Raw genomic sequence first — 57,163 nt, 5'->3', positions numbered from 1 at the left:
GAACACACTCGCACCGAGCGCGGCGTCACCGGCGATCAGTGCGCGCTGTACTGGAGCAGCCCCGCGCCACTGCGGAAGGATCGAGAAATGCAGATTGATCCAGCCGTGGGCCGGGATGGACAGCAGCGGCTCACGCACAAGTCCGCCGTACGCGACGATGACGCCGAGCTCTGGCTTCAGCGCGGCGATACGCGCCGTGACATCCTCATCGAGGCGCACTGCTTTGATGATCGGCAGACCGAGCTCCTCGGCGGCCTGGGCAACCGGCGAGGGAGTAAGAACGCGCTTGCGGCCCAGTGGAGCATCCGGCCGGGTGATCACCGCGGCCATGTCGTGCACTTCTGCGAGGGCGCGCAGTGTCGGTATGGCAGCCGTTGGTGTGCCGGCGAAGACGAGACGCATGAATGTACTCCGGAAGAAGCTCGAGGGAAGGGGCTCAAAGCTCAGGATCGAGCATATCGAGACGGACGGAAAGCGGGATGCGGTTGCTCTGTCCTCGGCCGCGGCGACGTTTGACCGCCTCAGCGACGACAGCACCACGAAGGCGGCTGGCGACGGCGGCTCCAGCGGCGTACTCGAATCGAACGAGTGCGCGCACACGGCCGTCGTCGTGCGTGACCGAAGCGGGGTCGACTTCGATCGGAACCGGGCCGAGCACGGCTCCCGGTGGCAGGGGGATCTCGTCGAGAATCTCCAGCGCGCGGGAGACGGAGGCCGGTTGACCTTCGACCAGCGCTACCCGTGTCGCGGGCGGAAGATGCAGCGGCGCACGGCTCTCCAACTCGGAGCGGGCGTACCCGGCCTGAGTCCAGGTGGCCAGGGCTCGGCCTGTCGGGCCATCCACCCCCACCAGATGAATCGGTGCGCCCGGTGCTGCGAGTGCAGCTGCGTTCGACCACCAGCGAAGGCAGGACTCTCCGATGCGCAAATCAGGGGCCTGCAGCATCCGCACACCGTCTAGAAGAAGGACGGCGCGATAACCGCCCTCAGCGATCGGCTCTGCGCCTCGCGTCGCGACCACGAGCGCAGGTTTGTCCGACACCGCTTCGACGGGGTGCGCGCCGTCCGCCACGATCACGCGGACGCCGGGGAAAGCACGACCCAGCTCATCTGCCGTGCGTTCACTGCCGGATGCAGCCAGACGCAGCTGCGCTGACGAGCACGACGGGCACTTCCAGGCGCCTGCGGACCGGCCGCACCATCCGCACACCGGGACCGCGCCACGGTGGGCCGCCCCCAGTGGGCCGCCGCAGTGCGCACATCGGGCCGGCGCGCGGCACTCGGCGCAGACGAGCGTCGGAGCAAAGCCGGGCCGGGCGACCTGCACGAGCACTGGCCCTTCCTCGGTCGCCTTTCGCGCCGCCACGAAGGCTCCGGAGTGCACTCGCTGTGCGGGCTGCTCCATGTCTTGGGGGCTGCTGAGAATGACTCGCGGGAGCACACGCCGTGCGGCGCGAACGTCGGTCAGCCAACCGAGCTGCACGAGCCTTTCGACGTCGCTGGTGCGGGTATGGCCTGCGAACAGCAGCGCAGATCTCTCCTGCTCCTGACGTAGCAGCATCGCGTCCCGGCTGTGCACGTAGGGGGCGAGCGGCTCGCTGTACAGCGGATCGCCGTCGTCCCAGATGGCAACCAGCCCTGCGCGAACGGGGGCGTACACGGCAGAGCGATTGCCGACCACGATGCAGGGGGCGTCTTCGAGGGTCCGCAGGAAGCCGCGATACCGATCGGGATTGGTCTGCCTCGAGTCATACCGGACGATAGTTCCCGCAGGGACCAGCTCCTCCAGAGCAGCGAGCAGACGATCGAGGTCACGATGGTCGGGGACGGCGATGATCGTGGATGCTCCGGCTGCGAGCATCCGCGTCGCGGCAGCCGCGAGCAGCTGTGTCCAGCGCGGCGTCGTCGCCTCCATACCCGGAATCGCTTCTACCGCTGCGCGTCCGCCCTCGTCGATGACAGCGACGAGTCCGTCGTACTCGCCGAGAACGGCATCGGCGCGAGCAGTCGACTCTTCGTCAGGCTCCGCCGCGACGGCGTCTGCCTTCCAGGCCTTCTCGACGCGCACCTGGCGCTTGGGAATCACGAGGCGCAGAATGTCGGACGCTGAGCCGACAGCACGATCCGCCACACGACGCGCAAGCCGGTAAAGGCGTTCCGGCAGCACCGGAACCTGCGAGACAACGCTGTCGAGGGTGGACAGCGCTCGCGATGCGTCGTCTTCTTCGGCGATCTCGACGACGTAGGCATCGACCATGCGCCCTGCGGTGCGCAACGGCACGCGAACCCGGACGCCGATCGGGACGTCGCCGAATTCGTCGAGCAGAACGTAGTCGAAGAGGCGATCGAGCTGCGGGAGCGGAGAGTCCAGGAGCACTCGCGCGATCCGTCGGGTCACCGGGGTGCTCCTCGAGTGCACGGGCTCGCCCCGCGCCTGGACATCAGAGTCCCGCGGCGCGACGCAGTTCGTCAGCGCGGTCGGTGCGCTCCCAGGTGAAGTCGGGAAGCTCACGGCCAAAGTGGCCGTACGCCGCCGTCTGCCTGTAGATCGGGCGAAGGAGGTCAAGCTGCTCGATGATCGCCTGCGGTCGGAGGTCGAAGACCTCGCGGATCGCATTGGTGATCACCTCTTCCGACACCTTGCCGGTTCCGAACGTCTCGACATAGAGCCCGACGGGGCGTGCGACGCCGATCGCGTATGCGACCTGTACCTCGAGGCGGTCGGCAAGACCTGCCGCAACGGCATTCTTCGCGACCCAGCGCATAGCGTAGGCGCCGGACCGGTCGACCTTCGACGGGTCCTTGCCGCTGAATGCGCCGCCGCCGTGGCGAGCTGCTCCGCCGTACGTGTCGATGATGATCTTGCGTCCGGTGAGGCCGGCATCACCCTTGGGTCCGCCGGTGACGAACGGGCCTGCGGGGTTGATGAAGTAACGATCGTCCGAAGGCATCTCGAGACCGGTGTTCTCAAGAACCGGGTCGATGACCAGGCGGCGCACCTGCTCGGTGAGCTCGCTCTGCGAGATGTCGGGGTGGTGCTGGGTGGAGAGCACCACCGCGTCGATCGTCTTGGGGACGAAGCCCTCGTAGCCGAGCGTGACCTGGGTCTTGCCGTCAGGGCGCAGGAAGCCCAGTTCGCCAGAGCGGCGCACCGCGGTCAGCCGCTCGGCGATGCGATGCGCGGTGTGTCCGGCCATCGGCATCAGTTCGGGCGTCTCGATGGTCGCGAAGCCGAACATGATGCCCTGGTCGCCAGCACCCAACCCGTCGAGCGCATCGCTGGAGCTGCCGTCTCGGTGCTCCTGAGCGAGGTCGACACCGTGCGCGATATCGGTGGACTGCTCCCCCACTGAAATGCTCACGCCGCACGAGTCGCCATCGAAGCCTGTCTCGCTCGAGGTGTAACCGATCCCGTTGACGACCTCGCGGACGATCGTGGGGATGTCGACGTACGCCTCGGTGCGGATCTCGCCGGCCACGTGAACCAGTCCTGTGGTGACAAGGGTCTCCACAGCAACACGCGAAGCAGGATCTTTGGCGATCAGGCCGTCGAGGATGCTGTCCGAGATCTGGTCGCAGATCTTGTCGGGGTGGCCTTCGGTGACGGACTCAGAGGTGAAAAGGCGCAGCGCGCTCATCGAGGAAGCAGCCTTCACTCAGCGTGGCGAAGGCGCAGCTTGTCCTCGTTGATCTCGTGGAGCGCGATGGTGAGCGGCTTGTCCTCGACGGACGAGTCGACCAGCGGTCCGACGTTGTCGAACAGGTTGCCCTCGTGGAGATCCGCGTAGTAGTCGTTGATCTGACGCGCGCGCTTGGACGCGTAGATGACCAGTTCGTACTTGGACTCAACGCGGTCGAGCAGGTTGTCGATAGGCGGATCGATGATGCCCTTGGTGTGGTGTCCGGCCATGGTGGGACCTCCAGATCAGGCGACGGGTTCGTCGCGAAGTCGAATCGGCGGGCACGCTAAAGCGTTCAGCGCGCGGTCGCCTCAGACAATTCTACGACCTCGCGAGCTGCTGCGGCGACGTCCTCGTTCACAATGCGGTAATCGAACTCGCTCTGAGCAGCCAATTCGACCTTCGCAGTGCGCAGCCGGCGGGTGCGTTCCTCTTCATCCTCGGTGCCGCGCCCGATCAGACGCTGCACCAGTTCATCCCATGATGGCGGGAGCAGGAAGATGAGAGTTGCCGACGGCTCAGCCGCGCGAACCTGCCTGGCACCCTGCAGGTCGATCTCCAGCAGCACGGTCTTCCCTTCGGCCAGCGCGGTGTCGATCGGTGCGCGAGGAGTGCCGTAGCGGGACTTGTTGTGGACGACCGCGTACTCGAGCAGCTGCCCGTCTGCGATCAGCCGATCGAACTCGCTGTCGTCGACGAAGTAGTAGTGCACTCCATCGATCTCGCCCGGGCGCGACGGCCGTGTCGTCGCGGATACCGAGAGATGGATCTCCGGATGATTCGCTCGGATGTGTGCGGCGACGGTGCCCTTGCCGACGGCGGTGGGGCCGGCGAGGACGAGCAACCGGCTGCGACCTGCGCGCGGCACGGGCTCGGGAAAGCGCTCGTCGAGCCAGCAGGTGAGGCTCGCGCGCTGACGCACTCCGAGACCGCCGAGTCGCTTGACTGGAGCGATCTCGAGGTCAGCGAGGATGCGGTCGCGCTTTCCCACGCCGATCGCGGGAAGAGCGACCAGGAAGTCCGTGATCCGCATGGAGCCGGCGACAGAATCAGCGTCCTCGAAGGCCCGAGCCGCGGCAGTCTGCGGGGTGATGACGCGCATCGTGAGGTCGCGCTTGAGCGACGCGCGTGCGCGCCGACGCTCGACCGCGCGACGTGCGGCAGCAGCACGGTCCACTTCTGGCACGGTTCGTTCAGACATCGAGAGCCTTCCGGTAGTCAGCGACGCGTGCGTCGATTGCCGATGCCAGGCCATCGGGGCCAGCCGAGAGGATACTCCGGCTCTCAGACGCGATCACAGTCGGCGATGCTGCGCCGAAACGGCGCTGCAGTTCGGCGGGCTCAGCGCCCTGTGCGCCGAAACCGGGACCGAGGATGGGGGCGGCTGGAGTGAACGGGGTGAGCCCCGCATCCGTCCAGTCCACCGTGGCCCCGATGACGAAGCCGAGACTCCCCCACTGTCCTGCAGGCGTGCTGGTGGCATTGCGGGCGCTGACCTCTTCGACGATCTGCGCAGAGACTGTCTGCGACTGCGACGTCTGAGAGCGCTGCACGCCCAGTGCTTCGGGGTTGCTGGTCGCGGCGAGGACAAACACACCCTTGCCGTGTGTCTCTGCCAGCGAGAAGGTGCCGTCGAGAGCGCCGACACCGAGGTAGGGGCTGACGGTCAATGCGTCGGCCTCCAGCGGCGAACCCGGAGTGAGCCAGGCCGCCGCGTACGCGTCCATGGTCGTTCCGATATCGCCGCGCTTCGCGTCGGCGATCACGATGAGGTCGCTCCTCCGCGCAGCATCCAGGACATCCTCGAGAGCCGCGAAGCCCGCCGAGCCGAAACGTTCAAAGAACGACACCTGCGGCTTCACAAATCCGACGCGACCAGCCGCGGCATTCACGGTGCGCATGCCGAACTGACGCACGCCAGACGCCGACTCGTCCAGTCCCCACGCGCGCAGAAGAGCGGCATGCGGATCGACACCGACGCAGAGCGGGCCGTATTCGGAGAGCGCGTGCCGGACGCGCTCACCGAATCGCGAACCGGTGTCCTCTTCGGTCACAGAGCCGCCTGCCGGTCGAGTGCGTACTCCTGCAGACTGCGCACATCGAAGCCGGTGTCGGCGGCGTCCATACCGCTCACCGCGGCGCCGAGCACGGCCATGGTCGTGAAAAGTGCTTTATCTGCCGCGACTGCCGCTGCCCGGATCTCGTATCCGTCGGCACGTGCTGCGCCGCCGGACGGCGTGTTCACCACGATGTCGACCTGGCCGTTGTTGATGAGATCGACGATGTTCTCGCCGCCGTCCTGCTGAGTCTCGCTGTACTTGGCGACCACGGTGACCGCGATGCCATTGCGAGAGAGGATCTCAGCGGTACCCTCGGTGGCAACGAGCGTGAACCCGAGCTGCTGCAGACGGTGGGCTGGCAGGATGACGGCGCGCTTGTCTGCGTCTGCGACCGAGATGAACACGGTGCCCGAGGTCGGCATGCCGCCGTATGCGGCAGCCTGGCTCTTCGCGAACGCGGTCGGGAAGTCCTTGTCGATTCCCATGACCTCGCCGGTGGAGCGCATCTCGGGGCCCAGAACCGAGTCGACGATCTTGCCGTCCTTGGTCCGGAAGCGCTTGAAGGGCAGCACTGCTTCCTTGACAGACACCGGTGCACCCAGCGGAACACGCGAGCCGTCGGATGCCGGGAGCATCCCCTCTTCCTTCAGCTCAGCGATCGTGGCGCCGACCATGATGCGGCTGGCGGCCTTGGCCATCGGTATCCCCAGGGCCTTCGACACGAACGGAACGGTGCGGCTGGCACGAGGGTTCGCCTCGATGACGTAGAGCACGCCGGCGCTGATGGCGAACTGCACGTTCAGCAGCCCGCGCACTCCCACGCCCTCGGCGATCGCGAGCGTCGCCACACGAATACGGTCGACGTCACTGCGGCCCAGTGAGATCGGCGGCAGGGTGCAGCTCGAGTCACCGGAGTGGATGCCGGCCTCTTCGAGGTGTTCCATGACTCCGCCGATGTACAGCTCCTCGCCGTCGTAGAGCGCGTCGACATCCAGCTCGATCGCGTCGTCGAGGAAGCGGTCGACCAGTAGCGGGGTGCCGGGGCCGACAATGACCTCGCCGGCGGTGCGCACGAAGTAGTCGCGCAGGCTCGGGGTGTCGTAGACGATCTCCATGCCGCGTCCGCCGAGCACGAAGCTCGGGCGCACGAGCACCGGGTAGCCGATGTCTTCTGCGATGGCCACCGCTTCGTCGACGTCGATCGCCGTGCCGTGACGCGGTGCGACGAGGTCAGCGCGACCCAGCAGCTGCGAGAAGAGCTCGCGCTCCTCTGCGATGTCGATGGCCTCGGGGCTCGTGCCGAGCACGGGGTATCCCGCAGCCTCGATGCCCTTCGCAAGGCCCAGGGGCGTCTGTCCGCCGAGCTGGCAGACGACGCCGAGGATCGTGCCGCTGGCGGCCTCTGCATCGAGCACCTCGAGGACGTCCTCGAGAGTCAGCGGCTCGAAATACAGCCGATCCGAGGTGTCGTAGTCGGTCGAGACGGTCTCGGGGTTGCAATTGACCATGACGGTCTCGTACCCGGCATCCGACAGCGCGAAGGATGCGTGCACGCACGAGTAGTCGAACTCGACGCCCTGACCGATGCGGTTCGGACCCGATCCGATGATGACGACCTTGGTGCGATCCGAGGGCGCGACCTCCGTCTCGAAGTCGTAGCTCGAGTAGTGATACGGCGTCAATGCCGGGAACTCGCCCGCGCACGTGTCGACCGTCTTGTACACCGGGCGGATGCCGAGTCCGTGGCGGACGCCGCGGACCTCAGCCTCGGTGATGCCGCGCAGCTGCGCGAGCTGGGCGTCGGAGAAGCCGTGCTCCTTCGCGTGGCGGATGATCTCGGCATCGAACTCGCCCGCGGTGCGGACAGTCTCTGCCACCTCGTTGATGAGGACCATCTGGTCGATGAACCACGGGTCGATCGCGGTCGCCTCGAACGCCTGCTCGATCGTCGCGCCCTTGCGCAGCGCCTGCTGCAGAACGACGATGCGGCCGTCCGTCGGGGTCTTCGAAATCTCGAGCAGTTCTTCGAGAGAACGGCTCTCTTCAGCCCAGTGGAAGCTCGAACCGCGCTTCTCGAGTGAACGCAGCGCCTTCTGCAGAGCAGTTGAGTAGTTGCGGCCGATCGCCATGGCCTCGCCGACGGACTTCATGGTCGTCGTCAGAGTCGCGTCTGCTGCCGGGAACTTCTCGAACGCGAAGCGCGGAACCTTCACTACGACGTAGTCGAGCGTCGGCTCGAAGCTCGCCGGCGTCACCCCGGTGATGTCGTTCGGAATCTCGTCGAGCGTGTAGCCCAGCGCGAGCTTGGCTGCGAGCTTGGCAATGGGGAATCCGGTCGCCTTCGATGCCAGTGCACTCGAACGCGAGACGCGCGGGTTCATCTCGATGACGATGATTCGGCCGTTGCTCGGGTCGACCGCGAACTGGATGTTGCAGCCACCGGTGTCGACGCCGACGGCGCGGATGATGTCGATGCCGATGTCACGCATCTTCTGGTATTCGCGGTCGGTGAGTGTGAGAGCCGGAGCGACCGTGATCGAGTCGCCGGTGTGCACGCCGACAGGGTCGACGTTCTCGATCGAGCAGACGACGACCGTGTTGTCGGCAGTGTCGCGCATGAGCTCGAGCTCGTACTCCTTCCAACCGAGGATCGATTCCTCGAGGAGCACTTCGGTGGTGGGTGAGTCGTGCAGACCTGCCCCGCCGATGCGGCGGAGGTCTTCCTCGTCGTAGGCGAAGCCCGAGCCGAGCCCGCCCATGGTGAAGCTCGGGCGCACGACCAGTGGGTAGCCGAGAGTCTCGGCGCCGGCAATGAGTTCATCCATGGTGTGGCAGATGACGGATGCTGCGACGTCTGCGCCCGCCTCGAGGACGAGCTCCTTGAAGATCTGGCGGTCTTCACCCTTGTTGATCGCCTCGAAGTTCGCGCCGATGAGCTCGATGTCGTACTTCTCGAGGATCCCGTGGTTGTGGAGCTCGATGGCCGCATTCAGCGCCGTCTGTCCGCCGAGGGTCGGGAGGATCGCGTCGGGCCTCTCCTTCGCGATGATCGTCTCGATGACCTGCCATGTGATGGGCTCGATGTAGGTCGCGTCTGCGAAGTCGGGGTCGGTCATGATCGTGGCGGGGTTGGAGTTCACGAGGATGACGCGTACGCCCTCTTCACGCAGCACGCGGCACGCCTGGGTGCCGGAGTAGTCGAATTCACAGGCCTGGCCGATGACGATCGGGCCGGAGCCGATGACGAGCACGGAGTTGATGTCGCTGCGCTTTGGCATTACTTGGCGCCCTTCTGCGTGGAGATGACCAGCTCTGCGAAGCGGTCGAAAAGATAGTTGGCGTCGTGCGGACCGGCTGCGGCCTCAGGGTGGTACTGCACCGAGAAGGCCGGGATCTCGAGGGCACGCAGCCCCTCGACGACGTTGTCGTTCAAGCCGATGTGGCTGACCTCCACCTTGCCGTAGCCGTTCGGGCTGTCGAAGGTGCCCTCCAGCGGCGCGTCCACAGCGAAGCCGTGGTTGTGTGCGGTGATCTCGATCTTGCCGGTGGTCTTGTCGAGCACGGGCTGATTGATGCCGCGGTGACCGAACGGCAGCTTGTAGGTGCCGAGGCCGAGCGCACGCCCGAGCAGCTGGTTGCCGAAGCAGATGCCGAAGAACGGCAGGCCCGCATCGAGCACGGCGCGAAGAATCGCGACGTGGTCATCGGATGCCGACGGGTCGCCTGGACCGTTCGAGTAGAAGACCGCAACGGGGTCGATTGCGCGAATGTCTTCGATTGTGGAGCTCTGCGGCAGCACATGGACCTCGAAACCGCGAGCGGCGAGATTGTCGATCGTGGCCTGCTTGACGCCGAGATCGAGCACTGCGAGGTTGCCGATGCGCTCCCCGATCGCGGTGGTGATGGTGGCGACGTCGACCGAGACCTGTGCGGAGAGGTTCTGGCCACTCATCTCCGGTGCTTCCTGCACGAGTCGAAGCTGTTCAGCGGCGTCGAGCGCGGCTGCTTGGCCCGAGAAGATGCCGCCGCGCATGGAACCGGCCGAACGGATGCGGCGAGTGACCGCACGAGTGTCGATCCCGCTGATGCCGACGATGCCGTCCTGAACGAGCACGTCGTCCAGTGAAGCGTTCGCACGCCAGTTGGAGACCACTCGTGAGGGGTCGCGCACGATGTAGCCGGCAACCCAGATACGGTGCGACTCGGCGTCTTCATCGTTCATCCCGGTGTTGCCGATGTGCGGCGCCGTCTGCAGAACGATCTGTCCTGCGTAGGACGGGTCGGTGATGGTCTCCTGGTAGCCCGACATCCCCGTGGCGAAGACGACTTCGCCGAGGGTCGTGCCGACCGCGCCGTATGCGCGGCCTGCGTAGCGGGTGCCGTCTTCGAGAACGAGAACGGCGGGTATCAATGCGTGTGAGCTGGTCAAGACGTGGCTCCTGAGTCGTGTGCGGGGGTGAGCCGCTGCAGTTCTGAGATAAGAGTGTCTGGGGTGCTGGTGGCACTGCGCAGATAGGAATCGACCACGGTGTCGGCGTCCGCGCGCCACGCGATTCGGACGAGGCCGCCAGGCTCGACCACACGATCGATGGTGACGGTGGCTCGGTCGACCCCGTAGAGCCTGTCCTTCGGGAGGAAGACTGTCGGCGATCCGTCCAGGCACAGGGCGATCCCGCGGTCTGTCACCGCGAGTTCGCCGCGGGCGCGGTAGGCCAGCGGCGTTATCGCGAGTCGCTCGAGCGGCTGGTCGTGACGCGTTGTCGACACATACAGCACTTCGTAGCGGCTGGTGATCTCGGCGTGCTCTGGCACCCCGAGCGGGGCCGTGTAGATCGAGTCTCGCCGCAACCGTCGCCGCCAGGCGAACAGCATTGCAATCAGCGCGATGACGGCGAGGGCGATCGTGATGGCGACGGCGATATCGCGCATGCTCATCGGTTCAGCTCCGGCACGACTTCGCCATCTGCCACAGTGACGACGCCGTGGTGGATCGTCCACTGCACGCGACCTGGGAGTTCACGGCCCAGGTACGGCGAGTTCTGGCTGCGTCCATGCAGATCCGCAGCGGTGAACTCCCCCGCGACGCTCTGGTCATACAGCGTGATCTGGGCCGGCTGTCCCACCGCGAGCGGCGTGCCGTGTCCGGAGATCATTCCGATGCGTGCGGGCGCGGCGCTCATCACGCGTGCGACATCAGCCCAGTCGAGCTGACCTGTCTGCACCATCGCCTGGTGCACGACCCGAAGGGCGCTCTCCAGACCGACCATGCCGTTGGCCGCCGCCTGCCATTCGCAGGCCTTGTTCTCGGAAGGGTGCGGTGCGTGGTCGGTCGCGACGATGTCGATGGTTCCGTCGGCGAGTCCTTCGCGCACGGCGAGCACATCTTCTTCGCGGCGCAGCGGCGGGTTCACCTTGTAGCGTGCGTCGTATCCGCGAACGAGCTCATCCGTCAGCAACAGGTGGTGCGGGGTCACTTCAGCCGTGACGTTGACGCCCCGCTTCTTCGCCCAGCGAATGATGTCGACCGATCCGGCGGTCGAGAGGTGACAGACGTGCAACCGGGAGCCGACGTGCTCGGCGAGGAGCACGTCGCGAGCGATGATCGACTCCTCGGCGACGGCTGGCCAACCGGTGAGACCGAGCTCAGCTGACACGGTGCCCTCGTTCATCTGGGCGCCCTCGGTGAGTCGAGGGTCTTGCGCGTGCTGAGCGATCACGCCGCCGAAGGACTTCACGTACTCCAGCGCACGGCGCATGATCAGTGGATCGAAGACGCAGAACCCGTCATCGCTGAACACCCGCACCTTGGCGCGCGAATTCGCCATGGCTCCGAGCTCGGCGAGGCGTTCGCCCCTCTGCCCGATGGTCACGGCGCCGATCGGCTGCACTGTGGCGTAACCAGCTGCTTCGCCGAGCGCGAGCTCCTGCTCGACGACGCCGGCTGAATCGGCGACCGGCTCAGTGTTGGGCATGGCGAAGACAGCGGTGAATCCACCGGCTGCAGCGGCCCTGGTGCCGGTCAGGATGGTTTCGGATGCTTCGTAGCCCGGCTCGCGCAGGTGCGTGTGCAGATCGACAAGACCCGGCAGTGCGACGAGTCCGTCGGCGTCGATGACACGAGCGCCGTCGCGGCTGACGCCGGTGCCGAGCTCGGTGATGATTCCGTCTTCGACGCGGATATCTGCGGCGTTCTCGCCGAGCATCCGAGCTCCGGTGATCACGAGGGTCTCGCTCACAGGTCTCTCCCTCGTTCCTCGATACGTTCTCCTGCCAGCAGCAGGTACAGCACAGCCATCCGCACGGACACACCATTGGTGACCTGCTCGAGTACGGTCGAGCGCGGTGAATCCGCAGCTTCGGACGAGATCTCGAGCCCACGGTTCATCGGTCCGGGGTGCATCACAATGCTATCGTCCGGAAGGGCCGCCGCGCGCACGGCGTCCAATCCCCACGTGCGGGAATACTCCCGCTCACTGGGGAAATATGCTGCGTTCATCCTTTCGAGCTGGATGCGCAGCATCATGACGGCATCCGGGCCATCGGCAAGGGCATCGTCGAGCGAGTATTTCACCTGAACCGGCCACTCCGAGATGTTCTGCGGGATCAGCGTCGGCGGGGAGACCAGAGTCACTTCAGCACCGAGAGTGGCGAGCAGCCAGACGTTCGACCGGGCGACACGGGAGTGCAGCACATCGCCGACGATCACGACCCGCACACCAGACAGGTCGCGCCCGCGGCTCTCTGCGCCGAATCGACGCTTGCGGATTGTGAAGGCATCCAGCAGAGCCTGCGTCGGATGCTCGTGGGTACCGTCGCCGGCGTTCACGACGCCAGCGGAGATCCACCCGCTCGTCGCGAGCGTGCGCGGAGCTCCGGAGGCCGAGTGGCGGATGACCACGGCATCCGCTCCCATCGCCTGCAGCGTCTGTGCGGTGTCCTTCAGGCTCTCGCCCTTGGAGACGCTTGACCCCTTCGCCGCGAAGTTGATGACATCGGCCGAGAGGCGCTTGGCTGCTGCTTCGAAGGAGATGCGCGTGCGCGTGGAGTCCTCGAAGAAGAGGTTCACGACCGTCTTGCCGCGAAGCGTGGGGAGCTTCTTGACTTCGCGGGACTGCGTGTCCGACATGTCTTCGGCGACGTCGAGGATGCGCAGCGCGGTGGTGCGATCGAGTGTCTTGGTGTCGAGAAGGTGTCTCATTCGCCGATCGTCACCTCATCGATGCCGTCGTTCTCGCTGAGACGGACGTTGACGCGCTCGGTGCGTGCCGACGGAATGTTCTTGCCGACGAAGTCAGGGCGGATCGGCAGCTCGCGGTGGCCGCGATCGACGAGGATGGCCAGACGCACCACCGCGGGTCGTCCGATCGACTGAATGGCATCAAGGGCGGCACGGATGCTGCGCCCGGAGAAGAGCACATCGTCGACAAGGACGACAGTTCTCCCGTCGATGCCGCCGGAGGGGATCTCGGTGGGCTGCGGAGACCGCGTCGGATGCTGCGCGAGGTCATCCCGGAACAGCGTGACGTCGAGAGATCCGACGGGAATCTCGGTCTGCGTAATCGAAGTGATCAGCGCTCCCAGACGCGCAGCCAGAGCGACGCCGCGCGTGGGGATGCCCAACAGCACCAGATCGGCCGGGCCCTTGTTCGACTCGAGGATCTCATGGGCGATGCGGGTCAGAGCCCGCGAGATATCGGCTTGCTGCAGCACAGTGCGTGCGTTCATCAGCCGCTCCCTTCTCCGCCTCTCTGGACGGTGTTAAAGGTTGCTTGCGCTGCCCATTCTACCGGTTTCGGTTGCCCCGCCGCACACGCTGGTGCCACGCTGTGGGCATGAGCGATGACGCTGACCCCGCACCTGTGGCCCGGCGTGCGCGGGTGGATACGGTCGACGCGACGGATTCGATGCCGTTCAGCCGTGGTGTCTCACTCTTCGACGCGGTCTATGGCTTCGCCATGACGCTCCTGATCGCAAACGTCGATCCCCCGCCGGAAGAGGCGTGGGAGAGTCTCGATGCGCTGATGGCATCCGGGGCATCGACCCAGTTCCTGGGCTTCGCGTTGAGTTTCGTCGTCATCGCCGTCGTCTGGCGCGCCAACGTCCGGCTCATGCGCCGACTCTCAGGCATGGACGGTCCGGTCACAGCGCTGAATCTGCTGACGACAGCCCTCGTGATCATCATCGCCTTCACGACACAGGGCATCAGCGACCCGGTGACGACCGAGCTCGCCCTGCCCACAGCGCTGTATGCGCTGAACATCGCCGCGGTCTCATCGTCGCAGGTCCTCATGTATCAGGTAGCCCGTGCGCGCGGGCTCGAGGATCCGCGCCGCACGAACCGCCAGAACCGTTTCGAGCTTCTCGCGGCTCTCACCACCCCTGTGGTGTTCCTCGCATCGGTTCCGGTTGCGCTATTCGTCGATGCGAACACCGCCAAACTGACCTGGTTGATCCTCGTCGTACTGAACCCGCTCGCGGGAATCTTCGTTCAGCGCAGGACGGCGGATGACCGCTGAGTCTCAGGCGTCCAGCCGCAGTGCGTCCTCGGTGACCGGACAGTGCTCGGCGCGGATCTCGTGACCGGTGGTCGTCAGGCACTTGCCCGTCTTCAGATCCCACTTCCAGTCGTGCATGCTGCACGTGAGAACGCCGTCTTCGTCGACCTTTCCGGTCTTCGTCAGGTCAGCGCGCAGGTGCGGGCAACGACGCTGCACGACCCAATCGCCGACTTGGGCATCCTCAGTCTGGTCGGTCTGCTCGGAGTACCAGTTCTCGACGTACTCGATGCGATCCACCGACAGGCACTTGAGGAACGTGGTGAGGAACTCGTTGAACTTGCCGCTTCGTCCCACCGAGAACTGCATCGACAGGAAGATCGAGTTGGACCAGTCGATCTCGTGGTCCCGGATGTTCGTGGAGACGAGGTCAGCGGGGAGCGTGTACCAGTAGATGCACTCCTCCCCCGCGTATTCACGCACCTTGGCCTTGGGGAAGTCGACGACCATATCGAGGTCGCCGATGCGGAATCGCACGCAGCCGCCCACACCGAGACGGATGGTGCGGGACTTCTTCAGCAGCGGCTCCCACCATGCCTTGAGCGCGGCAAGGATCTCTCCTGCCGGCAGCGGTTCGGCGCGCTCTGCGACTTCATCGCGGATCTCCTGCTGGCGACTGGCGCGCTGAGCCTCCAGGTAGGTCCACTTGTCGTCGAAGATGCTGTCGATCTCGTCCTGCGTGTACAGCGTCTGCTCGATCGAGACCAGTTCACGGTTCTCGAGCGTCACGACGGTTCCCGGAACGAACAGGCGTCCGTCGTACTGCGGGGCAAGCTCGTTCATGTGCGTGATGAACTGCTTCTGATCGGTGAAGATCGAATCGTCGTTCTGGCCGTAGCCGTTGTACTGGAACAACTCATCGCGCAGGAACATCGGCGGGCCTGCCATCGGGAACACCACCGGCGCATCGACCTTCTCGACGTAGTACATCGCGCGCTTGTTCTGCGCATCGCGCTTGAGGCGTGCGAAGTTCTGCTTGGCGTCCTGCGGGAGGTCGTAGACCATCGGCCACCAGATGGCTCCGGAGGTCTGAGTGAAGTACGCGTCGGGCTTGCCGAAGCTCAGAAGCCGCTCGAGATCGAGAGGGTGCGAGTCGTTCTGGTTGAGAATCGAAGCGGTGCCGTCATCAACGCTGAGCGATGAGTCGCCGATCGGACCGTCGCTGGGCGCGCGCAGTGGCGTGATCATGATCTTCAGCTCGCCGCGTTCGATCACTTCTCCGGCTGGTGCGTAGGTGATGTTGGTGTAGCCCAGAGCCCGAATGTCCTGCTCGAGGTCATCGATGGGGTACTCCGGCAGCAGGACTTCGATGTCGCGGCGGATGAAACGCTGCAGAAGCTTCGGGTCGAAGTGATCGCGGTGCCGGTGGGAGATGTACAGGAAGTCGGCTTCACGGCCGAGTCTCTCCCAGTCGAGCCCACGGTTGTCAGGGAAGGGGAACCAGGAGCCGAAGAACGACGGGCCCACGACGGGGTCGCAGATGATGTTTCCGCCGAGTGTCTCGATGAACATCCCGGCGTGGCCGAGTCCTGTGATCCGCATTGCGCTCCTCCTGCTGTGGACACCACGATTCTACCTGTGGGGCCCTTGGCGCCGACCCAGCGGGGCCGGGTAAATGCCCTACCCCTCGAACAGCCCGCGGATGTCGTCGGCTGTCAGCGATTGCGCGAAAAGCGCCTCATCGTCCATCACCGCGGTGAACAGGCGGGCTTTGCGTTGTTGAAGGGCCAGCACCTTCTCTTCGATCGTGCCCGTGGAGATCATCCGATAGACCATGACGGGCCTGTGCTGGCCGATGCGATGCGTGCGATCTATGGCCTGCGCTTCTGCCGCAGGGTTCCACCAGGGATCGAGCATGAAGACGTAGTCGGCCTCTGTGAGCGTGAGACCGAACCCGCCTGATTTGAGGCTGATGAGGAAGACCGGCTGTTCGCCCTTGCGGAACCCGTCGATCACCTGGCGACGATTGCGGGTAGAGCCATCGAGATATGCGAACGGGATGCCAGCCTGCTGCAGCCGGTCCGCGGCAATCTTGAGGAATGAGGTGAACTGGCTGAAGACCAGCGCGCGATGCCCCTCGGCGTGCAACTCGATCACCCGCTCGATGAGGGTGTCGATCTTTCGGGAGCCGACATGCGCATCTGCTTCGTCGACTAGTCCGGGAGCCAGGCTGAGCATGCGCAGCATCGTGAGAGAGCGGAATACGATGAACCTGTTCCGATCAAGGTCCTGCAGAAGCCCGAGCACCTTCTGCCGCTCGCGCTGCAGCACGGTGTCGTACAGCACGCGATGCGGAGCGCTGAGCTCAACGTGCAGCAGCTGCTCCTGCTTCTCCGGGAGGTCGGTGGCCACAAGCTCCTTGGTGCGGCGCAGCATCAGAGGCCGAATGCGGCGGCGCAACCGCTCGAGCCGTCGCTGGCGGTACTCGCTGCCCTCTTCGTTCTCGGGCACTTTGCCCTTCTCGATCGGCTGGATGTAGTCCTGACGAAACTTTCGGGCGGAGGCGAACAGCCCGGGAGCGGTGAGCTTCAGCAGCGCCCACAGGTCGCTGAGACTGTTCTCCATCGGCGTTCCGGTCACGGCGAACGTCACGCGCGCGGGGATGGATGCCACCGCTCTGTGCTGTTTCGTCGACGCGTTCTTCACGAACTGTGCTTCATCGAGCACGAGCACAGCCCACTCGGTCGACGCGTACTCTTCGGCGTCGAGTCGCACGAGCGTGTAGGACGTGACCACGATGTCGACCTCGCGGGCGAGCTCTTCGACTGACGAACGGCGTCGCGCCAGTGTGCCGTCGACCACGTGCACGCTCAGCGATGGGGCGAACCTCGCCGCCTCGTCTTGCCAGGTTGCCTGCACCGAGGTCGGCGCGACGACGAGAAACGGTCGCTTCTCCCCCGTTGCGCGTGCGTGCAGCATCAGGGTGAGCAGCTGGATCGTCTTCCCAAGGCCCATGTCATCGGCGAGGATGCCGCCGAGGTGGTGCTCCCAGAGAAAAGCAAGCCAGTCGAAACCGGCCTTCTGATATGTGCGGAGCTCGGCCTTCAGCGAATCGGGAAGCGCGGTGGGGGGCACCCCGGTCGCGTCGCGCAGCCCCTCGGCAGTCGCGCGCCACGTCGTGGCCGGAATCGCTTCGTCAGCGAGGTCCTCGAACTCTTCCCAGAGGTCGGTCTGGTACCGGCTGATGCGCGGCGCCGTCTCCCACTCGGTGAGATCAGTCGCCTCATCGATGAGCTCCCGCAGCGCATCAAGCGCCGGATGCGCGAGTGAGAAATAGCTGCCGTCGATCAGCAGCAGCTTCGTGCGCCGCATGCTCAGGGCAGTGAACAGCGGCGCGAACGGGATGCTGCGGCCATCGATCCTGACGAGGATTCCGAGGTCGAACCAGTCCGGATCAGCGCTCTCCACCGTGGAGACCGTGATCTCGGGCGCCCCGCTGAGCTCGTGATAGTTCTTCGCTCTGCCTGTCCGCACCACCGATACGCCCTGCTCCTGCAGCCCCGGCACGATGTGCGTGGCGAACTCAGCGGCATCGACATCGTGCAACGTGCCGGTGGCCTGGAACTGCACGCCAGTGACGCGCTCCCAGATCTTCTCGAGCGCGTCGCGGCCGGATTGTTCGCGCACGTCGTCGCGCACGGCGTCGGAGGTCGCAGTGAGCGGATACCTGCCGTATCCCTGGTAGGTCCACTCGAATGCGTAGTCGATTCGGTCCCGCGGGTGGTGCGCCACCACGAGGGTCGGAGCCGGCACCGGCATGACCGGAAGCTCTACTGCCCCGACCGTGTGCACCGGTACACGTCGCGCGAGCGCGGGGTACGCATCGTGAAGGAAAGCGCCCTCCTCTGCGGCAGGAACGACGAGTGTCGACCGCGCGGTAAGCAGCGCGTGAACGACGGGGCTCAGCGGTACCTCCGCAAGGGTCACGGTCGCTCTGCTGCCGGTTGGTTCGACGACGTAGATGCCGGTGTGTCCGATCGTGCGCACATGCGCAGCATCCGCGGGTCGATCGTCAAGAACGACATCGGCGGTGATCGAAAGATCTTCGCCGATGCGCTCGACTTGCGCTGCGACGGAGCCCGTGGAGGCGACCCCCACCTGGAAGCTCTTCTGAGCGGACACGAGTGGAATGCCCAGCCCGGCCGCCGCACGCAGGTGCGGCCAGAGCAGAGCCGACTGCACATGATCGAGCATGAGCCAGTCTCCCGCCGTTCCAGACAGCAGCGACTCGCGGGCGATGCTCAGGAGGTCGGCGAACCAGCGCAGTTGTTCGGGCCGGAACTGCGAACCTGGACGTCGGATCGCATCCCAGGAGGCCTGTCCCTGGATCCAGGCGCCCGTGGACTGGCTGCGCATGAGCGGACGCATTCCGAGCAGAAGCTCACCCCCGCCTTTGACGACGTCACGCACGGTCGCGGTGCGCATCGGACGCGGTGCCCACTGATGCACGCCCTTGTCTTCGCGATGGCGCACCTCGATACCGAGCGCCAACGAGGCAGCGTTGGAGGCTGGAGGTGAGGATTCGAGCAGGGTCCGCCAGCTCGGCTGACCGGGAACCTCTGAACCCGTGGCAGTCACAGTGGCAGGTGGCGAAGCCTCGACCTGGGCGTTGCTCACCAGGACGGTCGCGACGATGTGCTTGCAACCCGAGCGCACAGGGCAGTTGCAGGACGTCGATGCGACCGCCGCGGTCTCACGACCCGGTGTGACACGGATGACACAGTGATAGTCGGATTGCGCGGAGCCGCGCACGTCCGCTGAGAGCACCGAGAAGTCGTCGTTCCATCGGGAACGGTGCACCATGCCGTCGCGGGCATACGCGCGCCCACGATCGAAGCTGCCGGCGTCCGTGAACCGCCGCAGCGCAGACAGATCTATCAGCGGTGCGGGCATACCGGGATCCTCCCGCGAACCACCGACAACCTGTCAGTCAGCTTGCGCGTGCGACTCTGGCGAGCACTCCGTGCACGAATGCACCGGAGTCATCAGTGGAGAACTCCTTGGCGAGCTCGACGGCCTCATCGATCGCGACGGCGGTCGGCACCTCGTCGTTGTAGAGGATCTCCCACGCGCCCATCCGCAGCAGCGCACGGTCAACAGCCGGCATGCGCTCGAGCTTCCAGTCGCGACTGTGGGTCACGATGCTCTCATCGATGTCATCACGGTGATCGATGATTCCGTCGATGATCTCGCGAGCGTACAGCCAAGAGGCCTCACGAGCGGGCTCGCTCGCTGCTCGCTTGGCCTCCGCCGCGAGCGTGACAGCGATCTCGTCTCCGCGGACATCCGAGGAGAAGAGAATGTCGAGTGCGCGCTTGCGCGCCTTCGTCCGAGCGCTCACGCCTTACTTCTCGCGGCCGAGGTAGTCGCCCGTGCGAGTGTCGACCTTGATCTTGGTGCCCGTCTCGACGAACAGCGGCACCTGCATCTCGTAGCCGGTCTCGACGGTTGCGGGCTTGGTGCCCGCGGACGAGCGGTCGCCCTGGAGGCCGGGCTCGGAGTAGGTCACCTCGAGGATGACGGACGTCGGCAACTCGATGTACAGCGGGTTGCCGTTGTTGAGCGCGATCGTGACCTGAGTGTTCTCGAGGAGGAAGTTCTTCGCGTCGCCGACGACGACATCGCTCAGCGTGAGCTGATCGAAGTCGGTCGTGTCCATGAACACATAGCCGTCGCCATCGGCATAGAGGTACGTGAAGTCACGACGGTCGACGTTCTCGATGTCGACCTTTGCGCCGGCGTTGAAGGTCTTGTCGTTGGTGCGTCCGGTGACGACGTTCTTCAGCTTGGTGCGCACGAACGCGCCGCCCTTGCCGGGCTTGACGTGCTGGAACTCCACAACGGTCCAGAGCTGTCCGTCGAGATTGAGGACGACGCCGTTCTTGATGTCTGCGGTGGATGCCATTCGAGAGAGTTCCGTTTCGTATGCGGGGTGACCAAAGTGTGGTCGACTGTCGATTCTACGGGATGAGTGGAGCAAGCCGTGCGACGGCGGTCGCGTATCCCGCCACGCCCTCGCCGATCACTCGGACGGCGGCGACATCGTGCAGGTACGAGAAACGTCGGAATTCCTCTCGTGCATTGACGTCCGAGATGTGCACTTCAGCGAACGGCAACGACACTCCCGTGAGCGCATCGCGCAGTGCCACGGAGGTGTGCGTCAGCCCCCCAGGGTTGATAACGATGCCTGCGCAGTCTTCGCGCGCCGCGTGGATGGCGTCGATGAGCACGCCCTCGTGATTGCTCTGGATCGTGCGCAGGTCGAAACCGGCCTGCGCCGCGGCATCCGACGTGATCTTCTCGACGTCGGCGAGTGTCGAGGTGCCGTAGGTGGCGGGATCCCGGATGCCGAGGAGGTTCAGGTTCGGCCCGTTGACGAGCAGCAGGCGCCGGGTCATGCGCCGATCTCCTGATACGCGGCGAACAGCAGCGACTCGTCTGGCGCCTGCAGCACTGTCGGCTTGGCGATGTCGGAGAGGACGATGAAGCGCAGCATCCCGCCACGGCTCTTCTTGTCGCGCTGCATGGACGCCAGCAGTTGAGACCAGGCGCCGGCGCGGTACGTGGTCGGCAGCCCCAGGGACTCGAAGATCGAGCGGTGCCGATCGACCGCGGCATCCGAGAGCCGCCCTGCAAGACGGGAGAGCTCTGCCGCGTACATCATGCCGATCGAGATCGCCGCGCCATGTCGCCACTGATAGCGCTCCGCGTGCTCGATGGCGTGTCCGAGCGTGTGTCCGTAGTTGAGGATCTCCCGCTGACCTGCTTCGCGGAAGTCCTCCGAGACCACCGTCGCCTTCATCTGGATCGCGAGCTCGACCGTGCGACGGAACTCATCGGTTGTCGTGTCGACTGCGCGGGAAGGATCCGCTTCGATGATGTCGAGGATCTCCGGCGCCCAGATGAAACCGGCCTTGACCACTTCGGCATAGCCTGCGGTCGCCTCGTTGGCACTGAGGCTGCCGAGCTCATCGAGGTCGCCGATGACCGCACGCGGCGCCCAGAATGCGCCGACGAGGTTCTTGCCCTCCGCGGTGTTCACGCCGGTCTTGCCGCCGACCGACGCATCGACCAGTCCCAGCACCGTGGTGGGGATCTGTACGACCTGCACGCCGCGCAGCCAGGTTGCCGCGACGAAGCCTGCCAGGTCTGTGACCGATCCGCCGCCGTAGCCGATCACCGCATCGGTGCGGGTGAAGTCGGACTGGCCCATGACCTGCCAGCAGAATGCGGCGACCTCGATGCGCTTGCCCTGCTCTGCGTCTGGCACCTCGGCGAGCATCACTTCGCGTCCCGCATTCGCGGTATCAGCCAGTAGCCGGTCCCGAAGCTCCGCAGCGCGCGCGGCAAGCGTCGGAGGATGAACGATGAGGATCTTGCGGACCGCCGGGTCCAGAGCGCTCGAGACCTGATCGAGGATGCTCCGACCGACAGTGATGTCGTAGGACGCCTGGCCGGTCACATTGATCGTGGTGCTGCTCATGATTGCTCTCTCCTCCATGCCGCGATCTCACTGGCGATGCGCTGCATCGGCCTATGAGAAGTGTCGAAGGTCGCATTCGCGACCTCGTCGTACCAGCCACGGCGCTGTTCGTAGATCTTCTTCCAACGGACGAGCGGGTCGTTATCACCTGCGAGAAGCGGTCGTCCGCTGCCGCGGACCCGCTGCGCGACAGCATCAGCGGTGACATCGAGAAAGACGACCGGGTGCTGCTGCAGGAGTTCACGCGTCTGCGGGCTCACCACCGCGCCTCCCCCCAGCGAGATGACACCGCCCTCTTGGAGGGCCGCTGCCACCGCTCGGCGTTCGAGCTCACGGAACTGCTCCTCACCGCGTGCGGTGAAGATCTCTGCGATCGCGCCATGCTCAGACGCGATCCGCTTGTCCGTGTCGATGAAAGCCACCCCGAGATGCTTGGCCACCCGGCGACCGACGCTGGTCTTGCCGGCGCCCATGGGGCCTACGAGCACAAGCGTCAGCGGGTCAGAGCTGCTCATCGTGAGCGATCAGAGCTACCTCCGACGCGGGCGCCGTACGCAGCTCAGCGGGGATCGCGTCGAGGTAGCTCTCGAGGTTGCGGCGCGTCTCACGGATACTGTCGCCTCCGAACTTCTCGAGCACGGCGCGCGCGAGTTCGACGGCGACCATCGCTTCAGCGACGACGCCAGCGGCCGGAACTGCGCAGACATCTGAACGCTGGTGATGTGCGTTCGCCGCCTCGCCGGTTGCGGTGTCGATCGTGCGCAGTGCGTGCGGGACGGTCGCGATCGGCTTCATGCCGGCTCGGACGCGCAGCACCGTGCCGGTGGACATACCGCCCTCTGTACCGCCGGCGCGATCGGATGCGCGAGTGATGCCGTCGTCGGTGACGAAGAGCTCATCATGCGCAGCAGAGCCGCGACGACGCGTCGTCTCGAAGCCGTCGCCGACCTCGACGCCCTTGATCGCCTGAATGCTCATGAGCGCCTGTGCGAGACGTGCGTCCAGGCGACGGTCCCAGTGCACGTGCGAGCCGAGCCCAGGAGGCAGTCCGTAGGCGAGCACCTCGACGATGCCGCCGAGCGTGTCGCCGGCCTTGCGAGCGTCATCGACTTCTTCGACCATCCGCGCGGAGGTCGCGCTGTCGAAGCACCGCAGCGGATCAGCATCGAGAGCATCGACATCGTCAGGGGTCGGCAGAGCTGCGTCTTCCGGCGAACGCACCGGACCGATCGACAGGGTGTGGCTGACCAGTCGGATCCCCAGCTCGCTCAGGAAAGACCGCGCGACAGCGCCCAGCGCGACACGCGCAGCGGTCTCACGAGCACTCGCCCGCTCGAGGATCGGGCGCGCCTCGTCGAAGTCATACTTCTGCATACCGACGAGGTCCGCGTGCCCGGGCCTGGGCCTTGTGAGCGGGGCTGAGCGACCACGTGACTTTTCGGTGATCTCGATGGGCTCGGGGTTCATGACCTCGATCCACTTCGGCCACTCCGTGTTGCCGATGCGCAGCGCGATCGGGCTCCCGAGTGTCTTGCCGTGGCGGACACCGCCGGAGATGGTCAGTTCGTCCTGCTCGAACTTCATCCGCGAGCCGCGGCCGTAGCCCAGCTTTCGACGGGCGAGGTCGGCCTGGATCGCCTCAGAGGAGATCGGGACGCCGGAGGGCAGACCCTCCATGACGGCGATGAGTTCGGGGCCGTGCGATTCGCCGGCTGTGAGCACGCGGAGCATTGCTCTAGTCTCCCACGTACGCCGATCGCATTTCGTCACGCACTCGTGCTTCGTCATCAAGCGGGTGCAGCGGGTCGCTGTGCAGGAACACCCGCACCTGGCGAACCGCCTGATGCAGCAGCATCTCGGAGCCGGAGACGACCCGTCCGCCGTGCCATGCGTCGGCCAATGCAGAGGGCCATGGCTCGTACGCCACCTCGAAGAGATCGCCGCCGGATTCTGCGAGTGCGGCGCTCACGGATGCATCAAGAACAGTGCCAGAGGGCAGGGTCGCGATCGTCAGATCCACCAGTGCTCCGCTGGCGTCGAGCTCGGTGACGTCGACCCGCATGCCGAGCCGCTCCCCCAAGGCCCAGAGTCCTTCTGCGCGCTCGGGCCGTCGTGCGCGCACCTCTACTCGGGATGCGCCGCATTCGGATGCCGCGACGAGGGCGGATGCGGCAGTGGCCCCGGCGCCCAGAATACGCACGGCAGCGAAATCTTCGATTCCGTTCTCTGCCAACGCATCGATGATGCCGCCGACATCGGTGTTGAATCCTTGCGGCTCTGAGCCCAGCAGCATCGTGTTCACTGCACCGGTCAGTTCGGCGTGGCGGTCGCGCGAAGAGGTTGCGGCAAATGCTGCATCTTTCAGCGGCATCGTAAGAGACAGGCCTCGCCAGGTCTCATCGAGTGCGCCCAATTCGCCGCTGAAGCTCTCGGCGCTCACGCGCCTTCGCCCGTACTGCCAGTCCAGCCCGAGCGCGCGGTAGGCCGCGGTGTGAAGTGCCGGCGATCTGCTGTGCTCGATCGGATCGCCCCAGACCTCGAGACGGTGACGCGTCATGGCGTCAGCATCCCTGGTCGGGGTTCGCCTGACACCACTGCTGCCAGACCTTGATGGCGGCCTGGTGCTCTTCGTAGGTCGTGGAGAAGACGGTCTCGCCAGTCTGCGGGTTGATCGTCACGAAATACAGCCATGGGCCGTCTGACGGATGCATCGCAGCCTCGATGGCCGCGTCGCTCGGGCTGGCGATGGGGCCGATCGGCAGTCCTTCATGGACGTAGGTGTTCCACGGGTTGTCATCGAACTGCGCCTCCTCAGAGGTGCTCAGAACGCCCGCGTGCAATTCGCCGTAGCCGTACTGCGAGGTGGAGTCCATCTGCAACTTCATTCCGTCGTCGAGACGGTTCTGAATGACGCGTGAGACCTTGGCGAAGTCATCCGTTCGACCTTCTCGCTGGATGATTGATGCGATGGTGAGGATCCGCTGCTCGTCGCCTGGGGCCACACCAGCCGCACTGAGCGACTCGCGGGTGCGATCGACCATGCGGGCGATCACCTGAGTGGCCGTCGCTTCCGGATCGAAGGTGTACACGGCGGGGAAGAGCCAGCCTTCGAGATCCGCTGCTGCCACGTCATAGACGCTGGGGTCGGCGACCGCGGCCTGCAGCTCTTCGAGAGGAATGCCTACGCCCTCGGAGATGAGCGGAAGGGAGGACTCCACGGTGCCGCCCTCTGCGATAGCCACGGTGTTCTCGGACTTGTTGGCAGGATCCTGGAGAGCTTCGAGAGCGGCCGCTGACGTCATCTTCTGCTGCAGGGTGTACACGCCGGGGTAGAAGGTGAATGCGATGTTCTCATCGACCAGGTAGTCATAGAAGACACCATCGGTCCGCGTCACGCCTGCCTCGTACAGCGCGGTCGAAACGTTGGATCCGGTGTCGCCCTCGCGAATCGTGACGGCCGCTTCGCCGGTGGCGAGCCCGGCCTCCCAGTCTGCGGGAGGCCCCCATCCCATGACGTCGCTGATCTGATCACCGTAGGTGTTCATCACCCAGAAACCCGCGCCGACTGCGCCGCCGATCAGTGCCAAAACGATGACCAGCGCAACGAGACAGCCCGTGCGCCGCTTCTTGCGCCGCCTGCCACCGGAGCCGGTGCCGTCATCATCGTCGGCAGCGAAGAGGTCATCGAGCGTGGCTGCGGGCTTGTCCCCTGCCGTTGGAGTGGGAACGGGGGCATTCTCCGCGGGAAGCGCGTCATCGGAATCCGCCTGTGGAGCGACAGAGCCATTCTCAACATGTGAGGCCCTGCGAGCCTGCTGCGTCTGCTCGCGCATCGCTCGGCGCGAGCCGGGCGTGGGGGGTGAGGAGTTCACTGCCGGCGCCTGATGAAGCGGCTCAGGAAGATTCGCGAACAGATCATCAGACAGACTCTGCGATTCCTGCTCGCGCTGCTCTCGTTCAGGCATGCTCAGATGGGCTCCTCAGATCGCGGAACCAGAACACCCGCCGGGCTGCCGGTGCTCTTCTCCGTGTCGATCGCGTGCTGCAGCAGAACCACCGCGGCGACCTGATCGACAATGCTACGAGAATTTCGCTGTGTTCTGCCAGATGAGCGCAGTGCGGCGTGTGCGGACACCGTGCTCAGACGCTCATCCATCAGCCGTACCGGGATCGATGTCAGCTCCTGCAGCGCCGCGGCGAACTCGCGGGCGTCCGCAGTGGACGGCGTTTCCGCACCCTGCATGTTTACCGGCAGACCGACAACGAACTCCAACGGCTCGTACTCTCTCGCGATCTCTGCGATGCGGGCGAGCGAAGAGTCCGAACGAGGCACCGTCTCGACGGGGACGGCGAGCATCCCGTCGGGGTCGCACCGCGAGATTCCGACGCGGGCTTTACCGACATCGACACCGAGACGCACGCCCCGACGAAAACCGGTCACGCGCTGCGCAGGTCGGTCGTGATGGCCTCGAGTGCGGCGCTAAGGGATGCCGCATCTGTACCGCCGCCCTGGGCGACGTCGTCACGCCCGCCGCCACCGCCACCGAGCACGGATGCTGCGCGTTTGGCGAGCACACCCGCCTTGGCACCGGCTGCACGGGCAGCCTCGTTGGTGGCTACGACGACGATCGGCCGTCCTCCGGCGATACCGCCGAGTGCGACGACCGCGGCGTCTGCGCCGAGACGCTCGCGCACGCTCAGCGCGAGACCGCGAACGTCGTCGCCGGAAGCGACTTCACCCACCGACACCGCAGCGACACGGTACGCGCCCACGCGCTGGGCGGACTCGGCGATCGCCGGGACCCGACCCTCGCGCTCCTTCGCCTCGAACTGCGCAATGCGCTTCTCTGCGGCCTTCAGATTCGCGGCGATCTCGGCGATGCGTTCCGGCAGCTGCTCGCGAGGGGTCTTCAGCGACGAAGTCAGCTGTGAGACGATTGCGCGCTCTGCAGCCAGCTCGCGGAATGCGTCCTGACCGACCAGAGCCTCGATGCGACGGTTGGATGCGCCGACGGACGACTCCCCAACCAGGCTGACGATGCCGATCTCAGAGCTGGACGACACATGCGTGCCCGCACACAGCTCACGAGACCACGGTCCGCCGATGTCGACCATACGCACGACATCGCCGTACTTCTCGCCGAACAGCGCCATCGCACCCGCTTCTTTGGCCTCGTCGAGCGAGACGATGCGCGTGGTCACCTCAAGAGCGTCTTGGACTGCCCGGTTGGTGATGTCCTCGATCTCGGTGCGCGTATCTGCAGAGAGAGGCTGCGACCAGGAGAAGTCGAACCGCATGTAGCCCGCGCGGTTCAGCGAGCCCGCCTGAGTGGCGCTCGTCCCGAGGGTGTCGCGGAGAGCTGCGTGCACCAGGTGCGTTGCCGAGTGCGCCTGACGCGCAGCGCGGCGGTTAGCGGCGTCGACCACCGTCGTCGCGCGATCGTCGACGGCGACGCTTCCGGTGCTGACCTGGACTGTGTGACTGATGAGGCCCGGAACCGGCTTCTGCACGTCGAGCACCTCGAGCTCGAAACCGGGGCCGACGATCATGCCCTTGTCAGCGACCTGGCCGCCGGACTCCGCGTAGAGGGCAGTCTCGGCGAGGATGATCTCGGCCATGTCGCCCTCGGAGGCGGCGGTGACGGGGTGCCCGTCGACGAGGATTCCCAGAACGCGGGACTCCGCCTCGAGATCCGTGTACCCGGCGAATGCGGTCTCTCCGAGTGCGCGGAAGTCGCGGTACACCGAGACATCGGCGAGCTGGCGGCGACGGCTCTTCGCATCCGCCTTCGCGCGGGTGCGCTGCTCGGTCATCAGCTCGTCGAACGCGCCGCGATCAACGCTCAGACCCTGCTCCTGGGCGATCTCGAGTGTGAGGTCGATCGGGAACCCGTAAGTGTCGTGCAGTAGGAACGCCTCAGGGCCAGAAAGAATCTGCGTTCCGGACTTCTTCGTGTCGCCGAGCGCGAGATCCAGAATGGTCGAGCCCTGCGCGAGCGTGCGAAGGAAGGTCTCCTCCTCAGCGACAGCCAGAGACGAGAGACGATCCCACTCGGTCTCGAGGACGGGATAAGACGCCTTCATCGCATCACGCGAGGCGGCGAACAGCTCAGGGAAGGTTGGAGCGTCCACACCGAGCAGGCGCATCGAGCGCACCGTGCGACGCATGAGGCGGCGCAGGATATACCCGCGGCCATCGTTCGCCGGCTTGACTCCGTCAGAGAGCAGCATGAGAGAGGACCGCACGTGATCTGCGATCACGCGGAAGCGGACATCGTCCTCGTGCGAGACGCCATACTTGCGGCCGGAGATCTCCATGGCGCGATCGAGAACCGGCCGAACCTGATCGGTCTCGTACATGTTCTCGGCGCCCTGCTTGAACATGGCGACGCGCTCGAGACCCATTCCGGTATCGATGTTCTTCTTCGGGAGGGGACCTGCGATGTCGAAGTCGACCTTCGAGCGCACCTCGGAGAGCAGTTCCTGCATGAAGACCAGGTTCCAGATCTCCGTGAAGCGGTTGTCGTCGACGATCGGGCCACCATCGCGGCCGTAAGCCGGTCCGCGGTCGATGTAGATCTCAGAGCACGGGCCCGCGGGGCCGGGCTGGCCGGTGTGCCAGTAGTTGTCCTCCTTGCCCATGCGCTGAATGCGCTCGGCGGGGAGCCCAGCGATCTTCTGCCAGAGAGCGGCAGCTTCATCATCGGTCTCGTAGACGGTGACCCAGATGTCCTTCTCGGCGAAGCCGAGTCCGCCATCGGCCTCCGCTGAGGTCAGCAGCTCCCAGGCGTAGCTGATCGCGCCCTCTTTGAAGTAGTCGCCGAAGGACCAGTTGCCCAGCATCTGGAAGAACGTGCCGTGACGAGCGGTCTTTCCGACCTCTTCGATGTCGTTGGTGCGGATGCACTTCTGCAGGTCGGTCGCACGTGGGAACGGCGCAGGAAGCAGCCCCTGCAGGTACGGCACGAACGGCACCATGCCGGCGATCGTGAACATGACGGTGGGGTCATCGCTCACGAGAGATGCCGAAGGCACAACGGTGTGACCGTTCTTCTCGAAGTAGGAAAGGTAGCGCTGCGCGATTTCCGCGGTTTTCATTTGGGTACGGCTGTCCTTGTGTCAGACGGACGGATGCTGCACGGGATGCGGCATCCGGGAGGGTGATCAGTTCTCGCGGAGCTCGATGAGACGGGCTTCCTGCTCACGGTACGCGTCCGAGAGGATCGCGGTGAAACCCGTGATCCGCGCGTCGACCTCTGAGAGAAGGTCGTGTCCTCGCGGGTCCTTGTTCATGAAGTGCGCGGCGACGAATCCGCCGATCACGCCGATCAGGAACCACAGAAAGCTCTTCATGTCGCCATCCTCATGATTGGGCCGCGGCACGCGGCCTTTCCATCGTAGGCGGAAACGGCAGAAGGCGCCGGGATCTCTCCCGGCGCCTTCTGAGTGAAACGTTGTATCAGCGAGCTGCGTAGTACTCGACGACGAGCTGCACTTCACAGGTCACGGGGACCTCGGCGCGCTTCGGACGACGAAGCAGACGGGCCTGCAGCTTGTCGAGCTCGACCTCGAGGTAGCCGGGAACCGGCGGAAGCACCTCGGCATGACCGCCGGCTGCTGCCACCTGGAAAGGCTCGGTGCCCTCGCTGCGCGGCTTGACGTGGATGATCTGACCCGGCTTCACGCGGAAGGACGGGCGGTCGACGAGCTGACCGTCGACCATGATGTGACGGTGCACGACCATCTGGCGAGCCTGTGCCGTGGTGCGGGCGAAGCCCGAACGGAGCACGAGGGCGTCCAGACGCATTTCGAGCAGCTCGACCAGGTTCTCACCGGTCAGGCCGTCGACGCGACGTGCCTCGTTGAACGCGATGCGCAGCTGCTTCTCGCGGATGCCGTACTGCTCGCGCAGACGCTGCTTCTCACGGAGACGGACAGCGTAGTCGCTGTCAGCCTTGCGCTTGGTGCGGCCGTGCTCACCCGGAGCGTAGGGACGCTTCTCGAGGTAGCGGGCAGCCTTCGGGGTGAGGGCGATGCCGAGGGCGCGGGAGAGACGCACCTTGCGGCGGTCCTGGGACTTCGTAACCACGAAGTATTCCTTCCGATGACGTGGACGTGTCTTTCACGTCTCACGGACGTATCTCGACGCTCTGCCTGATGTGCGCACGCCGGGGCGCCCAAAAGGTGGGGTGTGAACGCAGAGATGCCCGAAAACTGTGTTTCGAGCCGCTCAAGTCTAACAGAACGGGTCGCGGGCGGTTTCGGCGCCCTGTGAGTGGTCAGCGACCGTCAAGGATCCGACGGATGCGCTCGAGCCGAGCGGAGACTTCACGCTCTGCGCCCAGTGCCTTGGGCTGGTAGTAACGGCGGCCCTGCAGCTCATCAGGAAGGTACTGCTGAGTGACGATGCCGTGATCGTCGTCATGCGGATACTTGTAGCCCTTGCCGTGTCCGAGCCGCTTGGCTCCCGCATAGTGGGCATCGCGAAGGTGCAGCGGCACCCGACCGAAGTTGCCCGCCCGAACGTCGGCAATTGCGGCGTTGATCCCGGAATAAGCCGCGTTGGATTTCGCTGTGGTCGCGAGGTAGACCGTCGCTTCAGCGAGCGGAATCCGCCCTTCGGGCATGCCGATGAAAGCGACCGCGTCGGCTGCCGCAGTCGCGATGACCAGTCCTTGCGGGTCAGCGAGACCGATGTCTTCTGCCGCAGAGATCACCAGACGCCGAGCGATGAAGCGCGGGTCCTCCCCCGCTTCGATCATTCGGGCGAGGTAGTGTAGCGCGGCATCCGGATCGGAACCGCGGATGGACTTGATGAACGCACTGATCACGTCGTAGTGCTCATCTCCCTGACGGTCGTAGCGCAGCAGCGCGCGATCAACCGCCTGGGCGACGTCGTCTGCTGTGACGACGCTGCTATCAGCGCCTGCTTCGGCCGTCGACACTGCGACGGCTGCGGCCGCTTCGAGGCCGGTGAGCGCGCGGCGCGCGTCACCGGAAGCGAGCCGCACGAGCGCCGCGCGCGCCGAGTCTTCAACGGAGACGCTGCCGTTGAGCCCACGCGCGTCGGTCGTCGCGCGTTCGATCAGAAGTGCGACATCGGCATCGGTCAGGGGCTGAAGAGTGAGAAGCAGAGACCGCGAGAGCAGCGGCGAGATCACCGAGAACGAGGGGTTCTCGGTTGTGGCTGCGATGAGGATGACCCAGCCGTTCTCCACCCCTGGTAGAAGAGCATCCTGCTGAGCTTTGGTGAACCGGTGGATCTCATCGAGGAAGAGGATCGTGGTCTGGCCGTACAGGTCGCGCTGGGTGATCGCTTCCTGCATCACTTCACGAACATCCTTGACGCCCGCGGTGATCGCAGAGAGCTCGACGAAGCGGCGGCCGGACGACCGAGCGATCGCCTGCGCCAGGGTGGTCTTACCTGTGCCCGGCGGACCCCACAGAATGATCGAGACGGCACCGGGCGATGCGGCATCCGGATCGGCCAGCGCGACAATGGGCGATCCTGCGCGCAGCAGGTGCTGCTGGCCTGCCACCTCGTCGAGCGAGGTGGGGCGCATCCGCACGGCAAGGGGCGTCTGTCCCGAGAGCAGCGGAGCGGAGGTCATACACCCAGGCTAATGCTCACCGGCGACAACGCTCACCGGTAGGCTCACCTGTGGCGCGGACCCCGCGCGCCGTGGGAAGGAAGATGATGGCGAGTCGTGGATCGAAGGACGCCCAGCGTTCGAAGGCCTCTGCCGAGCGCGCACGGATGTACGCAGCACGGACTTCGTGGCATGAGGGCCAGATCAGCCGTCGAGTACGGGACAACACGATCGCTGCCGTCATCGGAGGGCTCGTCATCGTGGGTGCCATCGTCAGCCAGTCCGTCCACGCGGCTGTGACCGCCCCCGAGCCCGAGCCGAGCGAGGCGTCGACTCCTGCGGTCCTCGAGAACCCGTTCGCAGACCTGTTCCCTGCTGCAACGCCGATCGAATAGACGAGATCTCACACTCCTGATGCGCGTCTGTGAGACGGTCGTGTCGACGTCGAGGCTCTGCAGGGCTCCGGCCGTCTCCAGCCCGAGCTGGCTGCGTCGCCGCTGCACGAAGTCACGCACCGCTTGCACGTCGTCGAGAGTCCGATAGACGAAGCATCCGGGCAGGTCGGCGCCGTCCACCGCCCAGTTCGCTCGGCGTCACACCGGAGAAGTCGCCGGTGAGGCCGACACGGTCATACGGCAGACGGCCCTCCCCACCGATCACGGTGATCTGCAAGTCTTCGTCCGCGCAGCTGCCCAGGCTCTCCACGAGGCGGTGCGCGACCACGCCCGCTCCCACTACGACAATCACTGCATCCGCGGGCTGGCCCCAGGCGTACTAGGCTGAGCGAAGTCCTTTCCACCCTCACGCGGGCTGACCGCGCAAGGAGCACATCGTGTCTGCAGCCGAGACCCCCAAGCCCACACCGCCCGTTCCCGCGCCTCCGCGCATCCCGATGCCACCTCGCGCATCGGCGCCGGTCGCTTCCCCCGCGGCCGCGGCTTCCCCAGTGGCTGCGGCCGACTCCGCCGATTGGGGCCGTGTCACTGACGACGGCGTCGTCGAGGTGCGCGAAGGCGAGCAGTGGCGCGTCGTCGGCCAGTATCCCGACGGCACGCCCGAAGAGGCGCTCGCGTACTTCGTCCGCAAGTTCGACGACCTCGCATTCAAGTTGCACACGCTCGAGCAGCGTCACCAGTCAGGTGGCGCCTCGGCAAGCGATCTGACCAGCCAGGCGGGCAAGCTCGTCACCGAGGTGACGGATGCTGCCGCTGTCGGCGATCTCGCATCACTGAACGCGCGACTGAGCGCTCTCACTGAGGCTCTCGCTGAGGCACGCGAGGCCGAAGCCAAAGAGGCCAAGGAGCAGGTTGACAAGGCGATCGCCGATCGCACGGTCGTCGTTGAGGGCATCGAGGCAATCGCCGCTCGTGATCTCAGCAAGGTCCAGTGGAAGCAGGTCACTGAAGAGGTCAACACGCTCTTCGAGACCTGGCAGTCCCAGCAGCAGAACGGTCCGCGCCTTCCCAAGGGCATCTCGCAGCAGCTGTGGAAGCGATTCCGTGACGCTCGCTCCGTCATCGACAAGAACCGTCGCACGTTCTATGCCGAGCTCGACGAGACGCACAAGTCTGCGCGTGAGCGCAAGAACACGCTGATCGAACGCGCAGAAGCCCTCGCGCCGAAGGGCGTGGACGGAATCCCCGCGTACCGCAACCTGCTCGAGGACTGGAAGGCTTCCGGTCGTGCCGGACGGAAGGCCGATGATGCCCTGTGGGCTCGCTTCAAGGCGGCCGGCGACGCCCTGTACGCTGCTCGCGCTGAGCAGTCCGCCGCAGAAGAGGCTGAGTCTGCACCGAAGATCGAGGCACGCAAGGCGCTCCTCGTAGACGCCAAGGCTGTCGCTGACGAATCGAACATCAAGCAGGCTCGTGCGCTGCTCACCAAGATTCAGCGTCAGTGGGACGAGGTGGGCCGCATCTTCCCGCGCGAGCAGGAGCGTGCCCTCGATGACAAGCTCCGCGTGATCGAGCAGGCGCTCAAGTCACGCGAAGAGGTCGACTGGAAGCGGAACAACCCCGAGACCAAGGCGCGTGCGAACGACATGAGCCAGCAGCTGCAGGACGCGATCGACAAGCTCGAGAGCGAACTGGCAGCAGCTGAGAAGTCCGGCAATAAGAAGGCCGTGAAGGAAGCAGCTGACGCGCTGGAAGCCCGTCGCGCCTGGCTGGGAGCCCTCGGTAACTGACGTTATCCACAGCAGCCCCGGGAAGGGACAGAGCGCGGCACACTGAAAGTGTGCATCCATCGCTGCTCTTCTTTCCTGGGGCTCTGCTGTCCCAACCCGAACTGAACTCGGCGCGCCTGGATGGTCTGCTGTTCGAGGTCGGCGACGGCTACATGCCGCCCGATCTTCCGGAGGATGCGGCCGCACGCGTGGCATCCCTGAAGCCGATCCTGGTTCCCGGCTATGCCGCGAGTGGGCCGACGGCGGCGTGGGTGCACGGCACGGGGAATGCTCCCCCAGCGCAGCACCACCTGCAGCGGGTCATCGCCCGCCGCCAGCGCGTGCATGCTCCGCCCGGTGTCGTGCTGCACGATGTGCTTCTTGACACGGACGACTTCGAGGTCGTGGGCGGCGCACCTGTCACCACTGTGCTGCGCACGCTGACTGACCTTGCTCTCGCTGCGAGCAGTGACGAAGCCGCCGCACACTGGATGCGGTGCCTTGCCGATAGTCGACACGATCTCGTCGCTCGTGCGATCGCGCACGTGGAATCCCGACCACGCCTGCCAGGGAAGCACGCGGCACTATCAGCGTTGAGGAGCGTGTGACCCTACGAAGAGGTGACCCGGTAGACGTCGTACACCGCGTCGATCCGGCGCACCGCGTTGAGCACACGGTCAAGATGCACGGAATCACCCATCTCGAACACGAACCGGCTGATCGCGAGCCGCTCATCATTGGTGTTCACCGTGGCCGAGAGAATGTTGACGTGGTGCTCGCTGAGCACTCGGGTCACATCTGAGAGCAATCCGCCACGATCGAGCGCTTCGACCTGGATCTGCACCCGGAACACGCTCTTGCTCGTGGAGCCCCACTCCACATCGATGAAGCGCTGCTCCTGGTCGCTGAGCGCGTGAACGTTGACGCAGTCGGCGCGGTGCACCGAGACTCCGCTGCCGCGCGTCACGAACCCGACGATCTTGTCACCCGGCACTGGGGTGCAGCACTTGGCGAGTTTCACGAGAATGTCAGACGCACCCCGCACCAGAATCCCGGAATCCCCGGTTCGCGGTACGTGCGCACGCGGCCGCACGGGAATATCGATCGCACCAGTGCTCGTGTCGTTCGCAGCGATGAGCGCGGTGACCTTCTCGAGCACCGACTGCGTGGATACGTGCCCTTCGCCGACTGCGGCGTACAGGGCAGAGACATCCTCGTACCGAAGTTGGAGTGCCACTTCAGCGAAAGAGTCATGGTTCATCAAACGCTGCAGCGGCATGTTCTGACGCCGCATCGCGCGAGCGATGGACTCCTTACCCTGCTCGATCGCCTCCTCACGGCGTTCCTTGGTGAACCACCCCTTGATCTTGTTGCGGGCACGAGTGCTCTTGACGAAAGACAGCCAATCCTGGCTGGGACCGGCATCCGGATTCTTCGACGTGAACACCTCGACGACATCGCCGCTGTTGACCACCGTCTCGAGCGGAACCAGACGACCATTGACCTTCGCGCCCATGGTGCGGTGGCCGATCTCGGTGTGCACGGCATACGCGAAATCTACTGTCGTCGCACCGGATGGCAGCCCGATCACTCGCCCCTTGGGCGTGAAGACGTAGACCTCTTTCGCACCGATCTCGAAGCGGAGAGAGTCGAGGAACTCACTCGGGTCTGCTGTCTCGGCCTGCCAGTCCGAGATGTGCGCCAGCCAGGTCATGTCCGTGTCGCTCGGACCATCGACGGACTTCCCGCCGTTCATCCGCTCTTTGTACATCCAATGCGCTGCAACACCGAACTCCGCCTGCTGGTGCATCTCGTGCGTGCGGATCTGGATCTCGACGGTACGACCGCTGGGACCGATGACCGTCGTGTGCAGCGACTGATAGAGGTTGAACTTAGGCGTGGCGATGTAGTCCTTGAAGCGACCGGGCAGCGGTGTCCAGCGCGCGTGAATGGCGCCGAGCACGGCGTAGCAGTCGCGAACCGAGCCCACGAGCACGCGGATGCCGATCAGGTCGTAGATGTCGTCGAACTCACGCCCTCGCAGCACCATCTTCTGGTACACCGAGTACAACTGCTTCGGGCGTCCCCCCACCTGCCCCTTGATACGGAGGTCGTGCAGGTCTTCGCCTATCGATTCGATGACCTGCTTGAGATACTTCTCGCGTTGAGGAGTCCGCTGAGCGATCAGGCTGTTGATCTCGGCGTAAATCTTCGGATGCAGCACAGCGAACGAAAGGTCTTCAAGTTCCGACTTGATCGTCTGGATGCCGAGTCGATTAGCCAGCGGCGAGTAGATCTCCAGAGTCTCTCTGGCCTTCGGCGCAGCCTTCTCGGGTGGTACGAAGCCCCACGTGCGCGCATTGTGGAGGCGGTCGGCGAGCTTGATCAGAAGCACTCGGATGTCCTTGGACATCGCCACGATCATCTTGCGGACGGTCTCGGCCTGAGCACTCTCGCCGTACTTGACCTTGTCGAGCTTGGTGACGCCATCGACGAGCATCGCCACTTCATCGCCGAACGTGTCCGTCAGCTCTGAGAGCGCGTACCCGGTGTCTTCGACGGTGTCATGCAGGAGGGCCGCCGCGATTGCGCGGGGCCCCAGCCCCATCTCGGCGAGAATCTGCGCAACAGCCAGCGGGTGAGTGATGTACGGCTCGCCGCTGCGACGCTTCTGCCCCTCGTGCTTCTCTTTGGCAACCTTGTACGCCCGCTCGATGATCGCGAGATCACCTTTGGGGTGGTTCACCCGCACTGAGCGGATGAGGTTGTCGAGATCGTTGATCCGAGGCGCGCGCGAGAAGATGCGAGGGACGAGTCGTCTCAGGCTCGAGCCCTGCGCCTGCGTGGTCGCCTCCGACATCGCTTCACCTCCGGGTCACAACATCTTACGCGCCTGCCGGTGTTCGGGCCCGGTGGCGGTCAGCCGCCTCAGGCGTCGACTGCAGCGCGAGCACGAAGCTCGAGCACGCGGCGATCGCCCTCCACGATGTTCGGCTCCTTCTCGCGGAACAGCGAGTACAGCGGGGCTGCGACGAAGAGCGTCGAATATGTGGCGACGAGGATTCCGACGAAGATCGACAGCGAGATGTCCGTGAGGGTTTCAGCACCGAGCCAGAAAGCTCCGATGAAGAGGATCGCGCCGACAGGCAGAGCCGCGACGATCGACGTGTTGATCGAACGCACGAGGGTCTGGTTCACCGCGAGGTTCACCGATTCTCCGAAGGTTCGAGAGGAGTTCTCACCGTCTTCCGTGGTGTTCTCACGGACTTTATCGAACACCACCGTCGTGTCGTACAGCGAGTACGCGAGGATCGTGAGGAAGCCGATGACGGCTGCCGGCGAGATCTCGAATCCTGCCAGCGCGTACACGCCGACCGTGATGACGAGCACGTCGAGCAGGCCGATGATGGCTGCCGCCGACATTTTCCAGGTGCGGAAGTAGATCGCAAGGATCAGGAACGTCAGCGCGAGGAAGATCGCCAGACCCCACAGGGACTGTCGGGTGACGCTCTCACCCCACTGCGGGCCGATGAAGGATGAGGTGATCTCTTCCGGGGCGACGTTGTACGCCTCTGCCAGTGCGTGGGCGACAGCCTGAGTATCCTCTGCCGACATCTGCGAGGTCTGCACCCGCACATCTGTACCGCCCACGATCGCGACCTTCGCAGTCGATTCTGGAACGACCGACTGCACAGCTGTCGTCGCAGTCGCCTGATCAGTGGATTCCGGCGCGACCACCGTGAACTGCGATCCACCGGTGAACTCGATCGAGAACTGCACCGGGCGCAGAAGGGGTACAAGGGCGGATGCCACGACAAGGACGATCGCGATGATGAACCACAAACGACGCTTGCCGACGAACGGGAAGGAGGTCTTTCCCGTGTAAAGGTTGTTGCCGAACTCATTCATGGAGGCCATCAGCGCTCTCCCTCGCTTCCCGAGTCCGTGGATCTGCTCGAAGTGAGCGACTGTTCTCTCTTGCGCTCGGCGATCGTCTGTCGCCGTTCCGCTTCGCCGCGCGAGCGGCTGTTCTTTGCTGCACGACCGACCGTGGTCTGCGCGACCTCGCGGAACTGCGAGCGGGCGTGATAGACCGCACCGAGCGCATCAGGGTCAAGACCCGACAGCTTGTGTCCGCCGCCGAAGAAGCGAGTGCGAGCAAGAATCTGCATGACCGGATGCGTGAAGATCACGAAGATGAACACGTCGATGAGGGTCGTCAGACCCAGCGTAAAGGCGAAGCCCTTCACCGTCGAGTCGGCGAGGACGTACAGCACGACAGCGGCGAGGATGTTGATCGATTTCGAGATGTAGATGGTTCGCTTCGCGCGCCCCCAACCGTCTTCAACGGCGCCGGTGATCGACTTTCCGTCTCGCAACTCATCGCGTATTCGCTCGAAGTACACGATGAACGAGTCGGCCGTGAATCCGATCGACACGATGAGGCCCGCGACACCTGCCAGCGAAAGGCGGAAGCCGAGGCGCCACGCCAAGATGCAGATGATGATGTAGGTCAGCACACCCATCACCGCGATCGAGGCGATGATGACCGTACCGAGTGCGCGGTAGCTGATCAGCGAGTAGACCGCGACGAGCGCGAGTCCGATCAGACCGGCGATGAGGCCGACCTGGAGCTGCTGGGTTCCGAGCGTTGCCGAGATCGTGTCTGAGCTCTCGGTGGTGAAGCTGAGCGGCAGAGCACCGTACTTGAGCTGGTTGGCGAGCGTCTCAGCGGTCTCCTGAGTGAACGACCCGGAGATGCTCGGCTTTCCGTTGAGGATCTGCGCGTTCATCTGAGGAGCCGAGATGACCTTGCCATCCAGAACGAACGCGAACTGGTCGCGCGGGCTCAGACCGTCGAGCTTGTTCTGGTAGAGACGCTGGCTGATCTCGCCGAAGACCTTGGTGCCGTGGCTGTCGAGGGTGAGCTGCACGGTCCATGCGCCCGACTGCGGGTCGCGACCGCTGGTGGCGTCATCGATCGCGTCACCCGAAAGCTCCATCGGACCGAGGATGTACTTCACCATGCCGGTGTCATCACACGTGATCAGCGGCTCATCAGAGGGAGCACTCGAGGCAGTGTTCTCCGGGTTCGCGCAGTCGAAAGCGAGGAACTCTCCCTGCAGCTTCTCGGTCACCCAGGCCATGTCACTGCCGTCGGTAGGCGTCGCCGTCGGCACCGCGTTGGCCGAGGGATCGGGCGAAGGGTAGGGCGTGCTGTTGCCATCCTCGCCGACGAACTCGGTCGCAGGGTCGCCCGCGAAGATCACCGAGCGGAACTCGAGCTGTGCGCTGGCCTGGATGCGAGCGCGGGTCTCCTCATCGGCGACACCGGGAATCTGGACGACGATGTTGCGTCCGCCCTCGGTCGTGATGTCGGCTTCAGCCACACCGGAGGCGTCGACACGCTGACGGATGATCGAGACCGCCTGGTCGAGCTGCTCCGTCGAGGGGTTCGACCCGTCTTCGGTGACGGCGCTCAGGACGATCTGCGTGCCACCCTGCAGGTCGAGGGCGAGCTCAGGAGTCCAAGAGCTCTTCTGGAATCCGTAGACACCCAGTGCATTGATGCCGAACAGAGCGGCCGTCACGAGGAGAAGGCCGAGGAGGACCTTCCACGCATGGCGGACAGGAGAGGATGAAGCCACGGATGTTCAGCTTTCTGCGTTACCGAGTGGACCGGACAGGGCCAGCGAAGAGACTACTACTCGACGATGGCGATCAGTTGCCGTCGGAGTCGCGCTCCAGGCGGGCACGGGTCTGCTCGGGCGTCTCCGGAGTCGAGTCGACCTCGATCTCTTCGATCACGTGGTCGTGAACGTCCGCGTCGGACTCGAAGTCTGCGACAGCATCCTTCGGCTCGACGATGCGGAGGATCGCCTGGCTGTGGACCTCGATGATCGTTCCCGGTGCGATCTCGACGAGTGCGGGCGTGTCGAGGTCATTGGGGTCGTACGCGACGATCGTGCCGTAGAGGCCCCCCTGGAGCAGGACCTTCACGCCGGGAACCGTCTTGGTGGCCTTCTCTTCCTGTTCGGCCTTCAGCGCCTTCTGCCGCTTGCGCGTGTTGAAGAACATGAAGACGAGAAGGACGGCGAGGAGGCCGAAGAGGACGATTTCCATCAGGCAGAGCCTTTCAAAATGTGCACGCCGAGGGTCGGACGTGCCGGGGGTCAGGGGTGAAGTCTTCAGCGATTATAGGTCATCGAGCAATGCGGCGCTTTCGGGATGCGACAGCCCGAGGTGCGCATACGCCTCTGGCATCGCGACCCGCCCGCGCGGGGTGCGGCCGAGGAAGCCGATGCGCACGAGGAAGGGCTCGACCACGCTCTCCACTGTTTCTGCTTCTTCGCCGACGGCGACAGCGAGGGTGCTGAGTCCTACGGGGCCTCCGCGGAAACGGTGCACGAGCGCTTCGAGAACCGCGCGGTCCAAACGGTCCAATCCGATCGGGTCGACGTCGTAGAGCTCGAGCGCCGCGTTGACGTCACCGAGCGTCGCGCCACCGCGTTCGCCATGGACGAGCGCGTAGTCGCGCACTCGACGCAGAAGCCGATTGGCGATGCGTGGGGTGCCCCGCGAACGGCGAGCGATCTCATGACGCGCGTCGACCGGCACGCCCACATCGAGCACGAGCGATGATCTCTCGATCACCTTCTCGAGGTCGGCATCGTCATAGAACTCCAGATGTCCGGTGAAACCGAACCTGTCGCGCAGAGGGTTGGGGAGCAGCCCTGACCGTGTCGTCGCACCGACGAGCGTGAAGGGAGCCAGATCAAGCGGAATGCTGGTGGCCCCTGCCCCCTTACCGACCATGATGTCGATGCGGAAGTCTTCCATCGCCAGGTAGAGCATCTCCTCGGCGGAGCGCGCCATGCGATGGATTTCGTCGATGAAGAGCACCTCACCGGGAACGAGGCTCGACAGCAGCGCAGCGAGGTCGCCGGCGTGCTGAATCGCCGGCCCGCTCGAGAGACGGAGCGGACGTTCGCTCTCGTGGGCGACGATCATTGCGAGCGTGGTCTTGCCGAGCCCGGGAGGTCCTGCAAGCAGGATGTGGTCAGGAGGACGATTCTGGATGCGCGCAGCATCCAGGAGCAGCTGAAGCTGACCGCGGACCTTGGGCTGCCCGACGAACTCGCCGAGGCTCTCCGGGCGGAGCGCGCCTTCGATTGCCAGCTCGGTCTCGTCGACCGGCTCAGCGGGATCGCGGCCCTCGAAGTGCTCCTCAGCCACGTGCGCCACCGGCCTTCGCCGGGCCCAGAGCCGCGAGCGCCTGCCGCAGCAGCGCAGACACTGATGCGCGGTCAGCGTCGCTCGCGGCTTCTGCGGTCTCTGCGGCGGCCTCGATCGCGACCTTCTCTGACCAGCCCAGACCGATCAGTGCGGCGGTCACCTGAGTGACGACCACATCGCCTGCGGGCGCTGCGCGTCCCGCGGCCGCGGCAGGAGGCTGAAGCTTGCCTGCGAGCTGCACGACGATCAGCTTCGCAGTCTTGGGGCCGATCCCCGACACCCGACGGAACGGAGCGTCGTCGTCATCTGCGACGGCAGCGGCGATCTGATCGACCGTGAGATGTCCGAGTACGCCGAGGGCCGACTTGGGGCCGACTCCGGTCACGCTCAGCAGCTGCGTGAACACTTCCAGCTCGAGAGGCTCGGCGAATCCGTACAGACTCAGGGCATCCTCACGCACGATGAGATTTGTATAGAGCCGCAGCTTCTCGCCGACGCGCGCTGTGTGTGCGACGTCGCCAGGTACAGAGACGAAGAAGCCCACTCCTCCGACATCGATCACGACATGGTCAGCGCCGGTGGGCGGCACCCCCGTGGACAGAACCGTGCCGTGGAGCGAGGAGATCATTGCTCCAGCCTACGATCTTCATCGTATGTATGTTCGAGCGACACGCTCGGCGTCCGCCCACGCCCGCTGTGCGGGCGTCAGCGACTCAGGCGCACCAGCGGTGGCCCCACCGCGCCGCCACGCATGACACAGTGCGATCGCAAGGGCGTCAGCCGCATCAGCCGGCTGAGGCGGCTCATCCAGTCGCAGAATACGGGCGATCATTGCCTGCACCTGCTTCTTATCCGCCGAGCCGTAACCAGTCACCGCAGCCTTCACTTCACTCGGTGTATGGGTCGCGGCGGGCAGCCCCGCTTCGGCAGCGATCAAGAGAGCGACGCCGCTGGCCTGGGCGGTACCCATCACGGTGTGGCTGTTGTGCTGGGCGAAGACGCGCTCCACGGCGACAGCATCCGGTTTGTGTTCACCGAGGACATCGCGGATTGCCGCGGCGACCGCCGCCAATCGCTCTCCGATGGGAGCGTCCGGCGGAGTGCGAATGACGCCGACGTGCACCAGAGTCCCGCGTCGCGAGCGGTCGACATCGACGATGCCGACACCGCACCGGGTAAGGCCGGGGTCGATCCCGAGCACGCGCAGAGAAGAAGCCGCCACTCCCCCAGGCTATGCGTGGGGGAGGTGACGGCTCGGCAGGCTCGCCTCAGTCTTCTTCTTCGTCGTCCTCGAGTTCGGCCTGCACCTCTGGGGTGAGGTCCAAGTTGCTGTAGACGTTCTGCACGTCTTCGCTGTCTTCAAGGGCATCGATGAGACGGAACACCTTGCGGGCAGTCGCTGCGTCCACCTCGACCTTGACGTTCGGCACGAACTCTACGTCGGCGGATTCATAGTCGATCCCCGCATCCTGCAGAGCAGTGCGGACGGTCACCAGGTCAGTGGCCTCGGTGATGACCCCGTAGTCGTCGCCGTGCGGCTCGATCTCTTCAGCACCGGCCTCGAGTACGGCCTCCATCACGTCGTCTTCGGTGGTTCCCTCGGAACCGACCACAATGACGCCCTTGCGCTCGAAGTTGTACGCGACGCTGCCTGGATCAGCGAGTGTGCCGCCGTTGCGGGTCAGGGCCGTCCGAACCTCTGCGGCTGCGCGGTTCTTGTTGTCGGTCAGACACTCGATCATGAGGGCGACACCGTTGGGTCCGTAGCCTTCGTACATGATCGAGAGGTACTCGACAGCCTCGCCGCCGATACCGGCACCGCGCTTCACTGCGCGATCGATGTTGTCCTTCGGGACCGACATCTTCTTCGCTTTGAAGACGGCGTCGTAGAGCGTCGGGTTGCCCGCCATATCGGCGCCGCCGAGCTTCGCCGCTACTTCGATGTTCTTGATGAGCTTGGCCCACGACTTCGCGCGCCTCGAATCGATGACGGCCTTCTTGTGCTTCGTCGTCGCCCACTTGGAATGCCCGGACATATATCTCCGCTCGTCTCGCGCTTTTAGCGCCCTCATTCTACGCGGTTCCTGGCAATGGTTCCGCGCGAGTGCTCAGCCCCCGAGGCTGTTCGGGCCTGATCGGCGCCTCGCGGACTCGATCAGGGGCGTGGGAGGCAGAGCGACAGGCACATCCATTTCGGCATCGGGCGTCCAATGCGCCCAATCCTCGTCAAGGGGCCACGCGCCATCCACGATGAAATCGTGACCGGCGTGATCGGCGAGCACGCGCACCGCCTCGGCCTGCTCCGCGGTGAAGCGCCCTTGTCTAACGACAGCTTCGAGCTCATCGGCGTCTTTCAGCCAGACGTCCTCGGACCCGACGTGTTCCGCATCGATCCAGATGTCGAGAACGAGGTCATTCGAGAAGACGCTCGAGGTCTCGCCCGTCCCGCGCCGGTGCGGGAGCTCGAGGTTGACGTACACGCCGGCCGGGGAGCCGTCCGCACGCCGGAAGAACCACACTGACCACGGTTTGCCGGTCGGCGCGACACGGACGACCCCCTGTCCGGTCCATGTCTTCTCGCGCATCACCCAGGGCTCGAGGAAACGCTCATCCAAGGGAACATCCCGATGACGCCTGCCATCGGCTGGGCCCGGCTCGAGACGCGAAGATCCCGGGGGAATCCAGATGACGAGTCCCCGCTCGTCGTCCCGGATCACCCGCACTGCCTCGATGTGGCGGCCGTATCGCCAGAGAATCGACTGGCCGGGCACGTACCGAGGAGCATCTGCATCCGACGAGAGGACAGCTTCTTCGAACGCAGGATCCTCATGCGCGTGGGCTTGCTTCTCCAGCAGGGCGACGGCCTCATCCAGTGGCATCTCGGTCGAAGCGATCGATCGCCAGCCGTTAGCTCGACGGCCGATCAGGGTGACGGTGCCACCGCTCTCTGAGACATCCGTGGATCCGATCGGCATTCGCATCCCGCCACGCTACCGCGATGTCACCGAGGCCAAGATCCTTTCGTGGAAGCGGGTCTCGCCGGTGATCTCCGGATGAAAACTGATCCCGATGAGGGCCCCCTGTTCCACGGCGACGACGCGACCATCCGGCAGCGCGGCGAGTGTCGTGACGCCGGGACCCACCGCCGTGATCGCCGGCCCCCGGATGAAGGCTGCCCGGACGGGTTCTCCGCCGAGCACTGGCACGACCAAGACGACCTCGAAGGATTCCGTCTGGCGCCCGAACGCGTTGCGCTGCACTGTGGCATCGAGTCCGCCGAAGGTCTGCTGCCCCTCCGCCGCGTCGGTCAGGGCATCTGCGAGCATGATGAGCCCTGCGCAGGTGCCGAGCATCGGCATCCCGTCTCTGATCGCCTGACGGATCGGTTCCTGCAGGCCGAAGGAACGCGAGAGCTTGTCGATGACCGTCGACTCGCCACCGGGAATCACCAGCGCGTCGACCTCAGCGAGTTCGGATGGACGCCGCACGCGCAGCGTATCGGCTCCGAGCCCCTGCAGGACGTGCTCGTGCTCGAGCACGTCGCCCTGCAGGGACAGGATGCCGATGCGTGGGTTACCAACCACGCTCGGCGAGGCGGTGCGGCGCGGGAAGGTCGGAGACATTGATGCCGACCATCGCCTCACCGAGGCCACGCGAGACTTCGGCGATGACCTTCGCGTCGTCGTAGAAGGTCGTCGCCTTCACGATCGCCTTAGCGCGCTCAGCGGGGTTTCCCGACTTGAAGATGCCGGAGCCGACGAAGACACCGTCGGCGCCGAGCTGCATCATCATCGCGGCATCCGCTGGGGTGGCAACGCCACCTGCGACGAAGAGTACGACCGGCAGCTTTCCTGTCTCTGCGATCTCCGCCACGAGCTCGTAGGGTGCCTGCAGTTCCTTGGCTGCGACATACAGCTCATCTTTCGGAAGAGCCGCGAGAGCGGCGATCTCGCCACGGATCTTGCGGATGTGCTTCATCGCTTCAGACACGTCGCCGGTGCCGGCTTCGCCCTTGGAGCGGATCATCGCCGCCCCTTCGTTGATGCGGCGCAGTGCTTCGCCGAGGTTGGTCGCACCGCACACGAAGGGAACGGTGAAGTCGTACTTGTCGATGTGATTCACATAATCGGCGGGCGAGAGGACCTCCGACTCGTCGATGTAGTCCACACCGAGTTCCTGAAGCACCTGCGCCTCGACGAAGTGTCCGATGCGGGCCTTCGCCATGACCGGAATCGAAACGGTACTGATGATGCTGTCGATCATGTCCGGGTCGCTCATGCGAGAGACGCCGCCTTGGGCACGAATATCGGCAGGAACGCGCTCGAGCGCCATGACCGCAACTGCGCCGGCATCTTCGGCGATCTTCGCCTGCTCCGCGGTGACGACGTCCATGATGACACCGCCCTTGAGCATCTCGGCGAGTCCGCGCTTGACGCGTACCGATCCGGTGGTGGAATTCTCGTCTGCGACCATGGTGGATCCTTCCGTGCATCCAAAGCTGTGTTTGATCTATGCCAAAAGATAGCACTCTCTTCGGGCATCGTAGACTCAGATGTCAGGAGGCGTCATTGAACCAGCAGATCACCGGCCGAACCGCCGCTGAGATCGCCGGCAGCGTGCGCGAACTCCGCGAACGAGGTGTCTTCTCCCCCGGTACCCTGCTGCCGCCAGTGCGAGAGCTCGCGGCGCTCCTCGGGGTCAATCGGAATACCACGGTGGCGGCGTACCGACAGCTCGCCCAAGCGGGCATCGTGGTCAGTCGCGGCCGCGCCGGAACGATGATCGTCGAGCACGATGCCGTCGCCCAGGAGGGTTACGCCGCGAACACCGTGCTCCGTGACATCGGCACGGGAAACCCCGACCCCGCTCTCATCCCTGATCCCTCCGCGGTGCTGGCCGGCGTGGTGGGAAGGCCCGTGCTCTACGGGGAACCCGTCATCGATCCCGCTCTTGAGACATGGGCGCGCGAGTGGATCGCGCCAGACCTGGCGGCATCCGACTTTCGCATCACCGTCACGAGCGGAGCGGTCGACGCCGTCGAACGCCTGCTCGCTCAGGCGCTCATGCGCGATGACGCGGTGGCGCTCGAAGATCCGTGCTTCCTCGCCAGCATCCACACGGTCAGACTCGGCGGCTATCGCGCCGTGCCGGTGCCCGTCGACGACGAGGGCATGACTGTCGATGGCCTCCGCGAGGCATTGGACGCGGGAGTCCGTGCGATCATCTCCACCCCACGCGCGCAGAACCCGACCGGGGCGAGTCTGTCCCCCGCGCGTGCTGCCGCTCTCCGGGAACTGCTTGCGCAGCATCCTTATGTCTTGATCATCGAAGACGATCACTTCTCGATGCTGTCCGAGCAGCGATACGAGAGCCTGGTCGGCCCCGACCACCAGCGCTTCGCGCTTCTGAGATCGGTGTCGAAATTCCTCGGCCCTGATATGTGCCTCGCGATCGCCGCCACGGATGCGGAGACCGCAGAGCGTCTCTCCATGCGATTGAGCCCTGGAACCACGTGGGTGAGTCACCTGTTGCAGCGGCTCGCGCTGGGGATGCTGACCGATGAAGACGCGCACGCACGAATCCGTGCAGCCGGAGCACACTACGCGGAACGCAATCGCGTGTTCGCAGGGCGACTGCGCGAACATGGCATCGATGCCGAGTACACCGACGGAATGAATCTCTGGGTGCGCTTTCCGAAGCCCGCGCGCACGGTCAGGGAACAGCTCATGCGCCGTGGCTGGCTGGCACGAACCGGGGACGAGTTCCTCCTCGACGACAACGCCGATCCCTCGCACCATCTGCGACTCACCGTGCATGACCTGAGCGATGACGACGCAGAGCAGCTCGTCGCAGACATCGCTGTCGCAGTGCGCTGAGAGAGGCGTCGACAGTGAGAAGATCGAGGGATGAAGATCCTCTCGATCCAGTCTGCCGTCGCCTACGGACATGTCGGCAACTCCGCCGCAGTGTTCCCGCTGCAGCGCATCGGCGTCGATGTGCTGCCGGTTTACACGGTGAATTTCTCGAACCACACCGGGTACGGCGCATGGCGCGGCCCGCTTATCGACCCGAAGGACGTCCGTGACGTCATCATCGGCATCGAAGAGCGCGAGGTCTTCCCGCAGGTCGACGCAATCCTGTCGGGATACCAGGGCGGCGAGGGTATCGGTGAGGTCATCATCGACGCCGTTGCGCGCGTGAAAGCGGCAAACCCCAACGCTCTGTACGCCTGCGATCCGGTGATGGGAAATGCAAAATCCGGATGCTTCGTCGCGCCCGCCATCCCGGAACTGCTGCGCGAGAAGGTCGTGCCGGTCGCCGACATCATCACGCCGAACCAGTTCGAACTGGGCTTCCTCACGCGCACAGAGCCCGACACGCTGGAGTCGACCCTGGAATCCGTCGCCCTCGCCCGCGCGATGGGTCCCCGCACCGTGCTGGTCACGAGCGTGGAGCGGCCAGACCGCGAAGAGGGCACGATCGAGATGCTCGCCGTCGATGACGCAGGTGCGTGGATCGTGCAGACGCCGTTCTTGCCGATGAAGGCGAACGGTTCCGGTGATGTGACGGCGGCGCTGTTCACCGCTCACTACGTATCGACCAGAAGCGCGCAGACAGCACTGGAGCGCACCGCTTCGAGTGTGTTTGACCTGCTCCAGCTCACGCTGGATTCAGGTGAGCGCGAACTCCAGCTCATCGAGGCCCAGGAATCCTACGCGCACCCGAAGATGCAGTTCAGCGCGCGTCAGGTGCGCTGAACGGCCACGCGTTCGCGATGGCCTCCCGCACTTCGCCAAGAAGCTGCGGGAGCGCTTTCGTCTTGGCGATGATCGGGAAGAAGTTCGCGTCGGACTTCCACCTGGGCACGATGTGCTGGTGAAGGTGCGCGTCGACACCAGCGCCGGCCACAGCGCCCTGATTCATGCCGAGGTTGAAACCGTCGCAGTTCGAGACCTCGCGCAGCACGCGCATCCCGATCTGGGTCAGCTCTCCGATTTCCGCCACTTCTTCTGGCGTCGCCTGGTCGTAGGTTGCGACGTGGCGATACGGGCACACCAGCATGTGCCCTGAGTTGTACGGGAAGAGGTTGAGCAGCACGTAGGCCGTCTTTCCTCGTGCGACGATGAGACGCTCAGCGTCAGGATGCTTCGGAGCCTCACAGAACGGGCACTCTTCGCGCAGTGGCTCCGGGCCGGCTTGGATGTATGCCATCCGGTGCGGGGTCCACAGGCGCTGGAACTCGTCGGGGACACCGGCGAGATGCCCGGCATCCTCCACGGCGTCCCCGGTCGTCACGCGAGATCTCCCACAGTGTGGACGAGCGCGTGAGACGTGATGGCGGCACGAATGCGCTCAACAGCATCTGCGATCGGAACGCCGTTCTCCTGAGTGCCATCGCGGAAGCGGAAGGAGACTGTGCCGGCTTCACGGTCTTTCTCCCCCGCGATCAGGATCAGCGGAACCTTGCCGGTGGTGTGGTTGCGGATCTTCTTCTGCATCCGGTCGTCCGAGTGATCGACCTCTGCGCGCACGTCGTGCGAGCGCAGTTGCGCGACGATCCCGTCGAGGTACTCGCCGAATTGCTCGGCGACGGGCACGCCAACGACCTGCACGGGAGCGAGCCACACCGGGAAGTCACCGGCGTAGTGCTCGAGCAGGATCGCGAAGAAGCGCTCGACCGAGCCGAGCAGAGCACGGTGGATCATGACCGGCTGGTGCTTCTGTCCGTCCGCGCCGGTGTACTCGAGCTCGAATCGCTCCGGCTGGTTGAAATCGAGCTGAATCGTCGACATCTGCCAGGTGCGCCCGATCGCGTCGCGCGCCTGCACAGAGATCTTCGGTCCGTAGAACGCGGCTCCCCCAGGGTCGTCGACGAGCTCAAGACCGGATGCGACGGCGACCTCGCGCAGCGTGGCGATAGCAGAGCTCCACTGCTCCGGCTCGCCGAGGAACTTGTCGTTACCCTCCTCGTTCGTGGACAGCTCGAGGTAGAAATCATTCAGACCGTAGTCGCGAAGAAGAGCCAGCACGAGGTTGAGGTTCGTGGTCAGCTCTTCGTGCACCTGGTCCTGTGCGACGTAGATGTGCGCGTCATCCTGCGTGAGACCGCGCACACGAGTGAGGCCAGAGAGCGTTCCGCTCTTCTCGTAGCGATAGACAGTTCCGAACTCGGCCAGGCGCAGGGGCAGCTCGCGGTAGGAGCGTCCACGTGCGCGGTAGATGAGGTTGTGGAACGGGCAGTTCATCGGCTTCAGGTAGTAGTCCTGACCCTGACGGGTGATGTTGCCGTCTTCGTCGGTGACCTCGTCGAGGTGCATCGGAGGGAACATTCCGTCGGCGTAGGTCTGCAGGTGACCTGAAGTCTGGAACAGATCCTTCTTCGTGATGTGCGGCGAGTTAACGACCTCGTAGCCGTTGCGCAGCAGGTGGCGACGCAGATTCTCTTCGATCTCGTAGCGGATGATCCCGCCCTTGGGATGGAAGACCGCAAGTCCGGAGCCGATCTCGTCGGGGAAGGAGAACAGGTCCATCTCGACACCGAGTTTGCGGTGATCACGGCGCTCCGCTTCAGCGAGGCGGTCCTTATAGGCCTTTAGCTCTTCCTTGGTGGGCCACGCCGTGCCGTAGATGCGCTGGAGCTGCGGGTTCTTTTCGCTGCCACGCCAATAGGCGGCAGCGATACGGGTGAGATCCCAGCCGTTGCCGATCATGCGAGTGCTGGGCAGGTGAGGGCCGCGGCAGAGGTCCTTCCAGGCGACCTCGCCGTCCTTGGTGGTGTTGTCATAGATCGTCAGGTCACCGGCGCCGACCTCGACAGAGGCGCCCTCTGCGGCGTTCGCTCCGGAGCCTGGGCCACCGGCGAGGTCGATCAGCTCGAGCTTGAACGGCTCGTCGGCGAGTTCTGCGCGCGCCTCTTCTTCAGTGACGACCCGGCGCACGAAGCGCTGACCCTCGCGGATGATCCGCTGCATCTCTTTGGAGATCGCCTTGAGGTCCTCGGGCGTGAACGGGGTGTCAACACCGAAGTCGTAGTAGAAGCCATCGGTCACGGGCGGGCCGATGCCGAGGTTCGCTTGCGGGTTGATACGCTGCACCGCCTGCGCGAGCACGTGGGCTGCGGAGTGGCGCAGGATCGCGAGTCCGTCTTCGCTCTCGATCGTCACCGGAGTGACCTCGTCTGTCTCGGCGACGGTGGTCGCGAGATCCTTCAGTTCGCCGTTCACGCGCATCGCGACGACGGATCGGTCAGAGAACAGGGCGAAGCCGTCGCGGGGCGCGGCGTTCTGCTCGTCGATTTCAGGCACAGGTCACTCCATCTGGGTCACCTTCTAGGCTACTCGTCTCGCAAGCCTCACCAGACGACCAGATCACGAAGAAGAGGACACTGGAGTTCCGTACGCGCAACTGAGATCCTGACGCCATGCGTGAGTTGACGACGGATGACCTGGGACTGCTGCTGTCTGTGTTCGCGGTGCTGCTGATCGCTTTCGGCATCGACTTCCACTTCTCGACGAAAGGTGTGGCAAAGCACCGCCGGGCGACCTGGTTCTTCGGGATCGTGACGCTCGTCGGTGAGGTGATGACGGCGCTTGCACTCGTGCTCACCTGGGTCGCGTTGTGGAGTCCTGCCGCGTGGGAGGCGATCGACAACCTGCTCGTGTTCATCCCCGGAACCATCGCGATCATCTGTGCGGTCATTCTCACGGTGGACAAGATCACCGTGCGCCTCGAGCGGTTGCGCAGGTCAGCGACTATGCCGAAAGCGTAGGCTGAGAGCATGCTGATCGGTACCGTCCGCACTCATGAGTAACCGGGGCCTTCTCCCGATTCGACTCCCCCACCGAGATCGAAGCGGAAGACTTGGATGCCCTCATCGGGTACGTTCCGGAAGGTTGGCAGCTGCCGTCAGTGAGGAAGGCATGAATCAGCTGCTCACACGGACTTCCGGCGAGGCGCCAAGGAACGAGAAAACCCCCGGCTTACCGGGGGTTTAATTCTGTGCGCGATACTGGGATCGAACCAGTGACCTCTTCCGTGTCAGGGAAGCGCGCTACCGCTGCGCCAATCGCGCCCGTTGGGGCTGTTCAGTTTTCGGTGAGGTGGCGACGGGATTCGAACCCGTGTAAACGGCTTTGCAGGCCGGTGCCTAGCCGCTCGGCCACGCCACCGTGTGGATTGACCCCACGTGCTGTGAGCCTCTCAACGAGACTCTCTGCACTCGAGCGGATGACGAGATTCGAACTCGCGACCCTCACCTTGGCAAGGTGATGCGCTACCACTGCGCTACATCCGCATTTCGTGTTCCGGCGTCCCGGGCACTTGTAAAACAATAGCCGACGATTCCCGCGTCGCAAAACTCAATACGGATCTCGCGCGTGTCCGCCCGAATGGTCTAAAACCGATGAGACCGTCCGGTAGTATCGATTCCTGACCCCACGGGGTCTTGGGCGATTGGCGCAGCTGGTAGCGCGCTTCCTTCACACGGAAGAGGTCGTGGGTTCAAGTCCCGCATCGCCCACCCAATGTTCGATGTTTAAATTCGCGACATCCGCAGGTTTGACGTCCTCTCCCGCACGCGGCCTGGCCTCGTAGGCCAGTGCTGCGGCGTGGAGGTTCGGATCAAGAAGCGAATCGAACGGTTCACCGGGTTCGCCCCCAATGCACATTAAAATCGAGCATTATGCGTCGATCATTTTTGAGCGCGAGCGCCGTCGTTGCACTCGCCGCTGGTGCCCTGTTCATCAGCACTCCCGCCTACGCGGATCCCATCTCTTACCAATTCAAATACACCGTCACTAACGAAGGCCCGAGCACCGTCGCCTGGCCCAGTGGCGGCGACTGCTCAACGGAGGCGGCTTGGGATGGCGGTGGACGTCGTGCGATCACCTCGGTGGCCGTCGTGAGTGCAACCGGTCTGTACACCTTCCGTGACTTAAAGAGTCCGGTGGATGGGCGATTCATAATATTTGAAGGAGCCTTCGACCGAAATGACGTCAGTAACTGTGTTGCGGAGGTTGACGACTTCGGGCTGGTGAATCTCGAAGCTGACGTGGAGTACACGATGGTGCTCGCTGCGTTCGGGGGCCAATCGGGCACTGTGAGCTACCACGCCTCGGGCCCCGGAATTTTTGGCACCGCCACCACCCTCTTAGGTGCCACCACCGTGCTCACCGCCAGCAGTGGCACGGTCGCTGCGGGAGACCCTGTTGACCTGACTGCAACGGTTGCACGCCCGGGGTTTACGGCGAACTTCGAGGGCAATGTCGAATTCTTCGATGGTGCTACCAGCCTCGGGGAGGTTCCGGTGTCCGCGACGGGCCAGGCTGCCCTCCCTAACGTGGCCTTGACCAGCGGATCCCACCAGATCACCGCCCACTATGCGGGCAACACTTGGGTTTTACCATCGATATCAGCGCCTGTGACTGTTGAAGTAGAACCACCAGTAGCGGCGACCACGACGGTCGTGACTGCAGCCAACGCGTCTGTGGAAGCCGGCACTGAGGTGTCCTTCAACGCCGAGGTGACGGGGGCGACGCCCACCGGCACGGTCGAGTTCTTCGCCGATGGCATCTCACTGGGCAGCGCAACCACAACCGCCAGCGCCTCGGCCACAACGGCGAGCGCGACCCTCACCACCGCCTCGCTCGCGGTCGGTACTCACTCGATCACCGCAGCCTACGGAGGAGATTTCAACAACGCAGCATCGACGTCGCTCGCTGCGCTGACATTGACGGTGACCGCGGTGCCGGATCCTGAGCCGGCACCAACACCCGATCCGGCACCTGCACCTGTGCCGGTGACCCCGGTCGTCAAGCCGGATCCTGCGAAGAATGACACCTCTGCCAAGCAACTTGCGGCTACCGGGGCAGAGTTGCCGCTTGGGCTCCTCAGCGGAGGGCTGACGATTGCGGCGGGCGCGACACTGCTGTTCGCCAGGCAGCGAGCGCGGCGCACGCGTCAGGCGTAGGGCACCGCAGCCTGATCAGCGGGTGTTTGGTGAGCGGGTGTTTGGGCCGCAAGTACCCGGCTCGTACGCAATAACCTCGTATGTTTTTCAGTATTCAGTCCTGGAATTCGCATCGGCACCGCGGCTCGAGCTTTCGCCACCGGACCCTGTGTATCGCCTCTCCCCGTGCCCCGACGGCGTGACCCCCGCCCCTCAACGCCCCTGAGAACACGGTGAATCAGGGTTCTCGATGCCGGATGCTTGTTTGAGAATCGCTTGGGAAGGTCCACCCAATGTTGGATGTTTAAACTTGCGATGTCCGCAGGTTTGACATCCTCCCCCACACGCAGCCTGGCCTCAGAGGTCAGCGCTGCGGTGTGGAGGTTCGGATCGAGGAGCGAATCGTGCATGCCACCGGCTTAGCGCGAGGCAGTCTTCCAGGTGCGCTTTGGCCTGGTCATACTCGATCTGACCGGCGTCGATCTGCGCGTCTGGCGATGCGGTCCTGTTCTTCTTTGAGCAGGTCCAGATTCCTCGACTATTTTCAACGTGGATGTGACCTCAGGGTTGTGTACAGGACTTCAGACGCTCAGGTGCCATTCGTCGTCTGCACTACGTCCAGGACTATGTGATTGACCGGGTCGTCGACTTCGGACACTGACATACCCTCTTACCGCCCTAGGGTTTCGAGAGCGGATAATTATGAGGCACTCGGGCGGAGCGCTACACGGGTTCAGGCAGTTGGTGCCGGAACACTCTTATTCCCAGCGGAAGAAGAGTGCCGCAGTGCCGGTGCCGAGGAGGACCGCTACGCCGAGGCTGATCAGTGTGAGCGGGTCAACCGCGACTCCGGCCCACGCGGCCCCCAGTGCGTCCACGGCGGCGCCGACCGGCAACCAGCCTCCGATGTCGGCGATCACCGGAGGGAGCACGTCGCGCCCACCGAACATCCCGCCGAACGCCCCGATGCCAAGGAAGGCCACCAGGCCGATGGCGACCGCCGAGTTGGGGGTCGGGGCGAGAGCGGCGACGACCATACCGACGCCATACATCGCAGCCATAATCAGGGCGAGAACACCGAGTGTCACGCCGATGTTCACGGGGAGGTTCGCACCGAAGAAGACCGCGGCAACGAGGAAGGCCAGCGTGATCCCGATGGCCGCTTGCACGATACTCACGACGGCTTGTGCGAAGAGCACCATGAAGGGGGATGCTGGTGTTACTCCCAGTCGCCGCAGGATTCCGGAGCGGCGGTAGTAGGCGAGGTAGCTGGGCATGTTGATGATGCTGATCGCAGCCATGACCATGACGAACACGAGCGGCATGACGTACAGGTCCAGGGCGGTGAGACCGTTAACGATCACTTCGACTCCCGCCGCCGAGGCGCTGGTCAACATGATCAGGAGGGGTAGCCCGAGCGGAACGATCAATCCGGCCGTATCCCGCATAACCATCTTCGCCTCGCAGCCGATGAGCGTCAGTAACGACCGCAGTCCAGGACGTCGATCTTCAACCACAGTGGTCATTCCATCTCCTCCAGCTCTCGGCCAGTGAGGGCCACGAACGCGTCGTCAAGGCTTTCGGTACCTGCGTGCGCAACGAGACCGCGCGGAGTGTCGAGCGCGACCACACGGCCACCATCGATCAGTGCGACGTGGTCGCACAGGCGCTCGACCTCCTCCATTGCATGACTGACCAGCAGGATCGATACGCCTTCCTCCTGGAGCCGTTCGACCGTTCCCCACATGCGCCTGCGCGCCTTGGGGTCCAGCCCCGTCGTGAGCTCGTCGAGGATCACGACCCGAGGGCGTCCAGCGAGGGCGAGGGCGATCGAGAGACGCTGCTGCTGCCCGCCGGATAGTTTCTCGAAGCTGACTCGCGCCTGCTCTTGGAGATCGACCATCTCCAGCAGCTCCGCCGCTGGTCGTGGGGTCGGGTAGAAGCTCCGGTAGAGATCAATGAGCTCCGAAGTACGCAGCGCGTTGTGCAGGTGAGCGTGCTGCAGCTGGACACCGAGGAGCTGGCGGACGCGCGCACGGTCAGAACGGGGATCCAGCCCGAGAATTCGCACCGTGCCCTGATCGGGCTTGCGCAACCCGGCCAGAATCTCCACGGTCGTCGTCTTGCCCGCTCCGTTCGTTCCCAGAATGCCGAAAGTCTCACCCTGCTCAACACGCAGACTCACATCCGCGACGGCGACCTTTCCCTGGTAACTCTTTGCCAATCGCTCGGCGAGAATCGCTGGTTCGCTATCAGTCATGCTCCAACGCTAAGAAACCACCACGCGATCGCGCATGTGCCAGAAGTCACCACCAGCGCCCGTGACTTCTGGCAGGGGCAGGCAGTACCCTGCCGCCGATATCCTGAAAAACATGCGTCGACTGGGAACCGAAGGATGGGCGGGCCTCGTAATGGTCGCCGCGGCGCTCGGAGTTTCTTCCCCCGCACTTTTCGGGGCTGCCGACACGAGCATCCCTCGCCCGGTCTGGGCGGGCGTCCTCGTGATGTTCGGCGTGGGAGTGCTCTGCGCCGTGATGGCCAATTCAGTGCTTCGATTCATCGGGTACGGCGCTGGCGTCGTCGCAGCTTGGGTCCTGGTAATCACGGCCGACATGGGGCTCGTGCTCATCCTTCTGGTAGTTACCGCGGCGATCAGTGTCTACATCGTGCCGTTGTGGGGCGGGCTGCTCGTCGTTGCTCTGAACACCGTCGCGGTCGGGGTCACGTACTCCCAAAAGGAGCAACCGCTGCTCGACGTCATCATGATGATCGGCTTCTACCTACTGATCCAGCTCGCCAGCCTTTTCAGCTCCGCAACGCTGGTTCGAGAACAGCAACTCCGCGCACAGCTAACCGTCGCGCATGTCGAGTTGCAAGTGGCAAGCGTCCTGCTCTCGGAATCCGCTCGAACCGCCGAGCGACTGCGAATCTCCCGCGACCTGCACGACCTCATCGGGCACCAGCTCACCGCGCTCACCCTGCAGCTCGAAACCGCAAGACACGTGGACGGAGCTGCCGTTCGCAGCCACATCGACAATGCCGACATGGTCGCACGCGAGTTGCTCCGTGACGTGCGTGCCACGGTGACCCAGCTTCGCGCGCACGCGCCAGACCTTTCGAAGGAACTAGGACGGATCGGTGACGGCATTCCCGGGCTCACTGTCACGGTCCACGTTGCCGATGGCGTTCGGGCTGACGAGCATGCGAGCACCGCTTTCGTGCGCGCGACGCAGGAGGTGATCACCAACGCCGTTCGTCACGCCGACGCGAAAGAGATCTGGATCGAGATCACATCCGACGACCGGTACACAACCTTCGTCGCACACGACGATGGACATGGCACGGCGAAGCCTGTGCTTGGCAACGGCCTGCGGGGCCTCAGGGAACGCTTCGGGGAACTCGGCGGCACCTTTGAGATCGACGGGTCCTCCGGGTTTCGCGTCACCGCACGGGTAGCGCATCCATGACGCGGGTGGTGGTCGTCGATGACCAGACGCTCGTGCGGCAAGGCATCCGAAGTCTGCTCGCGGTCGCCGGGATCGACGTCATCGGCGAAGCCGAAGACGGACGTATCGCAGTCGAACTGATTCAGTCCACCGAACCGGACGTGGTGCTACTAGATGTGCGAATGCCTCGGTTCGACGGTCTCTGGACGCTGCGTCGCCTCCGTGAACTGCAATCCACAGTCGCTGTTCTCGTGCTGACCACTTTCGACGACGATGACGTCATTCTCGACGCGATCCAAGCGGGCGCACGCGGGTACATCCTCAAGGACGTCACCCTCGACCAGCTCACGCACGCGGTGACCACTCTCGCTGCCGGCAACACACTGATCTCGCCTGCGATCACCGAACGCGTAATTCGCGCCGTCCGCTCAGGGGGCGTCCTCCCTGACCGCGATGCGCTTCCTGCTCAGGAGCTCACCGACCGCGAGATCGAAGTTCTCCGTCTCGTCGCTCAGGGGTACGGAAATCGTCAGATCGCCGACGCACTGTTCCTCGCTGAGGGCACCGTCAAGAACCACCTCTCCTCAATCCTGACAAAACTCGGAACCCGAGACAGAACCAATGCCGTCCTCAAAGCGATCCAAAGCGGAATCCTCGCCTGACGCAAAGCCACGACAACCAATTTGTCCAGTGACCCATCCAGGGTCCAGATCCGGTGACGTCCCCTGGCGTGGATGCTCCTATTGCTGTCAAGTGGTCTCCGGTGGGCTGAACTGAGCGTCAGCAGGCGCGCGATCAGTCGACGTCACACGGTGGGCATCCACACCCGCATGGTGGAGGGCCCATGGTTTCCCCAGGCGTTGTAGGCAATCAGCTCGACGTCGACGGGTGTGTCACCGACAATTGCAGCATCCGCACCGCCGAACGGCCAGTCGCGCGCCGGATACGTGATCGGCACCATCGGCACCACGACGCGGTCGCCGTCGATCCGGGGCTCCCCCG

General features: G+C 64.6%; 54 protein-coding genes and 4 tRNA genes (2 of these 58 only partly in view). 11 read left to right on the top strand and 47 right to left on the bottom strand.

Going from position 1 to position 57,163, the window contains the following annotated elements; translation table 11 throughout:
* From fmt to pyrR, 12 genes are all read right to left on the bottom strand, one after another.
* Positions 1–402 carry the start of a methionyl-tRNA formyltransferase gene (gene fmt / locus ACTU6V_RS07970; protein ID WP_443468285.1) on the bottom strand. The gene continues 516 nt to the left of window position 1, outside the view, so only the first 402 of its 918 coding nucleotides appear in the window; its start codon is at positions 400–402; its stop codon lies off the left edge, out of view.
* Between the two features lie 34 nt (positions 403–436).
* Entirely contained in the window at positions 437–2,398 is a 1,962-nt protein-coding gene (locus ACTU6V_RS07965; RefSeq protein ID WP_443475388.1) for a primosomal protein N' family DNA-binding protein, read from the bottom strand.
* 43 nt (positions 2,399–2,441) lie between these two features.
* Entirely contained in the window at positions 2,442–3,638 is a 1,197-nt protein-coding gene (metK, locus tag ACTU6V_RS07960) for a methionine adenosyltransferase (RefSeq protein ID WP_443475387.1), read from the bottom strand.
* A 14-nt stretch (positions 3,639–3,652) separates the two neighbouring features.
* On the bottom strand, positions 3,653–3,910 hold the full coding sequence (rpoZ, locus tag ACTU6V_RS07955) for a DNA-directed RNA polymerase subunit omega (protein ID WP_033107065.1): 258 nt from the start codon (positions 3,908–3,910) through the stop codon (positions 3,653–3,655).
* 65 nt (positions 3,911–3,975) lie between these two features.
* Entirely contained in the window at positions 3,976–4,881 is a 906-nt protein-coding gene (gene gmk, locus ACTU6V_RS07950; protein ID WP_443468288.1) for a guanylate kinase, read from the bottom strand.
* Positions 4,874–5,734 carry an orotidine-5'-phosphate decarboxylase gene (gene pyrF / locus ACTU6V_RS07945; RefSeq protein ID WP_443468289.1) on the bottom strand — a complete coding sequence of 287 codons (861 nt, stop codon included), beginning with the start codon at positions 5,732–5,734 and terminating at the stop codon, positions 4,874–4,876. Before pyrF ends, gmk begins: the two co-directional genes overlap by 8 nt.
* Positions 5,731–9,018 (bottom strand): carbamoyl-phosphate synthase large subunit, encoded by a 3,288-nt coding sequence (carB, locus tag ACTU6V_RS07940; protein WP_443475386.1) that lies wholly within the window; start codon positions 9,016–9,018, stop codon positions 5,731–5,733. The genes pyrF and carB overlap by 4 nt, the downstream gene beginning before the upstream one ends.
* Positions 9,018–10,169: a glutamine-hydrolyzing carbamoyl-phosphate synthase small subunit gene (carA, locus tag ACTU6V_RS07935; protein ID WP_443475385.1), complete on the bottom strand. Its 1,152-nt coding sequence runs from the start codon at positions 10,167–10,169 to the stop codon at positions 9,018–9,020. The genes carB and carA overlap by 1 nt, the downstream gene beginning before the upstream one ends.
* Positions 10,166–10,675 carry a PH-like domain-containing protein gene (locus ACTU6V_RS07930; protein WP_443468292.1) on the bottom strand — a complete coding sequence of 170 codons (510 nt, stop codon included), beginning with the start codon at positions 10,673–10,675 and terminating at the stop codon, positions 10,166–10,168. Before ACTU6V_RS07930 ends, carA begins: the two co-directional genes overlap by 4 nt.
* Positions 10,672–11,976 (bottom strand): dihydroorotase, encoded by a 1,305-nt coding sequence (locus ACTU6V_RS07925; RefSeq protein ID WP_443468293.1) that lies wholly within the window; start codon positions 11,974–11,976, stop codon positions 10,672–10,674. Before ACTU6V_RS07925 ends, ACTU6V_RS07930 begins: the two co-directional genes overlap by 4 nt.
* Positions 11,973–12,938 (bottom strand): aspartate carbamoyltransferase catalytic subunit, encoded by a 966-nt coding sequence (locus ACTU6V_RS07920; RefSeq protein WP_443468294.1) that lies wholly within the window; start codon positions 12,936–12,938, stop codon positions 11,973–11,975. Before ACTU6V_RS07920 ends, ACTU6V_RS07925 begins: the two co-directional genes overlap by 4 nt.
* Positions 12,935–13,465: a bifunctional pyr operon transcriptional regulator/uracil phosphoribosyltransferase PyrR gene (gene pyrR / locus ACTU6V_RS07915; RefSeq protein WP_417511907.1), complete on the bottom strand. Its 531-nt coding sequence runs from the start codon at positions 13,463–13,465 to the stop codon at positions 12,935–12,937. The genes ACTU6V_RS07920 and pyrR overlap by 4 nt, the downstream gene beginning before the upstream one ends.
* Positions 13,466–13,572: 107 nt before the next feature.
* On the opposite strand from pyrR, the gene ACTU6V_RS07910 reads away from it, so the two are divergent.
* Entirely contained in the window at positions 13,573–14,256 is a 684-nt protein-coding gene (locus ACTU6V_RS07910; protein ID WP_443468295.1) for a TMEM175 family protein, read from the top strand.
* Positions 14,257–14,259: 3 nt separating this feature from the next.
* Here the strand turns inward: ACTU6V_RS07910 and ACTU6V_RS07905 are convergent, their stop codons facing one another.
* The 15 genes from ACTU6V_RS07905 to ACTU6V_RS07835 form a co-directional block, all read right to left on the bottom strand.
* Positions 14,260–15,837, bottom strand: coding sequence for a Rieske 2Fe-2S domain-containing protein (locus ACTU6V_RS07905; RefSeq protein WP_443475384.1), 1,578 nt, complete (start codon positions 15,835–15,837; stop codon positions 14,260–14,262).
* Between the two features lie 78 nt (positions 15,838–15,915).
* Positions 15,916–19,188: a DEAD/DEAH box helicase gene (locus ACTU6V_RS07900; RefSeq protein WP_443475383.1), complete on the bottom strand. Its 3,273-nt coding sequence runs from the start codon at positions 19,186–19,188 to the stop codon at positions 15,916–15,918.
* A gap of 37 nt (positions 19,189–19,225) precedes the next feature.
* Positions 19,226–19,636, bottom strand: coding sequence for a transcription antitermination factor NusB (gene nusB, locus ACTU6V_RS07895; protein ID WP_417511913.1), 411 nt, complete (start codon positions 19,634–19,636; stop codon positions 19,226–19,228).
* A gap of 3 nt (positions 19,637–19,639) precedes the next feature.
* Entirely contained in the window at positions 19,640–20,200 is a 561-nt protein-coding gene (gene efp / locus ACTU6V_RS07890) for an elongation factor P (RefSeq protein ID WP_417512101.1), read from the bottom strand.
* A gap of 55 nt (positions 20,201–20,255) precedes the next feature.
* Positions 20,256–20,693, bottom strand: a complete 438-nt coding sequence (locus tag ACTU6V_RS07885; RefSeq protein WP_443475382.1) for a type II 3-dehydroquinate dehydratase — start codon at positions 20,691–20,693, stop codon at positions 20,256–20,258.
* A complete protein-coding gene (gene aroB / locus ACTU6V_RS07880; protein WP_443475381.1) occupies positions 20,690–21,778 on the bottom strand; it encodes a 3-dehydroquinate synthase in 1,089 nt (362 codons plus the stop codon). Before aroB ends, ACTU6V_RS07885 begins: the two co-directional genes overlap by 4 nt.
* Positions 21,775–22,293, bottom strand: a complete 519-nt coding sequence (locus ACTU6V_RS07875; protein WP_443468300.1) for a shikimate kinase — start codon at positions 22,291–22,293, stop codon at positions 21,775–21,777. Before ACTU6V_RS07875 ends, aroB begins: the two co-directional genes overlap by 4 nt.
* Positions 22,280–23,509, bottom strand: a complete 1,230-nt coding sequence (gene aroC / locus ACTU6V_RS07870; RefSeq protein WP_443475380.1) for a chorismate synthase — start codon at positions 23,507–23,509, stop codon at positions 22,280–22,282. Before aroC ends, ACTU6V_RS07875 begins: the two co-directional genes overlap by 14 nt.
* A gap of 4 nt (positions 23,510–23,513) precedes the next feature.
* Positions 23,514–24,335: a shikimate dehydrogenase family protein gene (locus ACTU6V_RS07865; RefSeq protein WP_443475379.1), complete on the bottom strand. Its 822-nt coding sequence runs from the start codon at positions 24,333–24,335 to the stop codon at positions 23,514–23,516.
* Positions 24,336–24,339: 4 nt separating this feature from the next.
* Entirely contained in the window at positions 24,340–25,743 is a 1,404-nt protein-coding gene (gene mltG, locus ACTU6V_RS07860; RefSeq protein WP_443475378.1) for an endolytic transglycosylase MltG, read from the bottom strand.
* A gap of 2 nt (positions 25,744–25,745) precedes the next feature.
* Entirely contained in the window at positions 25,746–26,219 is a 474-nt protein-coding gene (ruvX, locus tag ACTU6V_RS07855) for a Holliday junction resolvase RuvX (RefSeq protein ID WP_443468304.1), read from the bottom strand.
* Positions 26,216–28,876, bottom strand: coding sequence for an alanine--tRNA ligase (gene alaS, locus ACTU6V_RS07850; protein ID WP_443468305.1), 2,661 nt, complete (start codon positions 28,874–28,876; stop codon positions 26,216–26,218). Before alaS ends, ruvX begins: the two co-directional genes overlap by 4 nt.
* A 66-nt stretch (positions 28,877–28,942) precedes the next feature.
* Positions 28,943–29,131: a hypothetical protein gene (locus ACTU6V_RS07845; protein WP_443468306.1), complete on the bottom strand. Its 189-nt coding sequence runs from the start codon at positions 29,129–29,131 to the stop codon at positions 28,943–28,945.
* Positions 29,132–29,237: 106 nt separating this feature from the next.
* Complete coding sequence (rpsD, locus tag ACTU6V_RS07840) at positions 29,238–29,867, bottom strand: 30S ribosomal protein S4 (RefSeq protein WP_443468307.1); 630 nt, start codon at positions 29,865–29,867, stop codon at positions 29,238–29,240.
* A gap of 190 nt (positions 29,868–30,057) precedes the next feature.
* The gene (locus ACTU6V_RS07835; RefSeq protein ID WP_443468308.1) at positions 30,058–31,389 is read right to left on the bottom strand and encodes a replication-associated recombination protein A; all 1,332 of its coding nucleotides are present in this window, start codon (positions 31,387–31,389) and stop codon (positions 30,058–30,060) included.
* An 83-nt stretch (positions 31,390–31,472) separates the two neighbouring features.
* On the opposite strand from ACTU6V_RS07835, the gene ACTU6V_RS07830 reads away from it, so the two are divergent.
* The gene (locus ACTU6V_RS07830) at positions 31,473–31,763 is read left to right on the top strand and encodes a hypothetical protein (protein WP_443475377.1); all 291 of its coding nucleotides are present in this window, start codon (positions 31,473–31,475) and stop codon (positions 31,761–31,763) included.
* A gap of 112 nt (positions 31,764–31,875) precedes the next feature.
* Here ACTU6V_RS07830 and ACTU6V_RS07825 read toward each other — a convergent pair whose 3' ends face one another.
* Entirely contained in the window at positions 31,876–32,091 is a 216-nt protein-coding gene (locus ACTU6V_RS07825; RefSeq protein ID WP_443475376.1) for a hypothetical protein, read from the bottom strand.
* 109 nt (positions 32,092–32,200) lie between these two features.
* On the opposite strand from ACTU6V_RS07825, the gene ACTU6V_RS07820 reads away from it, so the two are divergent.
* On the top strand, positions 32,201–33,553 hold the full coding sequence (locus ACTU6V_RS07820) for a DUF349 domain-containing protein (RefSeq protein WP_443475375.1): 1,353 nt from the start codon (positions 32,201–32,203) through the stop codon (positions 33,551–33,553).
* 50 nt (positions 33,554–33,603) lie between these two features.
* Entirely contained in the window at positions 33,604–34,140 is a 537-nt protein-coding gene (locus tag ACTU6V_RS07815) for a hypothetical protein (RefSeq protein ID WP_443475374.1), read from the top strand.
* A 2-nt stretch (positions 34,141–34,142) separates the two neighbouring features.
* On the opposite strand, the gene ACTU6V_RS07810 is transcribed toward ACTU6V_RS07815, so the two are convergent.
* The 11 genes from ACTU6V_RS07810 to pdxS all read right to left on the bottom strand — a co-directional run bounded on the left by ACTU6V_RS07810 (position 34,143) and on the right by pdxS (position 45,241).
* Entirely contained in the window at positions 34,143–36,392 is a 2,250-nt protein-coding gene (locus ACTU6V_RS07810; protein WP_443475373.1) for a RelA/SpoT family protein, read from the bottom strand.
* Positions 36,393–36,460: 68 nt separating this feature from the next.
* Positions 36,461–37,450 carry a protein translocase subunit SecF gene (gene secF, locus ACTU6V_RS07805; protein ID WP_443468314.1) on the bottom strand — a complete coding sequence of 330 codons (990 nt, stop codon included), beginning with the start codon at positions 37,448–37,450 and terminating at the stop codon, positions 36,461–36,463.
* Positions 37,450–39,180: a protein translocase subunit SecD gene (secD, locus tag ACTU6V_RS07800; protein WP_443468315.1), complete on the bottom strand. Its 1,731-nt coding sequence runs from the start codon at positions 39,178–39,180 to the stop codon at positions 37,450–37,452. Before secD ends, secF begins: the two co-directional genes overlap by 1 nt.
* A 73-nt stretch (positions 39,181–39,253) precedes the next feature.
* The gene (locus ACTU6V_RS07795) at positions 39,254–39,655 is read right to left on the bottom strand and encodes a preprotein translocase subunit YajC (RefSeq protein ID WP_443468316.1); all 402 of its coding nucleotides are present in this window, start codon (positions 39,653–39,655) and stop codon (positions 39,254–39,256) included.
* A 72-nt stretch (positions 39,656–39,727) separates the two neighbouring features.
* Positions 39,728–40,768 (bottom strand): Holliday junction branch migration DNA helicase RuvB, encoded by a 1,041-nt coding sequence (gene ruvB, locus ACTU6V_RS07790; protein WP_443468317.1) that lies wholly within the window; start codon positions 40,766–40,768, stop codon positions 39,728–39,730.
* Positions 40,761–41,396 carry a Holliday junction branch migration protein RuvA gene (ruvA, locus tag ACTU6V_RS07785; RefSeq protein WP_443468318.1) on the bottom strand — a complete coding sequence of 212 codons (636 nt, stop codon included), beginning with the start codon at positions 41,394–41,396 and terminating at the stop codon, positions 40,761–40,763. The genes ruvB and ruvA overlap by 8 nt, the downstream gene beginning before the upstream one ends.
* An 18-nt stretch (positions 41,397–41,414) precedes the next feature.
* Positions 41,415–41,990, bottom strand: a complete 576-nt coding sequence (gene ruvC, locus ACTU6V_RS07780; protein ID WP_443475372.1) for a crossover junction endodeoxyribonuclease RuvC — start codon at positions 41,988–41,990, stop codon at positions 41,415–41,417.
* A 46-nt stretch (positions 41,991–42,036) separates the two neighbouring features.
* Entirely contained in the window at positions 42,037–42,804 is a 768-nt protein-coding gene (locus ACTU6V_RS07775) for a YebC/PmpR family DNA-binding transcriptional regulator (RefSeq protein WP_443468320.1), read from the bottom strand.
* A 72-nt stretch (positions 42,805–42,876) separates the two neighbouring features.
* Positions 42,877–43,749: a DUF402 domain-containing protein gene (locus ACTU6V_RS07770; protein WP_443475371.1), complete on the bottom strand. Its 873-nt coding sequence runs from the start codon at positions 43,747–43,749 to the stop codon at positions 42,877–42,879.
* 9 nt (positions 43,750–43,758) lie between these two features.
* On the bottom strand, positions 43,759–44,391 hold the full coding sequence (gene pdxT, locus ACTU6V_RS07765; protein WP_443475370.1) for a pyridoxal 5'-phosphate synthase glutaminase subunit PdxT: 633 nt from the start codon (positions 44,389–44,391) through the stop codon (positions 43,759–43,761).
* Complete coding sequence (gene pdxS, locus ACTU6V_RS07760) at positions 44,342–45,241, bottom strand: pyridoxal 5'-phosphate synthase lyase subunit PdxS (protein ID WP_443468323.1); 900 nt, start codon at positions 45,239–45,241, stop codon at positions 44,342–44,344. Before pdxS ends, pdxT begins: the two co-directional genes overlap by 50 nt.
* 95 nt (positions 45,242–45,336) lie before the next feature.
* Here pdxS and ACTU6V_RS07755 point away from each other — a divergent pair, with 95 nt between their 5' ends.
* Together ACTU6V_RS07755 and pdxY are read left to right on the top strand one after the other, a co-directional pair.
* The gene (locus ACTU6V_RS07755) at positions 45,337–46,644 is read left to right on the top strand and encodes an aminotransferase class I/II-fold pyridoxal phosphate-dependent enzyme (protein WP_443468324.1); all 1,308 of its coding nucleotides are present in this window, start codon (positions 45,337–45,339) and stop codon (positions 46,642–46,644) included.
* A gap of 30 nt (positions 46,645–46,674) precedes the next feature.
* Entirely contained in the window at positions 46,675–47,526 is an 852-nt protein-coding gene (gene pdxY, locus ACTU6V_RS07750; protein WP_443468325.1) for a pyridoxal kinase PdxY, read from the top strand.
* Here pdxY and ACTU6V_RS07745 read toward each other — a convergent pair.
* Both ACTU6V_RS07745 and thrS read right to left on the bottom strand, forming a co-directional pair.
* Positions 47,504–48,064: an HIT family protein gene (locus ACTU6V_RS07745; protein WP_443468326.1), complete on the bottom strand. Its 561-nt coding sequence runs from the start codon at positions 48,062–48,064 to the stop codon at positions 47,504–47,506. The genes pdxY and ACTU6V_RS07745 overlap by 23 nt on opposite strands.
* Positions 48,061–49,998, bottom strand: coding sequence for a threonine--tRNA ligase (gene thrS / locus ACTU6V_RS07740; protein ID WP_443468436.1), 1,938 nt, complete (start codon positions 49,996–49,998; stop codon positions 48,061–48,063). Before thrS ends, ACTU6V_RS07745 begins: the two co-directional genes overlap by 4 nt.
* A gap of 191 nt (positions 49,999–50,189) precedes the next feature.
* Between thrS and ACTU6V_RS07735 the strand changes: the two genes are divergently transcribed.
* Positions 50,190–50,537: a hypothetical protein gene (locus ACTU6V_RS07735; protein ID WP_443468327.1), complete on the top strand. Its 348-nt coding sequence runs from the start codon at positions 50,190–50,192 to the stop codon at positions 50,535–50,537.
* A 231-nt stretch (positions 50,538–50,768) separates the two neighbouring features.
* On the opposite strand, the gene ACTU6V_RS07730 is transcribed toward ACTU6V_RS07735, so the two are convergent.
* The 3 genes from ACTU6V_RS07730 to ACTU6V_RS07720 all read right to left on the bottom strand — a co-directional run bounded on the left by ACTU6V_RS07730 (position 50,769) and on the right by ACTU6V_RS07720 (position 51,062).
* Positions 50,769–50,840, bottom strand: a tRNA-Val gene (locus tag ACTU6V_RS07730).
* A gap of 26 nt (positions 50,841–50,866) precedes the next feature.
* A tRNA-Cys gene (locus ACTU6V_RS07725) sits at positions 50,867–50,937 on the bottom strand.
* 53 nt (positions 50,938–50,990) lie between these two features.
* Positions 50,991–51,062: transfer RNA gene (locus ACTU6V_RS07720), tRNA-Gly, on the bottom strand.
* A 152-nt stretch (positions 51,063–51,214) separates the two neighbouring features.
* On the opposite strand from ACTU6V_RS07720, the gene ACTU6V_RS07715 reads away from it, so the two are divergent.
* A tRNA-Val gene (locus ACTU6V_RS07715) sits at positions 51,215–51,287 on the top strand.
* Between the two features lie 162 nt (positions 51,288–51,449).
* On the top strand, positions 51,450–52,736 hold the full coding sequence (locus ACTU6V_RS07710; RefSeq protein ID WP_443468330.1) for an Ig-like domain-containing protein: 1,287 nt from the start codon (positions 51,450–51,452) through the stop codon (positions 52,734–52,736).
* Between the two features lie 737 nt (positions 52,737–53,473).
* Here the strand turns inward: ACTU6V_RS07710 and ACTU6V_RS07705 are convergent.
* Together ACTU6V_RS07705 and ACTU6V_RS07700 are read right to left on the bottom strand one after the other, a co-directional pair.
* Positions 53,474–54,241 (bottom strand): ABC transporter permease, encoded by a 768-nt coding sequence (locus ACTU6V_RS07705; protein ID WP_443475369.1) that lies wholly within the window; start codon positions 54,239–54,241, stop codon positions 53,474–53,476.
* Positions 54,238–54,975 (bottom strand): ABC transporter ATP-binding protein, encoded by a 738-nt coding sequence (locus ACTU6V_RS07700; protein ID WP_443468332.1) that lies wholly within the window; start codon positions 54,973–54,975, stop codon positions 54,238–54,240. The genes ACTU6V_RS07705 and ACTU6V_RS07700 overlap by 4 nt, the downstream gene beginning before the upstream one ends.
* Positions 54,976–55,087: 112 nt before the next feature.
* Here ACTU6V_RS07700 and ACTU6V_RS07695 point away from each other — a divergent pair, with 112 nt between their 5' ends.
* Positions 55,088–56,182, top strand: coding sequence for a sensor histidine kinase (locus ACTU6V_RS07695; RefSeq protein WP_443468333.1), 1,095 nt, complete (start codon positions 55,088–55,090; stop codon positions 56,180–56,182).
* On the top strand, positions 56,179–56,823 hold the full coding sequence (locus tag ACTU6V_RS07690; protein ID WP_443475368.1) for a response regulator: 645 nt from the start codon (positions 56,179–56,181) through the stop codon (positions 56,821–56,823). The genes ACTU6V_RS07695 and ACTU6V_RS07690 overlap by 4 nt, the downstream gene beginning before the upstream one ends.
* Before the next feature lie 143 nt (positions 56,824–56,966).
* Here ACTU6V_RS07690 and ACTU6V_RS07685 read toward each other — a convergent pair whose 3' ends face one another.
* Positions 56,967–57,163 carry the 3' end of a glycoside hydrolase family 127 protein gene (locus tag ACTU6V_RS07685; protein ID WP_443475367.1) on the bottom strand. Its footprint extends 1,699 nt past the window's final position, so the window shows 197 of its 1,896 coding nt (coding positions 1,700–1,896); its start codon lies beyond the right edge, outside the window; the stop codon is at positions 56,967–56,969.

Source organism: Microbacterium zouquanmingi (assembly GCF_052266675.1).
In the GTDB taxonomy this organism is placed as follows: domain Bacteria; phylum Actinomycetota; class Actinomycetes; order Actinomycetales; family Microbacteriaceae; genus Microbacterium.
This window is presented reverse-complemented; position numbering and strand designations above follow the sequence as displayed.

Bases quoted from the DNA above. Each gene is read 5' to 3' on its own strand.
- metK (WP_443475387.1), bottom strand. From the start codon at position 3,638: ATGAGCGCGCTGCGCCTTTTCACCTCTGAGTCCGTCACCGAAGGCCAC.
- rpoZ (WP_033107065.1), bottom strand. From the start codon at position 3,910: ATGGCCGGACACCACACCAAGGGCATCATCGATCCGCCTATCGACAAC.
- gmk (WP_443468288.1), bottom strand. From the start codon at position 4,881: ATGTCTGAACGAACCGTGCCAGAAGTGGACCGTGCTGCTGCCGCACGT.
- carB (WP_443475386.1), bottom strand. From the start codon at position 9,018: ATGCCAAAGCGCAGCGACATCAACTCCGTGCTCGTCATCGGCTCCGGC.
- ACTU6V_RS07930 (WP_443468292.1), bottom strand. From the start codon at position 10,675: ATGAGCATGCGCGATATCGCCGTCGCCATCACGATCGCCCTCGCCGTC.
- ACTU6V_RS07920 (WP_443468294.1), bottom strand. From the start codon at position 12,938: ATGAGACACCTTCTCGACACCAAGACACTCGATCGCACCACCGCGCTG.
- pyrR (WP_417511907.1), bottom strand. From the start codon at position 13,465: ATGAACGCACGCACTGTGCTGCAGCAAGCCGATATCTCGCGGGCTCTG.
- ACTU6V_RS07910 (WP_443468295.1), top strand. From the start codon at position 13,573: ATGAGCGATGACGCTGACCCCGCACCTGTGGCCCGGCGTGCGCGGGTG.
- ACTU6V_RS07905 (WP_443475384.1), bottom strand. From the start codon at position 15,837: ATGCGGATCACAGGACTCGGCCACGCCGGGATGTTCATCGAGACACTC.
- ACTU6V_RS07900 (WP_443475383.1), bottom strand. From the start codon at position 19,188: ATGCCCGCACCGCTGATAGATCTGTCTGCGCTGCGGCGGTTCACGGAC.
- efp (WP_417512101.1), bottom strand. From the start codon at position 20,200: ATGGCATCCACCGCAGACATCAAGAACGGCGTCGTCCTCAATCTCGAC.
- ACTU6V_RS07885 (WP_443475382.1), bottom strand. From the start codon at position 20,693: ATGACCCGGCGCCTGCTGCTCGTCAACGGGCCGAACCTGAACCTCCTC.
- aroB (WP_443475381.1), bottom strand. From the start codon at position 21,778: ATGAGCAGCACCACGATCAATGTGACCGGCCAGGCGTCCTACGACATC.
- ACTU6V_RS07875 (WP_443468300.1), bottom strand. From the start codon at position 22,293: ATGAGCAGCTCTGACCCGCTGACGCTTGTGCTCGTAGGCCCCATGGGC.
- aroC (WP_443475380.1), bottom strand. From the start codon at position 23,509: ATGCTCCGCGTGCTCACAGCCGGCGAATCGCACGGCCCCGAACTCATC.
- ACTU6V_RS07865 (WP_443475379.1), bottom strand. From the start codon at position 24,335: ATGACGCGTCACCGTCTCGAGGTCTGGGGCGATCCGATCGAGCACAGC.
- mltG (WP_443475378.1), bottom strand. From the start codon at position 25,743: ATGCCTGAACGAGAGCAGCGCGAGCAGGAATCGCAGAGTCTGTCTGAT.
- alaS (WP_443468305.1), bottom strand. From the start codon at position 28,876: ATGAAAACCGCGGAAATCGCGCAGCGCTACCTTTCCTACTTCGAGAAG.
- ACTU6V_RS07845 (WP_443468306.1), bottom strand. From the start codon at position 29,131: ATGAAGAGCTTTCTGTGGTTCCTGATCGGCGTGATCGGCGGATTCGTC.
- ACTU6V_RS07835 (WP_443468308.1), bottom strand. From the start codon at position 31,389: ATGACCTCCGCTCCGCTGCTCTCGGGACAGACGCCCCTTGCCGTGCGG.
- ACTU6V_RS07830 (WP_443475377.1), top strand. From the start codon at position 31,473: ATGATGGCGAGTCGTGGATCGAAGGACGCCCAGCGTTCGAAGGCCTCT.
- ACTU6V_RS07810 (WP_443475373.1), bottom strand. From the start codon at position 36,392: ATGTCGGAGGCGACCACGCAGGCGCAGGGCTCGAGCCTGAGACGACTC.
- secF (WP_443468314.1), bottom strand. From the start codon at position 37,450: ATGGCCTCCATGAATGAGTTCGGCAACAACCTTTACACGGGAAAGACC.
- ACTU6V_RS07795 (WP_443468316.1), bottom strand. From the start codon at position 39,655: ATGGAAATCGTCCTCTTCGGCCTCCTCGCCGTCCTTCTCGTCTTCATG.
- ruvA (WP_443468318.1), bottom strand. From the start codon at position 41,396: ATGATCTCCTCGCTCCACGGCACGGTTCTGTCCACGGGGGTGCCGCCC.
- ACTU6V_RS07775 (WP_443468320.1), bottom strand. From the start codon at position 42,804: ATGTCCGGGCATTCCAAGTGGGCGACGACGAAGCACAAGAAGGCCGTC.
- ACTU6V_RS07770 (WP_443475371.1), bottom strand. From the start codon at position 43,749: ATGCGAATGCCGATCGGATCCACGGATGTCTCAGAGAGCGGTGGCACC.
- pdxT (WP_443475370.1), bottom strand. From the start codon at position 44,391: ATGTCTCCGACCTTCCCGCGCCGCACCGCCTCGCCGAGCGTGGTTGGT.
- pdxS (WP_443468323.1), bottom strand. From the start codon at position 45,241: ATGGTCGCAGACGAGAATTCCACCACCGGATCGGTACGCGTCAAGCGC.
- pdxY (WP_443468325.1), top strand. From the start codon at position 46,675: ATGAAGATCCTCTCGATCCAGTCTGCCGTCGCCTACGGACATGTCGGC.
- thrS (WP_443468436.1), bottom strand. From the start codon at position 49,998: ATGCGCGTGAACGGCGAACTGAAGGATCTCGCGACCACCGTCGCCGAG.
- ACTU6V_RS07735 (WP_443468327.1), top strand. From the start codon at position 50,190: ATGCGTGAGTTGACGACGGATGACCTGGGACTGCTGCTGTCTGTGTTC.
- ACTU6V_RS07710 (WP_443468330.1), top strand. From the start codon at position 51,450: ATGCGTCGATCATTTTTGAGCGCGAGCGCCGTCGTTGCACTCGCCGCT.
- ACTU6V_RS07705 (WP_443475369.1), bottom strand. From the start codon at position 54,241: ATGACCACTGTGGTTGAAGATCGACGTCCTGGACTGCGGTCGTTACTG.
- ACTU6V_RS07700 (WP_443468332.1), bottom strand. From the start codon at position 54,975: ATGACTGATAGCGAACCAGCGATTCTCGCCGAGCGATTGGCAAAGAGT.
- ACTU6V_RS07695 (WP_443468333.1), top strand. From the start codon at position 55,088: ATGCGTCGACTGGGAACCGAAGGATGGGCGGGCCTCGTAATGGTCGCC.
- ACTU6V_RS07690 (WP_443475368.1), top strand. From the start codon at position 56,179: ATGACGCGGGTGGTGGTCGTCGATGACCAGACGCTCGTGCGGCAAGGC.